Genomic DNA, 57,671 nt, shown 5'->3' with positions numbered 1-57,671 from the left:
CCGAATGGTCAGGAACTGCGAGACCAGAACGGTTTCGCCGGGGATCAGCATGCATCCGAAGATGAATCCGGCCACCAGCTTCTTGCCGGGGAACTTGAGCCTGCCCAGGGCATATCCCGCAAGTGTGGCCGTCACCAGATTGCCTACGACGTTGATGATGGTGACGATCAGCGAGTTGAGGGCATAATGCAGAATCGGGATCTGATGAAAGACCCTGATGAAGTTGTCCCAGGTGAAGTCCTTGGGGATGAAATAGGGCGGGATGGCGTAGATGTTGTCTCCGCGTCCTTTGAAGGCCAATGAGACCTGCCAGATGATGGGACCCACCAGAAGGATGAACAAGACGGTGCATGCCAAGTACCGGATGACGGTCCCCGGGGTGATTCTGTTCGCGCGCATCAGTTGTCCGCCTTCCTCTGCACATAGAACTCGATTGAGGTGATGATGCCCAGGATGAAGAACATGATGATGCTCAGGGCGCTGGCATAGCCGGTTCTGGCGGTCAGACCCGTGCCCTCGCGCATGATCAGCATGGACATGGTGACGTCCTTCCCGCCCATTCCTCCGGTGCCGCCGGTAAGCATGTAGACCTCATTGAAGACTCGGAAGGCTGCGATGGATGAAAGGAGCAGGATGAGCACCATGGTCATCCTGCAGCCGGGCATGGTCACCGAAATGAACTGGCGAACCGGACCGGCTCCATCGATGGAGGCAGCTTCGTAAAGGCTGTCGTCTATGTTGGCCAGAGCTGCCAGATAGATGACCATGTAGTATCCCAGGCCTCCCCAAATGGTGACCAGCATGGCGCTGAAGAGGAGCAACCAACGATCCTGGAGGAAGGGAATGGGTTCTTTGATCCACTTCAGGCCCATGAAGATTGCGTTGACCAGGCCCTTGGCGCTCATCATATTGGTCCAGATCAGTCCTGATATGACCGATCCGGCTACTGCGGGCACGTAGAAGGCCGTCCTGAAGAAGCTCATGATCTTAGTCTTCTTATTGACCAGTACAGCCAGGATAAGAGGCAGTATTACCATGCAGGGAGCCATGCATAGGGCGTAGATCGTTGAGTTCAGCAGGGCTGTGTGAACCTTGGTGTCGGCCAGAACGGCCGAGTACTGGCTAAGTCCCACGAATTTCCCTGTACGCAGGAGCGTCGAATTCGTGAAAGAGAGCCGGATCGTGTTCAGGAACGGATAAATCGTAAAAACCAGGGTAAAGATGATGGGAATGATCAGGAAGAGCCAGGGGGACCAAGGCTTCATGGTCGAAATGGACCTTGAGCCCTTACCCTTCTGTGGCTGATGCTGATCAGCATCATGGGCGGGGGTCACACGGGCCCCCGCTTTCTGGTTGGCGGCCAGGCTCATTGGGCCAGCCTGTCGTTGGCGTCCTTGACGGCGGTGTCCAGGGCCTGCTTGGCAGAGATCTGCCCGATGACGGCCTGCTGAAGCTGCTCGCCCAGTTCATCCAGGTCGGACTGGATGAACTGTGGAGGATCCATGACCTCGCCGTTCTTGATATTGGCAGCCAGCATGACCAAGGTCTTGGACTCGAGGCTCCCATCATCCTTCCGGAAGTAGGGGTCATCCACGCCCTTGGCTGTGGAGGGGAAGGTTTGGGAGCTCTTGGCGAAGTCCACCTGGTTGGTGTTGTTGGTCACGAAGGCAGCGAACTTGTGGGCGGCGTCCTTGTGCTTGGACTGTGAACTCACAGCCAGAACCTCCGCATTGAGGCTTTGATGCCCGCGTGTGATGGCTGGAGCCACGGCAAGATTCTTATAGATTTCGGGCGCATTCTGCTTGAAGTCCTTCAGGTCGTACATGAAACCGCTGCGGGTGGCTACAGATCCTTGCTTGAACAAGTCAGTGGTTTGCGATCCCGACGCGGCGACGGCCTCCTTGCTCATCATGCCGTCCTTGTACATATCGACGTAGTGCTGAACCAGCTCCACGCCCTTGGGCGAGTTGAAAGTGAACTTGGTCTGGTCCTTGTTCATGATTTCAGCGCCGTACTCGCCGAAGGTGCCGATGGTGGGCAGAGCTGCGGACCACTGGTACTTGCCCTTGCAGGTCGCGGCCATCTGATGGGAGGCCTCGAAGTAGGATTCCCAGGAGTCCGGCAGCTTGGCTGTGTCCATGCCGCATTCGGTCAGGATCTTCTTGTTGTAGAAAGTCGGACCAAGCGTCAGGTACCAGGGGTATGCATAGGCTCCGTCGTCGCCGAAGCCCTTGAAGGTCACGCTCTTCCAAGTCCCCTTGGTGTACTCCTTTTCGATGTCCGGATTGGCTTTGGAGACATTGTCGATGGCTCCGGACTTGGCCAGGATGTATGCATCCTTGGGCATCATGTCCATTACGTCAGGCAGCTGGTTAGCAGCGGCATCGGTCGAGAGTTTGTTGGCGTATCCGTCGCCGGGTTGATCGATCCACTTGACCTTGATGCCGGGGTTTTGCTTTTCGAACTTGGCAATGAGCCCGTTGAAGTAGTCCTTGTAGACGCTTTCAAGGTTTTTGGTCTGGAAGCTGATCGTGCTGTTTTCCTTGTCGGCGCTCTTGTCTGACGATCCGCAGGATGCCAGTCCTGTCATCATGGCAAGAGCCCCGCAGGCTGCTATGAGTTTCGTGATTCTGGTCGTATTCATGATTGCGTTTCCTTTCCTAACTATCGGTATATGAGGTGAGGTACTTGGTCAGCGGGTCACTCGCAGGGTGGCGAGCTGGAAGGGGGAGAAGACGAGTTCGGCTGAACTGATTGCTGAACCGTTAGGGCAGGTCAGGGCTTTATGTTCGTCAGCGGGCAGGTTATCACCCTCAAGAGTGTCCGTTTCGCGCACGACGGCCCCGGCGAAGGTCGAGGAGGGTTTCAAACGGACCTTGGCGGTGGATCCAGCCGCCTCGTAGAGGCGTAGGATCAGGTCTCCGCTCCCGTCGTCAGCCAGTTTGATCCAATCGATGACCACGGTTCCTTCCAGGGTGTCCAGGGTCACCGGCGGCTCGATTCCGGGCACGTCGTTCAGGATCGGCGCGTTGACCCGATTGGCCTCGTCCAGGGTGTCGGCCAGGTTGTTGCCGGCCGAGACGGTCCAGTGGAAGTCGTGAATGCCTGTATCCGTGTCCGGGTCGGGGAAAATCGGCGATTCCAGAAGAGACAGCCTGACCATGGTGCCGGATGGTTCGTTCGAATCATTCCGAAGCGGGTAGGCATCGGCTCCGTAGGTGCTGGCGTTGACCACCGACACGGCTTGGCGCGAATCCGCGATTCGGACGAATCGATGTGTGCAGCTTTCGAACTTGGCCTCGTCTCCAGGCGTGTTCTTGGTCACAGGCCGATTCACATACCCATACTGGCATTCGAACTGGCCCTGGTCTGCGATGATTGAGACTGGCATGCGGACCTTCAGGAAGCGCTCCTTCTCGCGCCAGTCGATCCGAGCTGAGAAGTCCAGGGAGCTTGACCCGGGAGACAGGCTGATCATGGTGCGGAAGCTGCTGGTTCCGTATCCGGCCTCTACAGTGACTTCGGCCGAACCGTTCTGATTGACTTTCGCTTGGACGATCCTGGAGTCGGTCACGGTCTTCCCAGTCAGGAGCGCATCGCGCTCGATATCCCAGGCATCCCACATGGAGGGTTGATCGATGAAGAGCTCATAGACGCCCATGGTCTCGCCCTCGGCGACCATTTCTAGGTTTCGGGCTGTATCCACGCAGGAGGTGACTGCCCCGGCGGCATTCAGCCGAACCCGCAGGAACCCATTGTCTAGCAAGCAGCCTTCTTCGGTCTGGGTGAGGTTGACTGCCCGACCTTGACGGATTGGGGACTGTGGAGTCCAGGAGCCGCCTGCCTGCGCAAAGGGAAGCAATTGCGCCTGAGGCAGGATCGGAAGGTCGGGATGGTTTGCCGTCAGAGCGTCGCAGGCCGATCGGATCAGGGTTTCAAGCTTGGCTAGGTCTCGCTTGTAGGCCTCCCGGGCCTGGCGATGCACCCAAGCGATGGCTGATCCGGGCAGAATGTCATGGAACTGGTTGAGCAGGAGGGTCTTCCAGATCCGGTCGAGGTCCTGGCGGGGATAGACGTATGACCCTCCGTCCAGCGCCGCCATGGCGCATAGATACTCGGCCATGCGCAGAAGGGACTCCTCCTGGCGGCATCCCCGCTTCATGTCCTGTTGAGAGGTCAACGTTGCCCGGTGGAGTTCCAGATAGAGCTCGCCCTTCCAGACCGGCATCTCCGCTCCGGCGGTTGCCGGCATTTTCCGGCCAAGAGACTCGAAGAACTCATCCGGAGTGCCGATGGTCACCGGCGGCACCCCTTGCAGATCAGCGAATCTGTGGACCCGGCCCAGCATCTGCCTTGTAGGACCCCCGCCGCCATCGCCGTAGCCGTACAGAATCATGGCCTGGTCCGAAAGGTCCTTGTCCTTGAAATTGTGCTCTGAGTACTGCAGTTCCTTGGCGCTAACCTGGGCCCCATAGGTGTCGGAGGGCGGGAAATGGGTGAGGATCTGCGACCCATCGATTCCTTGCCAGAGGAAGGAGTGATGGGGGAAGCGGGTGGTGTCTGACCAGGCGATCTTCTGCGTAAGGAACCACTGGTAGCCGCTGCGCCGGGCGATTTGCGGGAAAGCGCCGGTGTAGCCGAAGCTGTCAGGCAGCCAGATTCCCTTGGGGCTAAGTCCGAACCTGTCCCGGAAGTACCGTTGTCCGTAGGATATTTGTCGGATTAGGGATTCACCGCTGGGCAGCATACCGTCGGATTCAACCCACATGCCTCCCACGGGAATGAACCTGCCCTCGGCTACTCGTGCCTTGACCCTGGCGAACAGATCCGGGTAGCCTTCCTCAAGCCAGGCATATTGCTGGGCGGAGCTCATGGCGTAGGTGAATTCCGGATCCTCGTCCATCAAAGCCAAGACATTTGAGACGGTTCTTGCCACCTTGCGGCGGGTTTCCCTGACGGGCCAGAGCCAGGCGGAGTCTATATGGGCGTGACCTATGGCTGTGTGTCTGAGCCCAACTTTTTCGGCAGGAGTCGACAGCACCTTGGCCAGGGCTTGACGGGCTGGGCCTACGGTCTGGGCTCTGTTCTGGTCGTCATAGAGGTTCATGGATGCCTGGAGGGATTTGGCCAGCGTCCAGTACCAAAGAGAGTCCTTATCCTGGATGCCGATGAGTTGGCTGACTGCATCCAAGTCGGCCCTGTAGGCATCCAGCTGTCGGTCATGCAGGCAGACATCCGCTTTTCGGAAGGTATAAGGCTGGTCGGGCCTGCCTGTAGGCCCAGCGCCGAGTTCAGTCCTGGCGAACGACGGTACTCCCAAAATGACAGGGTTGCAGGCTGCTTCCAGGTAGAGGGTGAAGGAGCCATCGGCAGCAATGGCTGAATCGACTCCGGCTGGGCCTATCAGAGGTACCCAGGTGTTCAGCGGATGAACGGCCTTGATGACCGTCCCGTCAGGTCGAAAGACCATCCCTTCTATGTGCCCGCCTACGAAATCGGGATGCCAGCCCAAATCGATGTTCAATTCAATGGGCCGGTCGGGCACAGGGTTAAGCATGTCGACGGGTATCTTTCCCTTCAGCTCAAACCAGGTGGTTCCCCAGGTGGTCCCCCAGGTGGTACCGAGTCTAAATGGTTGGAATTCCGCTCTTCCGTTGCGCGCGTCCTCCAGAAAGAGCGCCGGTGGTATGGGTTCTCCGGGATTTTCGTGGCTGCGGACCTGGCATGTCGACAGGGCCGTGTCCACATAAGGGCTGACGCGTTGACGAATTACGCGTTCGCACTTGGTAAGTTCTCGCTCTACGTTGAGATACATGACGCTCCTTAGAGTCTGCTGGAATACGCCAACACCGCGCTGACCGCCCCCGGCTCCAATGCTGGCGAATAACTGCCATGCTAACATCTTTTGTTAACATTATACACAAATTGGGGCGAGTTGATGATTTCTCTTAGACAGCGGAATCAGGAAGATGGTTGATTGGCAGGGTTGGTTTCCTTGTATATTGCCGTTTTGTCCGCTGAAATATAGTAAAGATGGTGAATTGAACGCGTTAGTCGGACGGGGTGTCGGCTGTCGACCCAGGGGTTGGATAGAGTCTTGAGGTATGACCAACAAGCGCGAGCAGGGCGAAGCACAACAGACCTGGTACCGGAGCCCGAATGAGCAGACCGAAGAGGATGGCAGTCATGTTGACCGGGATCCCCTGACTTCTCGCCCACGGATTTCAGCCCTGGTCCTGTGCCTGGTCTCCGGACTGGTCTGCCTGGGTCTGGCGGCTTTGGTCTGGTGGGCGGCCGTCTGGACTGTTCCCGGGCAGACCTACGACGACATGGCCCTGGCCAACTTCCGGGGTTTTCTTGACCAGGTGCCCCTGGTCAAGTCTTATCTGCGGCTGTTTACCATTCCTTATGTGACCGTGGCGATTTGTGTGGTGCTGGGTCTTGCAGCCCTGGCGGTGGTACTGGCCCGGCGCCGGCGGTGGCTGCTCGGTCAGGTTGCAGTTTATGCTCTGGTGGTCTACGGGGCGGCACGCATTCTCAAACGCTTCCTGCCACGCCCTGTGTTGATCCATGCTCAGGCTTCTGCAGCCAACTCAGCTCCCTCGGGACACACCATCCTGGCTCTGGCGGTGGTACTGGCCCTGCTCTGTGTGGTGCCGCGCATTTGGAGGGCCCCGGTCGCCTTGGTGGGGTTCGCCTTTGATTTGTCCGTGGGCTGTTCGCTGGTACAGGGCGGCTGGCACCGCCCCTCAGACGTGGTCATGGGCATTCTTATTCCGGCTGGTCTCTGCCTTATTGCTCTGGCCGCCACCCGTGGCACCGGGATGGACGTTCCTGGGACCAGAATGTCCTCAGCTTCGATTCAGATTGTCTCCACTCTGATGCTGGTAGCAGGGTTCCTGGGGATTCTCTATGCCTGCTATGTCATCTGGCAGGTCAGCCCCGGTCTGGAGATCGGCGCCCGGTGGACGGCCTACGGGGTTCACTGCTCGGCTGTCATAATGATGGCTTCGGTTCTGTCGCTGACCTTGGGACTGGTTCTGGCGATGAGACAGATCACAGCTTCGCCTCTGACCAGGATGGGCCTTGTTGGTCGGCCTCCGGCTCCGCCCCAAAATGACTGAGGTTGATTTTGGGCGTACTGAACACATCTGATTCATCCACCATCAAACTCGGGGATCCACACCCGTGCACATGACCCCTTGATTTGCACTGTGGCGGAACCTCGTGAGTAAGATGGCGTGCGAAAGACCACAATATAAGGAGAGGCCATGGCATCCGGCAATAAGCTCGTCATTGTTGAGTCGCCAACCAAGGCAAAGAAGATCGGCGGGTACCTGGGCAAGGGCTACACGGTGATGGCTTCGGTGGGCCATATCCGCGACCTGGCTCAGCCGTCGCAGATCCCGGCCTCCCAGAAGAAGGCCTACGGCAAGTTCGGCGTAGACGTGAACGATGGCTTCAAGCCCTACTACATTGTGGACGACAAGAAGAAGCACACGGTGTCCGAGCTTAAAAAGGCGCTGAAGAACGCCGACGAGCTCTACCTGGCCACTGATGAGGATCGCGAGGGGGAGGCCATCGCCTGGCATCTGGTCCAGACCCTTAAACCCAAGGTGCCGGTAAAGCGCATGGTCTTTCATGAAATCACCCCAGAGGCCATCAAGAATTCGCTCAAGCACACCAGGGACGTGGATGCCCACATGGTCGATGCCCAGGAGACCCGCAGGGTCTTGGATCGTCTCTATGGCTACGAGCTTTCACCGGTACTCTGGCGCAAGGTGGGTCCGGGGCTGAGCGCCGGGCGTGTCCAGTCTGTGGCGACCCGGCTGATTGTGGAGCGCGAGCGTGAGCGCATGGCTTTCGTCAAGGCCTCCTACTGGGATCTGCTGGCGCGTCTAGTGCAGGAGGATACCGGGGAATCGGCGTCGTCTGGCGGTTTTCAGGCGCGGATGATCAGCCTGGGGGAGCAGCGGCTGGCGGGTTCCAAGGACTTCACCTCCAAGGGTCAGCTGACGGAAGCGGCCGCCAAGGAGCAGGTCCTGCAGCTGGATGAGAAGCACGCCCGGAAACTGGCTGAGAAACTGAAGGATGGGGACTTCACGGTGACGGGTATGGAGACCAAGCCATATCGGCGGCGCCCCCAGCCCCCCTTCACCACGTCTACCCTTCAGCAGACGGCGGGCAACCGGCTGGGCATGAGTTCGCGGGCCACCATGCGCGCTGCCCAGGGGCTCTATGAGAACGGGTTCATCACCTACATGCGTACCGATTCGGTCACCCTCTCTCAGGAGGCCATTGCCGCTGCCCGCAAGGGGGTTGAGCGTGAGTACGGGGCCGAGTACCTTTCGGCCGAGTCCAAGCAGTATGTGACCAAGACGGCCGGTGCCCAGGAGGCCCACGAGTGCATCCGGCCCGCCGGTTCCACCTTCCACAGGCCCCAGGATCTGGCCGACCGTCTGGCCCCTGACCAGCTCAAGCTCTACACCCTGATCTGGCGTCGCACCCTGGCTTCGCAGATGGCCGACGCCACCGGGTCCACAGCCACCATCCGTCTGTCGGCGCAGGCGGGCAAGGAGGGTACGGCCCTCTTCCAGGCTTCAGGCACTGTCATCAAGTTCCCTGGATTCCTCAAGGCCATGGGCGCAGGCTCTGAGCAGACTGATGAGGGTTCTTCCTTGCCCCCGGTCCGGCAGGGGGACGTGCTTCGTGCTGTCTCCGTCGATCCCGAGGGTCATGAGACCCAGCCGCCGGCCCGTTACACCGAGGCATCTCTGGTCAAGACCCTGGAGGCCAAGGAGATCGGCAGGCCTTCCACCTATGCCAGCATCATTTCGACCATCATCGATCGCGGATACGTCTACGAGCGCGGCCGTGCCCTGATCCCCTCCTGGCTGGCATTTTCGGTGGTCAGATTGTTGGAGACCAACTTCCCCAAGTACGTGGACTACCAATTCACGGCGCAGATGGAGAACGGCCTGGATATGATCGCCCATGGCAAGGAGCGAGGCAAGGACTGGCTGACCCGGTTCTACTTCGGCTCGGGCCCGGGTGCCGCTCAAAACGCTGACCAGGCTCATCAGGGCCTGCAGGAGCAGGTGGCCCAGCTGGGAGACATCGACGCCCGTAAGATCAACACCATCGAGATAGGCGATGGTCTGCAGGTGAGGGTCGGCCGCTATGGTCCCTATCTTGAAGATACGGCTAACCTGGATGCCGACGGAAACCCTAAGCGTGCTTCGTTGCCGCCCACCATGGCTCCGGACGAGCTGACTGTGGCGGCGGGCCATGAACTGATTGCAGCCAACGCCGGCGGTCCCCGTCAGCTGGGCAAGGATCCACAGACCGGCGGTCGCGTCGAGGTGCGCAAGGGCAGATTCGGGCCCTATGTGGCTCTGATCAGCCCTGAGGAGGAAACGGCCGAGCAGAAAAAGCCGTCCGGCAAGTCTGCACGGACAACCAAACAAACTACTGGTCCTAAGCCCAAGATGGCATCGCTCTTCAAGACCATGGATCCGGATACGGTCACCTTGGAGGATGCTCTGAAGCTGCTCAGCCTGCCTAGGACGGTGGGCAGCATCGAACTGACTGATGCCAAGACGGGAGAAACCAGCCAGGCTACCGTCACAGCCAGCAACGGCCGCTATGGTCCCTATCTGACGGCCACCAAGACAGACGGCGGCACCGAAACACGTTCGCTGACAGACGAGGGGCAGATCTTCACTATCGACCAGGCCGGGGCCAAGGCCCTTTTCGACCAGCCCAAGTACGGACGGCGTTCCCGGAGCGCGGCCAAGCCTCCTCTTCGTGAGCTGGGTACGGACCCTGACAGCGGCAAACCCGTCACCATCAAGGACGGGTTCTACGGCGTCTACATCACCGACGGGCAGACCAACAGGACCCTGCCCAAGCAGTACACGGCCCAGTCCATCGAGCCGGAGGTGGCCTTCCGTCTGCTGGCAGAGAAGCGCGCTGCCGGGCCCGCCAAGCGGCGCGGCCGGACCACCCGCAAGTCGACCACGCGGAAGTCGACGTCCAGCAAATCCGCAGCAGCCAAGTCGACCACGCGCGCCCGCAAAACCACAAAGAAGACTAAAACCACCAGGACTTCCAAGACTAGGGAGCATCAGGCATGAGCGATGGTTTGTTCATTTCCTTCGAGGGCGTGGATGGTGCAGGTAAAACCACCCAGGTCCAACAAGCACACAACTATCTGCAGGAGCGTGGCCTGCGATCCCTGGTTACCCGCGAGCCAGGCGGCACCCCTGTCGGATTGACCATCCGAGAACTCGTCCTTCATGGCTTGGCTGCCTTTCCCTCGGTCGCCGTGACCGGGGGTACCGATGTGGTTGATGCCTCCGATGATCTGGCTCCCAGGACCGAAGCTCTGCTCTATGCGGCGGATCGGGCTGAGCATGTGGCCCAGGTGGTGCGTCCGGCTCTGGATCGCGGAGATATTGTGCTCTGCGACCGTTACCTGGATTCCTCAGTGGCCTATCAGGCCGGAGGTCGTGATCTGTCAGTGGATGTGATTCGTCGGCTGAGCCTCTGGGCCAGTCAGGGTTTGTTGCCCAGGCGCACCTATCTGCTGGACGCGGATCCGTCTCAGTCCAAGTTGCGTCTTGATCATGAGCCCGATCGGCTGGAGTCGGCTGGCGATGACTTCCAGCAGCATGTGCGTCAGGCATTTCTGCAGCTGGCTCAGAGGGAGCCCGACCGGTTCCTTGTTATCGACGCCACCCAATCCATCGACCGGGTCTGGCAGATCATCCAGGACGATTTGGACAAGTTGGTCGAAGGACGCGAGCCAGATCTGCCTCAGGTCGACGATGAACTCCCGGATGTCGATGATGACACTGACGACACTGACGCCCAGGACGATGCCGACGAAGATGAATCAACGGCAGGATATGAGGACGATGAGCAGGGTGCCGAGCCGGACTGGACCGATGCTGCGGATACCTTCGATCAGGCACCGGAGGCTGAAGTTGACCAGGACGACCAGTCCTTGGAGGCAGGGACAGTCGGCGGTGACGCAGATGATGATTCGGTTCCTGTAGGTTCCCGCGCTCGCTGGCTGCTCCGGTCCCGGCTCCTGCGGAAGAGCCGATGAGCGTCTGGGATGCCATTGTGGGCCAGCAGCCCACGGTCGAGCTACTCAAGCGGACGGTGGCCGCGCAGGCGCAGGGCCATGACCAGGTGGCACAGTCCTGGCTGATCTGTGGCCCTCCTGGTTCAGGTCGCTCCAATCTGGCCCGGGCTTTCGCGGCAGCCCTGATCAGTCCGGATCAGGGATTGAGCGACCAGCCTACCCGCGTCACTCAGCAGGTTCTGGCCGGAACCCATCCGGATGTGACCATACTGTCCACCAACAAGGTCACCATCGGCATCAACGAGGTCAGGGAGCTGATCATGACCTCCGAGCAGATGCCCTCAACCTCACGTTGGCGGGTCATCATCATCGAAGATGTGGACCGGATGCTGGAGCGGACCACCAATGTGCTCCTCAAAGAGATCGAGGAGCCGGCCGAGCATACCATCTGGCTTCTTTGCGCACCCAGCGCTCAGGACGTGTTGCCCACCATCCGTTCAAGAACCAGGGTGCTCAACCTGGCGGTGCCATCCAACACTGCAGTGGCTGATTTCCTGACTAATCAGGTGGGGGTGGACCCGCCCCTGGCCGCCAAGGCTGCCCGTCTGGCCCAGGGGCACATCGGCATCGCCCGTCTCTACGCTACCAGGGATCAGGTTCTGGCCGACCGTGATGAGCTGGTCGTGGGCCTATTGGGCCTTAGGCGTGCTTCTGATGCCGTGATCCTGGCTGGCCGGGTGGTGGATGCGGCCCGGGATCAGGCCACCGCCACCGTGGACGATGAGGTGGCCAGGGACGAGCGGGAGTTTCGGCAGATCAACGGGCTTAGGGACAAAGAACGTATTCCACGGCAGCTGCGTGGGGCCTATCATGCCCTGGGCGGCAAGGATCAGGTTCGCCGTCGGGTCACCAGACTGACCCGGGATGTGCTGGACCGCAACCTAAGCACCCTGGCCAGCGTCTATCGGGATGTGGGCGTCCTGCAGAACGGCGCCGAGGAAAAGGCCGGCCTGGTCAATTTGGAAAATCGGGCGGCAATTGCCGATCTGTCCGTCAGGCTCTCCAGGCAGGGGGCCATCGACCGCATTCAGCTGATTGCCCGGGCTCGCAGGAGGCTGGCTGCCAACGGTTCGCCGCTCCTGGTCTTCGAGGCACTCTTCTGCACTCTGCTGGTCTGAGTATGAACTTGACCTCGTCGGGTGGGCGGGCGAGAATCGAATCATGAGGATTATCACTGATTTCGGCACTATTCCCGATCGGTACGCAAAGCGCGCCCCTCAGTCCCTTACCCGCAAGGGACGTCCCGTAGTCTCCTTCCCCTTCCGGCTCGAGGATGTGCCTCGGGAGGTCCGCTACCTGCACTGGATGCTGGTGGACCCTGACTCCGTGCCCGTGTGTGGCTTCCCCTGGATTCACTGGTCCCTGGCCAACCTGCCCGTAGACGCTCTGGCTGCCCTGCAGTCTGATGTGGGCGGAAGCTCCGTTTTGGCCATTCCCGAGGACTTCTCCAGAAACGTGTCTAATCTGATTCCCGGCGTGCCCCAAGGACGTACCTCGGCGGCCTCGCCCCTGGTCATGGAGGAAGAGATCGCCGACGATCCCGCCGTGCTTATGCGTTATAACGGCCCCACGCCTCCAGACCGGGCTCATGACTATGTGCTGTCGGTCTGGGCCACACAAGAGGCGTTGCCCGGTCTGGAGGAGGGGTTCTGGCTCAATGCCCTGGCCCATGCCATCCATTCCGCCCAGCCTGTGGCCGCAGCAGCTCGGGCCTGGCTGCCTGCCGATGCATGAGGATTTGATTTAGCACACATCCTCTGATATTGGGGCTGATATTGGGGTTGTCTGGCACTAGAGTGAGGCCATGCCCCAAGTGCGCAGATGGACGTCATCCCTGTCTACACACGCAGTCGGTTGGACAAGCATCCTCCGACCTCCGGGCTGGTGATGACAGTTGACCGCGACCAGATAAAAGGAAGACGCTTACATGCCCTGCACCACGCTTCTGATAGGCAAGAATGCCAGTTACGACGGGTCCACCATCATCGCTCGGAATGAGGATTCAGCCAACGGAGAGTTCCGTCCCAAGCGTTTCGTCCTGGTCACTCCCGACCAGCAACCCCAGCACTACCGCAGCGTGATCAGCCACCTGGAGATGGATCTGCCCGAGGACCCCATGCGTTACACTTCGGTGCCCAACGCCGTGCTCGATCAGGGGCTCTGGGCCGAAGCAGGCGTCAACAGCGACAATGTGGCCATGTCAGCCACCGAGACCATCACTACCAACGAGCGTGTTCTGGGTGCCGATCCGCTGGTGGAGTTCACCCCTGCACAGGGCCGTCCCGGCGATGAGGGCTACCTGGCCGAGGTGCCCGGAGGCATCGGCGAGGAGGATCTGGTCACCATCGTCCTGCCTTATATCCACTCGGCACGGGAGGGTGTCCTGCGGCTGGGCTCCCTGTTGGAGCGCTATGGCACCTATGAGATGAACGGTATCGCTTTCAGCGACGTGGACGAGATCTGGTGGATGGAGACCGTGGGTGGCCACCATTGGATAGCCAAGCGTGTACCCGATGACTCCTATGTGACCATGCCCAACCAGCTGGGCATCGACGAGTTCGATCTGGATGACGCCTTCGGAGACCAGACCGACCACCTCTGCTCGGCCGACCTGCGGGAGTTCATTGCCGACAACCACCTGAACCTGGCTGTGGAGTCGGCCTCGCCCTTCAACCCCCGTGATGCCTTCGGATCCCATAGCGATTCAGACCATGTATACAACACGCCCCGGGCCTGGTATATGCAGCGTTTCCTCAATCCCTATGACGAGATTTGGGATGGGCCGGACGCTGATCATGCCCCCACCAGCGACAACATCCCCTGGTGCCGCCAGCCCGAGCGTCTGATTACCGTGGAGGATGTCAAATACTTGCTCAGCTCCCACTATCAGGGCACGCCCTACGATCCTTATGGGCGGACCGGCGACGAGCACACCAAGGGGCTCTACCGGCCCATCGGCATCAACCGCAATGACCAGCTGGCCCTGATTCAGCTGCGCCCCTACCGGCCTGAATCCTGCCGGGCCATCCAGTGGATGTCCTACGGGTCCAACGCTTTCAATGCACTGGTTCCCTTCTATGCCAATGTGGAAAGAACGCCTGATTATCTCGCCAACGCTACGGATCGTGTCTCCACCGACAGCCTCTATTGGTCCGATCGGCTGATCGCTGCACTGTGCGACTCGGCCTTCGCCGGCACTTCAGCTGCAGTCGAACGCTACCAGCAGAGCGTTGGAGGCGAGGGCCATCGTCTGATCGCCGCTGCGGACGAACAGGTGGCCAGGCTGGAGGGCGCCGACAAGGGCACGGACAACCCCGAGGTCCGTCAGGTCCTGGAAGCTGCAAACCAGGACATGGCCGACCGTCTGCGCAAGGAGACCGATGACCTGCTGGGCCAGGTGCTTTATACGGTCAGCATGGGCATGCGCAACGGATACCATCTGTCCGACAACTGAGCCATCCGATCGACAAGGATCATAAAGGAGGAGAGCCACATGACAGGCTTCGACGATTACGTCAGGCCATATGGCCTGTTTGACAAGATCGACGCCTTCGGCTACCTGAAGGATCTGCAGGATCATCCGGATATGCCGCGCAAGCATGGCCAGGTGCTGCTGGTTACCGCAGACACCCCGCTGAAGGCATCGCGTGGGGAGGGCAAGACCACCACCACCATCGCCCTGATTGATGCCCTGCGCGCCCGGGGAGTGGATGCTGCGGCCGTCCTGCGCCAGCCCAGCATGGGCATTACCGCTGCCGGATCCAAGGGTGGCGCCTCTGGTGGCGGCAAGTCCTCCCTGACTCATCCTGAGCTGGTGGACTGGGGTCTGTGCGGGGAGATGGCGGCCATCGAATCCGCCCAGAACCTGTTGGTTTCCTTTGCTGAGAAGGCTGTGGACGAGGGTCGGTTGGACACTGTTCTGGTGCCCCGAGTCAGCGAGGTGCCCTCGCGGTCCCTGCGGCAGATCACTGTGGACCGAGGCAAGGGCGACCTGCCTGAGCGGACCGTGCTGACGCCCACCTGCGAGCTCATGCAGATCGTGGTGCTCTCCAGGAGTATGGAGGAAATCGAACGGCGCGTGGCTGCCATGGTCGCGGGAACCCTGGATGGCCGCCCGGTCACCTTCGGAGAGTTTGTGGACCTCTGGCGGATCACCGGCATTCTGACCGATGCTGTCAAGCCAGCCTTCACTCAGACCTTGGAGGGCTCCCCGGTCTACGTGCATGGCGGGCCATTCGCCAACGTCTCCATCGGCATTCCCAGCCTGGTGTCCGTGGAGATGGCCTGCGCCCGGCATGACGTGGTCGTCGTCGAGGCGGGCTACGGAGCCGATGCCGGCGCCCAGAAATGGCTGGACATCGCCGCCCGCGAGTATGGGGCCCAGTGGCCGGCCGCCGCCGTGGTCGTCACACGTGCCACCACCTGGCGGGACGATCCCAGGCTGAGCTGGCGCTATCCCTTCCACGTGCATCGTCTGGAGGGACTGGGCATCCCCACCTTCCCGCTGATCAACCTCTGGGAGGGCGAGGACGACCAGGTGGATTCCTTGCGGGAGACCGCCGATGGTCTGGGCTTCCGCAGGCCCATCGCGGGTAACCTCTTCCGTGATGGAGGCAAAGCCCTTGAGCCTCAGCTGGACGATCTGATCAAGGCCTTGCAGGAGCCCACGAATGCCCAGGCAGATACAGCCAGCCTGCATGATATGTCCGTGCCGGATCGGATCCGTTGGATTGCCCAGAGCGCTTACGGCGTGCCGGCTGATCGGGTCGTCGAGCGTGAGGGCTTCCAGGACAGCCTCCAGGCGGCCTCCGACCTGTGCAGCAAGGCAGGCATCTCCCTCGAGGATCTGGTGGTGGTTGCGGTCAAATCGCCAGCTACCATGACCGACGATGACCGGGCCGACCAGGACAAGCGCACGGTCACCCTGAAGAAGGTCGAGGCCCATACGGGTGCCGGCCTCCTGCAGGTGAACCTGACCACCTCCTTGACCACGCCCATGCCCAAGATCGTCTAAGCAGGCTATGCATGGATTCGGCAGACCTGTGACGCGCCGTGTTGCGGGCCTGCCGAAACCGTGTATAGTATCTACTTGGCTCTTGAAAGTGCCCTGCCCCTATAGCTCAGTTGGCTAGAGCAGCTGACTCTTAATCAGCGTGTCCGGGGTTCGAGCCCCCGTGGGGGCACAGAGTCAAAGCCCTACAGCCGCAAAGGCTGCGGGGCTTTTCCTTTATCTACGCTAAGGCCTGCAAGCCCCAAAATGTATGCTAAATGTATACCAAATAGCAACAGGGGAATTCTGACACTCTCGACCTGAGATGAGACCTTGCCGAAGCGGGACGCTTTGAGGTCTGTTGATTAATCGGCTGGCGTGTTCCTCACGTTGCCTGTCTGCCGCCCTTCACCTACGCGGCGGTGGTCGTGAGGTATCTTGATGATGGCAGAAGAGCAAGGAGCCTGCTCTCTTGGGCAGGCATAAGGGGGCTGGCGTTGACGTATGTGACCATTCGCGATGTGGCCGAGCGGGCGGGGGTATCGCCTACCACTGTCTCACAGATTCTGCACGGCAAAGGCCGCTTTTCAAGCAAGACCAGAGATTTTGTGCTGAGTATGGTCAAGTCCATGGGTTACGTGCCCGACTCCCGGGCCCGGGCCATGCGCTCCGATCCGGTCAAGACGGTGGGGCTGTTGGTGCCGGACTTGCGCAACGCCTATTTCGCCGACATGGTTGCCTCCATGGAGGAGGAGCTCTATGCTCGCGGCATTTCGACGCTGATTGGTTCTTTCGGCGAGGATTCGGCTCGACAGGACTCTTTTCTGCGCAATATCATGGGCCAGCGGATCGACGGGGCCATCGTTGTGCCCAAGGGGGTGCCCACTCATGGCATCGAGGATGTAGTCAGATGGGGGCTGCCGCTGGTCTTTGTGGACCGACGGGTGCCTGGTCTGACTTCGGTGCCTTACATCGTTTCGGACCCCAGCCAGGGTATACGTCAGGCACTGCAGGCCCTTTTCCGGAAGGGTCATCGACGCGTCGGATTCGTCTCGCATTCCTCTTTGGCTTCGACCACCCTCTATGAGCGGGAGAGCGCCTTCCGTGAGCTGACCGCCGAGATGATGCCGGACTGTGACTGCCCGGTCGTGGATTGCCAGGGGGAGTATGACTCGCGTGTGGCGGGGCTGGATGTGCTGATGGCCCACCAGGTCACGGCTGTCATCTTCGGCTACTCGCCGGATGCCATCACCATGATCGGGCTGATGCAGAAGCGTCAGCTCGTCATTGGCGTGGACATCTCGGTGGTTTCCTTCGACGATATTGAGGTCTTTCGGCTTATGACCCCGCAGGTGTCGGTCATATCCCAACAGGCCCAGGAGATGGGTCGTCGAGGTGTTCGGGAAGTGCTGGAGCTGATCGGGGCCCGCGAGGAAGCCGCTGACGATGACGGGAAGGCCGCTTCGCCGCACGAGGCCAATGACAGCAGGGAGCGGCACATGGTAGCTATTCCTACCATCTTCATTGCCAGGGATTCGGTCGGCCCGCTGCATCGTGACTGACTGCAAGATCACATACCATACCTGATATTGCAAATCTGGTATTGACACGCCTCTGTTGACAGCAATGATTTAACGTTTTATCGTAATCATACGACAGCGATAAAACGTTAAACCAATGGCGTGAGCGCTGTACACCGGATGATGATGAAGCGTCGACTTTCCGTGGAATTGCGGGGGAGAGTAATGCCGGCCATCAACCTCACGGTCACGGCGACCGGGTGGCGGATGACCGCTGATGTGGGAATCGATGCTGACGAGAATGTCGCGTGACAGCTCGTCTGATTCCGGTTGACGGGAGTTCCGAGAGGAACGGAAACGAGGAAATCAATGGAGAGCCGGAAGAAATCAATTCTATGCGTTGACACGGGTGTGGACGATGCCCTCGCACTTTGCTATGCCCTGTCTCACGAGGATCTTGACCTGATCGGGATCTGTGCCTCCTATGGCATGGCTACTGTCCCCAAGACCTACTCCAACACCAAGCACATTGTGAACATGATGGGTCGAGAAGACATCCCAGTCTATATGGGCAGTGAGAAGCCCTTGAGCCGTACCCGTGAATACAACGGCATGTTTCATGGCATGGATGGTCTGGGTAATCAAAATCTGCCCGACATCAGTGGTGACGCCCAGCCCGAAGAATCCATAGACTTCATCATCAACAGCATCAAACAGTATGGTGATGATCTGCAGATTATCACCACAGGTCCCATGACTGATATGGCCAAGGTGCTCATGCGCTTTCCCGAAGGCACCATACCAACTTTTACATTAGTGAGTATGGCGGGTGCGGCTATTACGCCCGGTAACAGCGGCCCCTATGGGGAGGCTAACGCCAAGGCCGATCCGGAGGCTTCTAAAATCGTGCTGGAGTCTGGTGTAAACCTCACCATGGTTGGTTTGGATGTCACTAGGAAGACTCTGCTGACCAAGGAAAATCTGGAAGTCTGGCAAGGTTACGATACGCCCATGGCGCATGTGCTGAGCACGGCTGTTGAGTTCTACCTAGCTGAGTATAAGAAGTATCACCCGTATCTGGCTGGATGCGCATTGCACGATCCCCTGGCCGTCGGTGTGGCCATCGATCCGAGTCTTGTCACCACAATTCCCATGAATATGACTGTGACTACGACCGGTGAGGCGACTGGGAACACTATTGAAAATCTCGACAAGGTCGCGGAAAAGCCGACGACCAAAGTCGCACTGCTGGTCGATGCCGACCGGTTCATGAAGGATTTCTATGGCCACGTCAACGCGGCCCTGCAGTGAGTAGAGGGGAATGCAATGAACGAGACAACTCAAGAGCAGCGTGAGGAGTCGCTGATTCTCAAGGCGATGCCTTTTATGATTTTCCTCTGCTTCATGCAGGTGTTCAGCGATCAGATGTTTGGAATTGTGTCGCCTGATATCGCAAAAACTTTTGCACTGACGCCGGCTCAGGTAGGTTGGTTGACGACTATCGCCTCGCTGGTTTTCGGAGTCGGAGGAGCAATTTACTCGACTCTGTCAGATGATGTGTCACCCCGGAAATTATTTACTTTTGGAACTGTGATGTTCGGCTTGGGGTCGCTGTTGATGGTGGCCTTGCAGTTCTCCTTCTGGCTGATTATCGTCGCTAGATCCATCCAAGTAGTGGGCGCAGCGGTTATACCGGGTTGCTTCGTGGTTTTTGTGCGCAAGTATCTGTCTGCTGATAAACAAGCGAAGTATCTAGGCTTCAATACAGCCATGTTCCAGCTTTCAGCCGCTCTGGGCGCTGTGTTTGGCGGGATGATCAGCAAGTACATGTCTTGGCAGGTTACGATGATCATCCCTGTTCTGGTGCTGGTTGCACTTCCTGCTTTGCGCAAGTATTTGCCTGACACAGCCAAAGCTGATGAGGGACATACAGCCCAGCGAATAAATATTCCATCGGTCGTTGTTTTCTCTGCAGCGTTTGCATTGATCTTGCTGGCCATTAACAAGAACACTCTTCTATGGTGGGGAATAGCCGTGCTGGGAGTGGTTGTTTACGTGATTTGCTCGAAACTCGTTTCCAATCCCATTATTGATATTGCGCTGTTCAAGGTGCCCAAGCTGGTAACGGGTTCTTTGGTGGGTGCCATCGTCTATGGGACGCAGTCGGCTTTCTTCTTCGTCTTCCCGTTCCTGATGCAGGCCAATTATGATGTCAGCAGCGCTACAGTCGGCATGATGTATCTACCGGCTAATATCTGTGCCTTCTTGTCAGGCATGTCCTCAGGTTTTATCACCAATAAGGTGGGGGCGAAGAAAGGCTTCCAGATCGGGTGCACGGTTATTCTGCTCTCGCAGCTAATGTTTGGTTTCTTCATGGGTGGCAATATCGCCTTTATGTGGGTGGCGTTGGTGCTCTTCGGTGTTGGGTACACCATCATTTATCCTGCCTACAATTCAATCCTGCCTAATGCGTTGCCCAATGAGGTAGTCGGACGTGGTATGGCGGTCAACAATCTGCTAAAGCGACTGGTGCTTACGGCTATGATTGCCGCCTCAGGTGTGCTCATTTCTGGCTCTGCCCTGGGTAAGCGGTTGGTGCCGACCATGGGCCACACAGATCAGTCATTCATCTATTCCAATGTCTGCTTCATCTTTGCGGTGGTCATTGTTATTGGCATGGTGTCCTACTACTTCGTCTTCAAGAACGTGAAAGAGGACAAGCAGCAGGCCTGACGAGAATATTGCGAATTCATCGGCATTCCATGACTGGTTCCCTGCTGTCCTTTGGACTGGTGGGGAACCTGGCATGGACCCGTAGCGCCGGGAGTGTATCTCTTGGCGCGGGAAGGAACCATGATGAAACGTGGTTTGCGATATGACTTCTCGCTGCTGGCCCTCCTGCTCATACCAGTAGGCGTTTCGGTCAACGTGGTGGGTTATCAGCTGTCCTCGATTCTGAAATTCCCTATCTTCATCGACCAGATAGGCACCCTCTTTGTGTCAATGCTCGGCGGCCCTTGGGTGGGCTTGGTGACGGGACTCATGGGCAATGTGATCAATGGCATGCTCAATCCTGTGGCCTTCCCCTACGCCTTGGTCGCCATGACTACAGGGTTCGTGGCTGGGCTCCTCTCCCGCTGGCGGTGGTATACGAACATCGTCGGCGCAGTGGCCGCCTGCTTCGTGATCAGCATTGCGGCGGCCATAGTCAAGGCACCGGTCACCATAGCCGTCTTCGGCGGAGTCACTGGCGCCGGCAGCGATCTGCTCACGGCGGCCTTGCTGGTGACGGGGACCAGCCTGATCAAGTCGGTTTTTTCGACCAGCATATTTACCGCAGTGGCCTCCACAGCCATCGATGTCTCGGTTAGCTGGGTGATTCTGCGCAAATTGCCCGACAGGTTCCTGATCAAGTTCAATTACGGATCCCCCTATGTCAGGAAGGTTGCCACGGCATCATGACTGGTTTCATAGACCGACTGTATCCGTCCTCCAAGGCGGCCCTGGTGCTGCTTGCCATCATTGTCGGCATCTTCACCCCTGGGTACATTCTGCAATATGCCATGTTCCCGGTTTTTCTGTTGCTGGCGATCATGGCCGGTAACGGTATGAGGTTCTTCAAGGGCTTCCTCTCATCCGTGGGCACTGTCGTCCTGGTAATCTTCCTGGTGCAGGTCTTCATCGTCCGCTATCCAGACAGCGCGCATATCTGGGCATTCATTGCCTTGTCTCCCACAGGTCTGGACAAGAGCCTGGGAATCACTTCCAGAATCGTATCCAGCGCTTCGGCCATCATGTGGTACTTCCAGGTGACCACGCCCAAGGACATGGTCTACGCCATGGAACAAGCGCATCTGCCCAAGAAGGTTACCTTTGTGATCATGTCGACCATTGGCATGGTTCCTCAGGTGATCAATCGTTCCAGGACCATTATGGATGCGCAGAAATCCCGTGGCATCGAGACCGAGGGCAACGCCTGGGCGCGGGTGAAGTCCTTCGTGCCCATGTTGGGACCATTGATTTTCTCCCTGATTCAGCAAACCGAGGAACACGCTCTGGCACTGCAGTCACGGGCTTTCCTGGCGCCTGTTCCCAAGACCTCCCTTTATCGCCTGGACAAACACACGATCGACCGGGTGATTCAGGTGATCTGCTTGCTGCTGTTGATCCTGTTTGTCGTATGGAGGGTCTGGAAATGAGTGTCATCAGTCTGGAACATGTGGGATACCGTTATCCTCTGGGCCGTGAGGATGCCGTGCATGATGTCTCCTTCCAGGTGGAGCAGGGGCAGGTCTGTGCGCTTCTGGGTGCCAATGGGTCGGGGAAGACCACTATCTGCAATCTGATCCGCGGCTTCATACCGCGCTTTTACCGGGGAGAGCCGACGGGTCAGGTTCAGCTGGCCGGAAGGCCTGTGGAGCAATACGATGACGCGGAACTGACCGAAACCGTCGGCTACTCCTTCCAGAACCCTTTTACGCAGATGTCCGGTGTCAAAGACAATGTCCGGGAGGAGATCGCCTATGCGCTGGAGAACCTCGGCGTGGAGAGGGAGGCGATGGCCGCGCGCGTGGATGCCATGATTGATCTGCTTCACCTGGACGACATCGCCGATGCCAATCCTCTGGAGCTTTCCGGAGGGCAACGGCAGCGAGTGGCCATTGCCGCGGTGCTGGTGACGGACCCACCCATTGTCGTTTTGGATGAACCCACCTCTCAGCTGGATCCGCAGAGCACCGAGGATGTATTCAACATCATCGCTCTGCTCAAGCGCCAGGGCAAGACCGTCATCCTGGTTGAGCACAAGATCGATCTGGTGGCCCGTTACAGTGACCTGGTCATCCTCATGGAAGGCGGCCGGGTGGCCATGAGTGGGCCAGCGCGTCGTGTGCTGACCGATCCGCAGGTCTTGGATCATGGTGGTCAGTTGCCCGAGGTCACCCGCTTCTTTCTGGAGCGCAACAAGAAGCTGGGGTTGAATGATCCCGTGCCGCTCTCGGTCGAGGATGCCATAAAACGTTACGGACGGAAAGGGGCCTGAAGATGGCCTATCTTGAGTTGGATAAGGTCGGATATACCTATCCAAATGGATATCAGGCTTTGCGGGAGGTCAGCCTGTCATGCGAGCTTGGGGAAGCTGTTGCCATCATCGGCCGCAACGGGGCCGGCAAGACCACCATGGTCAAACTTATGAATGGACTGCTCAAGCCCACTCATGGTCGCGTCATGGTGGACGGGACCTCCACGGATCAAGAGGATGCCGCCCATGTGGCAGCCAAGGTCGGCTATGTCTTTCAGAATCCGGACGATCAGATCTTCCAGGACAGCATCCGCCGGGAAATAGCCTATGGGCTGGTGAAAAAGCATGTTGCCCGGGACCGTATCGGGGGGCGGGTTGCTTGGGCCGCTGAAGTCTGCGGTTTGGGTGACAGCCTGGATTCCCATCCCTATGACCTTCCCTTCTCGCAGCGCAAGTTCGTCACCATAGCCTCGGCTTTGGTCATGGACCCTCAGGTGCTGATTCTGGACGAGCCTACCGCCGGTCAGGACAGGGCCGCTACGGACCTGCTGGCAGGGATAATCCAGCAGGTGACGGCAATGGGCAAGACGGTCATCACCATCAGTCATGACATGGAGTTCGTCACTCGTCATTTCCAGCGGGGCATTGTCATGGCCGACAGACAGATCCTCATGGATGGGCCCATCGCTCGGATCTTCAGGGATGATGATCTGCTTGAACAGGCTCATCTGGCCCGTCCCTATCTGGCGCAGTTGGCCCAGGCCTGGGGCTTCCACGACGTGCTCACCTCTGAGGATTTCATGGCGGCCCTGCCCCAGACATCATTACTGACAAATCAGTGACACTGCCCCCCCCCCCCCCTGGATAAGGCTCCGGCGGTTTATGAAGTCTATGTGCCTGATTGAGTGGGGGCTCTGCTCGTTTTCCCTAGAGGTAGTGCACTCCATGCGATTCTCAATGCGTCACAATCAGTGGTAGTTGGCATAGAATATCTATGCCGGTTGAAGTGCAGTCGTGTTGATGGTGACACGCGGTTGGGGCTGGCGCGATATCGGATTTCAAAGAATTACTTGAATCAATGGAGATCATGAGCGCTTCTCGGTCTAGTGTCATCACCTGTTTCTATTGAAAGATGCCCGTGCCTTGGTCACAAGGCGGCATCGAGAGAGGGGTGAAGGGTCGAGTGGAATATTCGCTCATGACCAAGCTGGCCGTTGAATGTGTCGGGAACGGCGCGGTCGCCGACGTGGACCTGGAGGGCACCAAGGGCCACCATTCCGGCTGGCTCACCATCGCCATGGGATATGGCTTCGGAGTCATGTTTCTCGTGCTCATGTTCGGCGGGTATCCGGAACCCACATCAACCCGGCCATGACTCTGGGGCAAGCCGTCATCGGCATCTTCCCCTGGAGTCAGGTTCTGCCTTATATTCTCGCGCAGTTGATTGGAGCAGCCATGGGTCAGCTGGTTGTCTATGTCTGCTACTTCCCGCACTACCGCATGACCAAGGAGCCTGCGCCGATTTTGGGCACCTTCTGCACCACTGATGCCTCGGGATCGCTGGTCAATTATTTTATCAATGAGTTCTTTGGCACGCTGGCTGGTGCTGGTTCTGGGAGCCCTCTGCTGTTTGCAGGGCCCATGGGGGTCTCAGGGGTTGGCTGCCGCCTCCATCGTCGTCGGCTTGATCGTCTGGGGGCTGGTCACCTCTCTGGGCGGTCCCACGGGCCCTGGTCTGAACCCCGCACGAGACCTGGTGCCGCGCTTCCTGCACTGGATTCTGCCCGTACCCAATAAGGGGGACTCACGCTGGGGCGAGGCTTGGATTCCAGTGGTGGCACCCATCGCCGGTGCCATCGTCGGAGCCGCGATTTTCAAGGTTCTTTTCGCTCCCTGATCAGCAGCTTGGTGACAAGGCCCCAAGCTTCATCTTGGAGGCTCAAGACCTTATTGATTGCGTTGTCAAGCTTGTGGGTAGTCAAGCTTGAATGGTTCGTCCTGCTATGGATATTATTGACCATATATGCCCGATTCCTCGCAATGAGTGCATCGGAGATGGGAAGGCAGGTACGACCATGGGGCGTCTTCAAGGCAGGAAAGAGCGCGAGCCGTTTGTGCTCGAGCACGCGAGTATCGCGACCGGAGATGAGCAAGGCACGGTCCAGAAGGATATGTCTGTTCTGGTGTCCGCGGACGGCCGGATAGAGCAGGTCTGCCCAACCCCGCTGGCCTACGTGCCTTCCGGATACCACCGGATCAACGCTACGGGCAAGTTTGTGGCACCGGGACTCATCAATGCCCATACCCATCTCTTTGCCGACGGCAAGCCCCTGTCTGGCGGTACGGACCTGTCGCCGCGTGTGGTCAATGCCGGCTTGAAGGTGGTGCACAGCCCTGCCGGCAGAGTCCTCATGGACGCCAGGATCAAAGGCAACGTTTCTACACTGTTGAACTCGGGCGTCACGACCATTCGTACCCTGGGTGATGTGGGCTATGAGGCGGTTCGTCTGCGCGACAAGATTGATGCCGATGAACTGACCGGTCCGCGCATGCTGGCTGCCGGTCCACTCCTGGCGATTCCAGGAGGGCATGGCGATCCTTTCATCGCCCTCTCCTGCTCCTCTCCAGAAGAGGCCAGGCGTCGAACCAGGGAGAACCTGGATCATGGTGTCAATGCCATCAAGGTGGCTGCGACCGGCGGCGTCACCGATGCCACCAAGCTTGGCGAGGCCGGCAGCCCGCAGATGACCGAGGAGGAAATGGCTGCAGTCTGCGATGAGGCCCATGAGTTTGGTGTGCTCGTCGCAGCACACGCTCAGAGTCCCGAGGGGGTCAAGGCCGCTCTCAAGGCAGGCGTGGACACCATCGAACATGGCAGCGCCCTTGACGACGAGATGATCGGACTCTTCCTTGACAATCCGCGCTCGCTTCGTGGTTTCTCTGCCCTGGATCCCACCCTGTCCGCCGGGTTGCCGCTGGTCAAGATCAGCCAGCAGGAGCTCGGAATCAGCGACATAGTTCGTGGCAACTCCGAGCTGGTCGTCGATGGCATGGTCAAGAGCGCCAAGCAGGCTCATGAGAACGGCATTGCCGTCGGCGTTGGGACCGACACCGGCATGACCTTCGTGCCCCAGTACAGCACTTGGCGAGAGCTCGACTATCTGGTGCGGTACGCTGACTTCACCCCGGCTCAGGCCTTCCACGCCGCCACCCAGGTCAATGCCCGAAACCTCGGCTTCGACAATGTCACTGGCTCGGTCGACACGGGCAAGGATGCGGATCTGATCGTCCTTGACGAGGACCCTGCCAAGAATGTGCGGACCCTGGCTGACCCGAAGTTGGTCATTGTTCGTGGCAAGCCGGTCTGGCGCCCTGAGGTCAAGCACTTCGAGGAGATCGATCGCTTGCTCGACAGCTTCTGACCATTTACCTTGCGTGACCATTCAAGGGCATGTAGTAGTTTGACTGCCTGATGGTTTCTCGATGACCGGGTGGTATGCAAGCATGTCGGTATGCACAAGGGAGAACCGATAGTGGACCAGGTCGGCCAGGCCAAGGTCGTAGGAAGGTTGGCACCTTCGCCAACCGGGCGGATGCATCTGGGCAATATCTATGCATGTCTGGCGGCCTGGCTGGGTGTCAGGTCGCAAGGGCCTGGCGGGGTTCTGCGGCTTCGCATCGAAGACATAGATACGCCACGGGTGGTCAAGGACGCTGATCATTGGATCATGGATGACCTGGCCTGGCTGGGATTGGATTGGGATGGCGAGGTGGTCTACCAGTCCCAGCGCGCCGATGCCTACAGGCAGGCATTGAAGCTGCTGGAATCGCAGCAATTGGTAGGCGAGCAGCCGCTGATTTATCCCTGCTTCTGCTCCCGTGCCGACATCCGCGCGGCATCGGCGCCGAATGAAGGCGATGGGTTCATCGTCTATCCCGGCACCTGCCGAGGACTTTCCCCTGAGGTTGTCAGTGAACGGATGGCTCGAGGGCAGCGGCACAGTCTGCGAATCGCAGTCCCTGATCAGCCCGACGAACCGGATGCCATCTGTCGCTTCGACGATCTGATTTTTGGCCCGCAGTCATTCAACTTGCCTAGGCAGGTCGGCGATGTGGTCGTCAAACGTTCGGATGGTTTGGTTTCCTACCAGTTGGCGGTGACGGTGGATGACCTGGCCATGGGTGTCAACCAGATCGTGCGGGGAAGGGACCTCCTGAGGTCAACGGCCATTCAGATGTGGATCCGGAATCATCTTCAGCCACAGGCTCCTCGCGTTCAATATGCGCATCTGCCTCTGATTGATGGTGTGGACGGCAGGAGGATGTCCAAGCGTTTCGGATCGCCGGACCTGGGATCACTGAGAAGAGACGGCTGGTCGTCCAGGCAGGTGTTGGGGGTCTGTGGCTGGCTTCTGGGAATCTTGGACCGTCCCAGACCTGCCAGTGCTCGGGAACTGCTGGATGGTTTCACGTGGAACACTCTGGCCGCTGACCGCAAGGACCGACAGCTAAACCTGAGCGAGCTGAACGTTTCTGAAGCAAAACCGAGTCTGTAGGTTCTTCGATACTGAATTTCGTAGCTCGTTTCCGACATCGGCTTTCTCCCGGGCTCGTAGGCTTGCAGGTATGAGCCACTGGCTACCATGGCCTCAGTCAAGGCTTCCGGATTTTAAGGAGGTAGCGGGTCATGGTCGCCTATATGGACCACAAGGATCTGGGCAATCAGCAGATTAGCAGAGAACGGGCCGTACAGATTGCGGATGGGGTCAAGCGTGTGGCCGACAGGATCGCCAAAGCGGAAGACTCCGCTGGTCGAAAAGAAGGCTCGGTAACCCTGCTGGCGGCCACCAAGACCCGCGATGTGGGCGAGATTATGGCAGCGATCGATGCCGGGGTGCGTCGGATCGGCGAGAACCGTCCCCAGGAGGTCACCGCCAAGGCCCAGGGATTGCTGGAGCTCTGTCGGGACAGGGGACTGGCTCTTGGCACCGACCTTGTAGACAGTGATTCATCAAGCGCCAGCCTGGGCTTCCACCTTATCGGGCAGCTCCAATCCAACAAGATCAATAAGATTCTGCCGTATGTCGACACGGTCGAGTCTGTCGATGGGCCCTCGCTGGCCCGAAAGCTGGCCACGCGGGCACTGGCTGCAGGCAGGACTGTGGGCATACTCCTGGAGGTCAACGAGTCCGGCGAGCAGGCCAAGTCGGGATGTGCCCCCGACAGGGCCCTGGATCTGGCCTATGAGCTGGCAGCTATGGAGGGGATTCGGCTTAAGGGTCTGATGACCGTCGGCGCACATGTGGACGATGAGGCCATCATCAGGAGCGGATTCGCCCATTTGCGCGGTCTGCGCGACCGCATCAGGGATTCGGGGGAGCCGGGCACCGACACCTGCACCATGCTGTCCATGGGAATGACCGGAGACATGGAGTATGCAGTGGCTGAGGGGTCGACCGAGGTTCGTGTGGGCACAGCCATCTTCGGACCGCGGGCTTTTATCTGACCAGCCACTGCCTGTTTCGGAACCCGAACCTATCAAGCGGCCCGGCCTGGGGCTAGACTGTGCCCTATGAGAATCGCGCGTTTTTCCTACAAGGACACCCCACGATATGCTTTCGTCCAAACTGATAAGCAGGACGGCAAGGATTACCTGGTCGAGCTGAGCGGCTACCCCCTGACCGGTCAGCAGGTCGAACCCACCGGCAAGCGTTACCCCCTGGACGACGAGGATGTGCGGCTGCTGGCTCCGGTCATCCCCTCCAAGATCTACGGGGCGGCCAAGAACTACCGAGCTCACGCCGCCTACATGGCCGAGCATGGCCAGTCCTCGGACGCGGAGCCTCCGGAGAAGCTCATGCTCTTCATGAAGCCCTCCACCTCGGTCATCGGCCCTGACGACCCCATCGTCAAGCCCTCCTACAGCAAGGACATGAACTACGAGCCCGAGGTTGCCGTTGTCATGGGCAGGATGGCGCGGAAGGTGAGCGTCAACGAGGCCATGGACTATGTGCTGGGCTACACCTGCGTCAATGACGTAACCCTGCGCGATCTGCAGAAGAATGATCCTATGTGGACCCGCTGCAAGGGCTTCGACACCGCCTGCCCCCTCGGGCCTTGGATCGAGACCGACCTGGACTATCGGGATGCGAAGATCTCCTTCAGGCTCAACGGGGAAGAGGTGCCCGAGGCAAGCGGCACCACCGCCAACCTGATTCACTCCATTCCTGAGCAGATCGCCTTCATCTCCAGTTTCGCCACACTGCTGCCCGGCGATGTTATCATGACCGGTACCCCGCACGCCACGGGTTCCTTGAAAAACCGTGACGAGGCCACTGTCCAGGTGGAGGGAATCGGCTACCTGCGCAATGTGGTCATTGACGAGTAGCAAATAGCAGGAAAACAAACGATATAAAAACTTGAGTCGTTAAGGCTCAAGTTTGGGAATAGGTGTCCTCCTTTCGCTGTTGTAGAAGACAGATGAACCCGTGACGGGGTCTGGTCGAGTGATTCGGCTGGCCCCGCCGAAGAATGTTGGAGGATGCTCTATGAACGAAAACTTCACCACCATGGCTCAGCAGGCCATAGGCGATGCCATTCAGTCGGCCTCGGCTGCCGGCAACCCCCAGGTGGATGTGCTCCATCTGCTGGACTCCCTGCTGCGTCAGCAGTCCGGCGTGGTACCTGGACTGATCCAGGCCGCAGGCGGCGACAGCCAAAGAGTCGGTGCCGAGGTCCGTCAGGCCCTGGTGGCCCTGCCGTCGGCCAGCGGATCCACGGCCTCGCAGCCCGATGCCAGCCGTCAGCTCAGCATGGCCCTGGCCCAGGCTGAGAAGGAAATGCAGGCCATGGGGGACGAGTACGTCTCCACCGAGCACCTGCTCATCGCCATCGCCCAGGGTCCCTCGCAGGCCGCCGATATTCTGAATCGGAACGGTCTGCAGGCCGATACCCTGCGCAAGGCTGTGCCCCAGGTGCGCGGCGGCGCCAAGGTGACCAGCCCGGATGCCGAAGGCACCTACAAGGCCCTGGAGAAGTACTCCACCGATCTGACCGCCCAGGCCAAGGAGGGCAAGCTGGACCCGGTCATCGGCAGGGACCAGGAAATCCGTCGTGTCATGCAGATCCTGTCGCGGCGCACCAAGAACAACCCTGTTCTCATCGGTGAGCCCGGCGTGGGCAAGACAGCTGTGGTCGAGGGGCTGGCCGAGCGCATCGTGGCTGGCGACGTACCTACCACCCTGCAGGGCAAGAGACTGATCTCACTGGATCTGAGCTCCATGGTGGCTGGCAGCAAGTACCGCGGCGAGTTTGAGGAACGACTCAAGGCCGTTCTCAACGAGATCAAGAGCGCCAACGGTCAGGTCATCACCTTCATCGACGAGATTCACACCATCGTCGGTGCTGGTGCCGCCGAGGGATCCATGGACGCGGGCAACATGCTCAAGCCCATGTTGGCCAGGGGTGAACTGCGCCTGATCGGTGCCACCACCTTGGACGAATACCGCGAGAATATCGAGAAGGATCCGGCTCTGGAGCGCCGCTTCCAGCAGGTCTTCGTAGGCGAGCCCTCCGTGGAGGACACCGTGGCCATCCTGCGTGGTCTCAAGCAGCGTTACGAGGCCCACCACAAGGTGACCATCGGGGATGATGCCCTGGTGGCTGCGGCCACGCTGTCCAACCGGTACATATCTGGTCGTCAGCTGCCCGACAAGGCCATCGACCTGGTTGACGAGGCCGCTGCCCACCTGCGGATGGAGCTGGACTCCCAGCCTGAGGAGATCGACGAGCTTCAACGCCGCGTCACCCGTCTGGAGATGGAGGAGATGCAGCTGAAGAAGGCCGATGACCCCGCCTCCAAGGACCGTCTGAGCAAGCTGCAGGCCGAGCTGGCGGATTCCCGCGAGAAGCTGGGTGGTCTCAAGGCCCGCTGGGAGAACGAGAAGGCCGGCCACAACAAAGTCGGCGACCTGCGCGCCCAGCTGGATGCCAAGCGGGTCGAGGCCGACAAGGCCACTCGTGAGGGCGACCTGGAGAAGGCCTCCCGCATTCTCTACGGGGAGATCCCCGGCATTCGCAAGCAGCTGGCCCAGGCGGAGAACGCGGCCGAGCAGGCCAAGAACGCCGCCAATGATGCGGGTCCCGATGGAGCTGACATCGCCGGCGGCCCGGCCCAGGAGCCCATGGTTCCTGACCATGTGGATGCGGATTCCGTGGCTGAGATCGTCTCTGATTGGACCGGCATCCCTGTGGGACGGCTCATGGAGGGCGAGAACGAGAAGCTCCTGCATATGGAGGACTACCTGGGCAAGCGGGTGGTCGGCCAGCAGGAGGCCATCCATGCAGTCTCCGACGCGGTCCGGCGCTCGCGTGCCGGCATCGCCGACCCCGATAGGCCCACTGGATCCTTCATGTTCCTGGGCCCCACGGGCGTAGGTAAGACGGAGCTGGCCAAGGCCCTGGCAGACTTCCTCTTTGACGACGAGAAGGCCATGGTCCGCATCGACATGTCAGAGTACATGGAGAAGGCCTCGGTCTCCCGGCTGATCGGCGCTGCCCCCGGCTATGTGGGCTATGAGGAGGGCGGCCAGCTGACCGAGGCCGTGCGTAGGCGGCCCTACTCGGTGGTCCTCTTCGATGAGGTGGAGAAGGCCAACCCTGAGGTCTTCGACCTGCTCCTGCAGGTCCTGGATGACGGCAGGCTGACCGATGGCCAGGGCAGGACGGTGGACTTCAAGAACACCATCCTGATCATGACCTCCAACCTGGGCTCGCAGTTCCTGGTCCGGGACGACCTGGATGAGGAAGGCAAGCGCAAGGCCGTCATGGATGCTGTGCACGCCAACTTCAAGCCCGAGTTCATCAACCGCTTGGACGATCTGGTCATCTTCCATCCGTTGACCCGCGACGAGCTGGGTTCCATTGTGGACATCCAGGTCAAGCAGGTGGCCCAGCGGCTGACCGATCGGCGCATCACTCTGGATGTCACCGACTCCGCTCGGGAGTGGCTGGCCAACATAGGTTATGATCCGGCTTTCGGCGCTCGTCCGCTGCGTCGACTGGTCCAGACTGAGGTGGGCGATCAGCTTGCCAGGATGCTGCTGGCTGGCAAGGTCCACGACGGCGACACGGTCCTGGTGGATCAGACCGGCGGCGATCACTTGGAGCTGACCGCCTGGACCACTGAAAACCTGGTCGATGACTCGGTCACGGTCGACGATGTGACGGCTGATGGCGACGCTGATGCTGATGCCGGTGATGCCGGACGCGATGGAGGTCGTGGCCGTCATGCCGCACGTGGTGACGATCAAGGTCAGACCCAGTCTCACTGAGGTCAATTGGGTCCGGCACCCGGGATCATTCCCGGGTGCCGAACCTTTTTGCTCCACAGATTGTTCTTTGTGGATTCAATCCATAGCAGCAGCCGGGTCCTTGCCCTCTTGCATGGACTCCCACTGGCTGTCGACGATGATCTGAGGGCGCCGTGCAGCGACTGTCGGGAGCTGGTCCGTGTCGATCAGGGCCAGGTGTAGCCAGCGGCGGCGCAGGTGCCGCAGCCGGTGCAGGCGACGAACGTTGAGCATGGCCAGGATGGTGGATAGGGCTCCTGTTACTGCTGCGATCATGGGGTTGAGCATCCAGCCCAGGAAAGGTTGGCAGATTCCGGTGGCAATGACCAGGGCGATCATGTTGTAGACGGTGGACCAGGTCAGGTTCTGCCTGATGACCTGGGTGGTGGCTCGGCTCAGTTCTATGGCTCTACTGGTCCCGTCCAGGTCGCCCTGGTGCAGGATCAGGTCCGGCTGCGGCGGGTCGGTGTCATCCTCGGCATGGTCCCTGTCGGCTTTGAGTTTTGGACCCAAAGTGATACCCACCTGAGCCCTGGCCGTCAGTTCGGGATCCGCTGCGGTTCCAGCCGCCAGAGCCACGAGGCTGGTGCGGTCCTGCTTTGAGCCTGATGCGGTGTCTTGACCAGTTCGATCCGCTGGTACGCCCCTGCTGGTCCGGGTCAGGTCGTGATTGAGCCGATCCATGCACTCGCGCTTGCGCTCGGGGGTCAGCCGGGTGATCAGCATATCCACACCTGCCTGACGGGCCGCCCGCTCAATCCTGTCGTCCGGCTGGTGGCTTCCATCCAGGATCAGGCTGCTCACCCGCAGGGAGCGTAGATGGGTGGCGGTCCTGGTCAGGGATTCCGTGTGGACACCTTGGCCCTCCGAGTCGTCGGGATCCAGCAGAGAGGAGTCGTCGAGAATTAAGGTGCGCACCCGCCCCAGGTGGTTCATGGCCCGCGGCGAAGTGAAGAGCAGACCGTGGGCCAGGCCCGTCTCCAGGCTGGTTCGAAAGGCCATGGGGATGGTCATGGCTGCGACGGCGGGAGAGGCGATGGTCAGCACACAGACGGCATTGCCTACAGCATGGGCCAGGTGGGGCTGTGGTCCCAGCATGAGCCAGAGCATGAAGGTCCAGACAGCCAGGATCATGATCAGGGCGATGGCTGTGTGGACGATTCGATCCATCCTGCGCATGGCGGGGGATCGCTCGACCAGGGCCTGAGGAATGATCTTCACGAGCCTGGCTGCATAGGTATTATCGCCGGCGGCATCCACGCGGATGGACAGTCGACCCTCCAGGACTTTGCTGGAGGCCAGGATCCGGTCGCCGGGTCCGCATGGCCGGGGTCGGTCGCCACCAGTCAGTTCGCTGTCGTCCACCAGGGCCGACCCTGACTCCACAACCCCATCGGCGGCTGGGCGCTCTCCTGTGCGTACCAGGAGCAGATCGCCTGGGTGGATCCGGTCGCGTGCAAGCATCTGGGCGGGAACTGTCTGCGGATGCTCGGAATCGGCCACCAGACCTGAGACTGGCCGGATCTCCGTAAGATGGTTCAGAGAGGCCACCAAGGATGCTTCCATTTTGGTGCCGATGACCCGGGCCAGCAAGAGGAGGGTGATGACCACGCCAATCAGATCGAAGTATGGGGATCGTGATCCCTCCGGCAGCAGGGATCCGGCCAGACAGGTGGCCAGGCTGTACAGGTAGGCCAGGCTTGTGGCCAGCATGGCCAGGAGATCGGGGCTGCAGCGGTGCTCGGTCATGGACTTCCAGCCATCCATGAGTATTCCACGGCCGCAGTAGAAGATGACCGGGGTTATCAGAATAGCCTGGACCCAGGGGCTGGCCAGCCAGGAGGGAATCAGATCAGGGCCGAATCGATCGAACAGATCCAGAACCAGGACGGGCGCGGTCAGCAGGGCACTTACGATGGTCGGCCTGAGCAGACGGTGGCTGCGGGAGTCCAGATCGGCTCCCCATTTGCCCCAATCCTCGGGATCGCGCCAGGAGCGGTTGGTCGGGGAGCCCGCGGCTGCATCCTGGTCACTGGTGTGGGCCGACGGCATAAGGAAGTACCAGATGATCAGCCAGGTGACCGCACAGGCCACGACCAGATCGGCTATCGCCAGGAAGATATCGATACCCACGGATCTCCTTCGGTCTTGCTCCAACCCCTTGATATTTCCTATTCTGCCCTTAATTGCGGTCCGGCACCGGTCTTAAGGCCGATTCCTTGCGGAAAAAACGAATTCTCCGATTATCGCCGGCAGCCTGCCGCGCCGATCTGGTTTCCGGGTCCAGTGCAGGAGGTTTACTAGAACATATGTTCGATTCTACGTCATCAGTGGTCATGGTGGTGCTTCTCCTGCTGATCGGTATAGTCCTGGGAGGACTGGCCGGGTATGTGCTGGGTCGTGCCCAGGGTCGGAAGGCCGTCGGTATGGGGTCCGACGGCCAGGTGGATGAGCTGCGCGCGCAGCTGGATCAGGCCCAGGAACGGCTACATGGATCCGATGCGGCTCTGGTTGAGGCACGGACCAAGGTGGACGGTCTGAACCGCGAGCTCTCCTTTGTCAAGTCCCAGCTGGCCCAGGCCCAGCAGGCCGAACAGATCAGAATCGAGCAGGAGCGCCGCCGCGCCCAGGCTCAGGAGGAGGAGAAGCGGCGCAAGCAGGCTGAGAGCATGGAGGAGGAGAGCAAGGTGCTCTCGGCTCTGGCCCCGGTGCAAAAGAATCTTGACGCCCTACAACACAAGGTTGCCCAGATCGAGGAGGGCCGCAAGCAGGAGATGGGCTCCCTGGGGCAGCAGCTGAAGAGTCTGGGCGAGCAGCAGGGGCGACTGGACAAGGAGACTAGCTCTTTGGCTTCGGCCCTGCGCAACAACAAGGTACGCGGCGCCTGGGGCGAGGCTCAGCTCAGGAATATCGTCGAATCTGCGGGGCTCCTGGAGCATGTGGACTTCGATACTCAGGTAGTGGTCACGGCCTCGGATGGTCGCGTCCTGCGCCCCGATATGGTGGTCCATCTGCCCGGCGGCAAGACCATTCCCATTGATGCCAAGGCCCCTTATTCCGACTACCAGCGGGCCTGCGAGATTCCCGATACTGCTTCGGACGACGAGCTGCGCCGCCGGGACGAACTGCTCAAGGCGCATGCCCGGGCCCTGCGCGAGCACGTCAAGGCCCTGGCCGATAAGGAATACTGGAACGCCTTCGAAACGGCCCCGGACTTCGTGGTGGCCTTCATCCCCAACGACTCCCTTCTGCAGGCCGCCCTGGAGGTGGATCCCACCCTGATGGATGATGCCTTTGCCCAAAAGGTGGCCCTGACCTCGCCGGTGACTCTCTGGGCTGTGCTCAAGTCGGTGGCCTATGCCTGGCAGCAGCAGAACCTGTCCGAGGACGCCCGGACTCTCTTTACATTGACCCACGAGCTCTATGACCGCTTTGTGGTCTTGGGTGATCGGGCCAACAAACTGGGCCGTTCCATCACTGCCACAGTGACCGCCTACAACAAGTTCGCCTCCTCTTTGGAGTCGCGCGTTCTGGTCACCGCCCGCAAGCTGCAGCAGATGGATCCCTCCAAGGTCATCGATTCGGTCGACATGATCGATTCAGACAAGGGCAATATCAGGGAGCTGACAGCTCCGGAAGTTTTGCCTGACCAAGGGCAGTGAGTGCCGCTTAGGGGCCTCCGGCGCTAGTCTGATAAGCATGAACGAGGCAACGAAGAGACAAGAGGGTTCATCCTTCAGGCCCACTGGGTCGCCTGATCTGGTCGGACGCAAATCCGACGTGGACCTGCCTGAGCCGGTCGATCAGCTGCGTGAACTCCTGACCCAGGAGATCGGCGGGCGTCCCTTCACCGAGCTGAGCGGGGTCACCTTTCATCATCGCGGGGCCGAACTTGCCGGGCATGTTCTTCTGGACACCCTGGAGGATGCGGGCTATTCAGTCGACGACTTCGATGCGGTTGGGGCCCTGACCGCCGCTGCCGTGCCACTGGCTGATGCCATGCTTCATGCCGCAGCCTCGCGTGGGCAGGATCTGGACGCCTTTGTCATGGACTTCGTTTACCCCTCCATCAAGGGCCCGTCCATCGAAGGCAGACGGGTTATCCTTCTGGATGCTTGGCTGGGCCGGAAATCCTATGTGCAGACCTCGTCCCTGGTTACCTTGGGCAGGAATAACGAACTCAATCTTGACTGCGGGATCATCCAGCGTCAGGGTGCCAAGACGTTGGCCATCGCCTCGCTGGTGGGTGGCCGGACCGATGGCAGCGTTCAGGTGGTCGATCCAGTGGACGGCTCCCGGCAAAGACTGCCTTTCATCTGCGCCTACCAGGAGGATCAATTCGTCGGTGCGGCCGATGACTCTCCGGAGCGGTCATGAGGGAACCTGATCCGGTGACCCGAGCGGCCATGGCCTCTGATGAGCCGGTCTTCCGCCAGGTGGGGGTCGGCCCCTGGCAGGAAGAGCATCCTGAGCAGCCCCTGCCGACGGACCAGCGCTATGACCCTGAACTGCTGGAGCAGGGGGATCGGCGCAACGTTTTGGACCGTTACCGATATTGGAAGGTCGATGCCATTCGGGACGACCTGGATCGCCGGGGCCGTCATGACTTCGAGGTGGCTGTGGAGAATTGGACCCACGATTTCAATATCGGCTCCATGGTCCGAACCGCCAACGCCTTCGCCGCCCGCTGCGTCCATATAGTCGGTCCTCACAAATGGAACCGCAAGGGCTCGTTGATGACCGAGCTCTACCAGCATGTGGTCCACGACCCCGACATAGCAACCATGACGGCCACCCTGCGAGAAGAGGCGGCCGGGCAGGGGGAGTCCACCCCCCGCATGATCGCCATCGACAACGTCCCCGGGGCCGTCCCCATGGAGACCTATCGCTTTCCCCGTCGCTGTCTGCTCATGTTCGGCGCTGAGGGGCCGGGGCTGTCCAAGAAGGCCTTGGAGCTGGCGGACGATGTGGTCTACATCTCCCAGTTCGGATCGGTGCGCTCCATCAACGCCGGGGCTGCGGCTGCCGTGGCCATGCACTCCTGGATCTGCCAGCACGCGGAGGTGGCGGGGCCATGATTGTCATCGACTCGCTGACCAAGCGCTTTGGCTCCCGCAAGGCACTGAACCGTGTCTCCTTCACGGCCAGGGACGGTCGGGTGACCGGGTTTGTGGGGCCTAAAGGTGCCGGCAAGTCGACCACACTGCGCACTGCTCTGGGGCTGGTTCGCCCTGATGCAGGAAAGGCCCTGTTCGATGGCCAGCCTTTCGTCCGGCTCTCATCGCCCATGCGGACAGCAGGAGCGATACTGAATCCACGCAACGCCCATCCTGCCTGCAAGGCCAGGGACCACCTGCTGGCCCTGGCCGCAGTCAATGGCATTGATCGACGTCGGGTGGACCAGGTGCTTGAGATGGTCGGCTTGCAATCGGTCGCCGACAGGCCGACAGGTTCCCTTTCTCTTGGGATGAGTCAGCGACTGGCCTTGGCTGCAGCCCTTCTGGGTGACCCGCACAACCTGGTTCTGGATGATCCCCTTTACGGTCTGGATCCCGGGGGAGCCGAGCGGGTGAGGGACATTTGGCGCGGTCTTGCCTCACAGGGCAGGGCAGTCCTCCTGAGCTCCCGTAAGATCAACGAGGTGGCTCAAATCGCCGACGATCTGGTCATCATCGCCAAGGGAAGGGTCCTGGAGAGAACGACAGTGGCCCGATTCATCGGCGAGCACTCCCGGGACTCCATCTATGCGGTAACGCCGCAGCCCGACCAGTTAAGGGCCGCCCTGGCCACGGCTGCCGGAATCAGCATCACCCGTCTGCCGCCAGACGAGAGCTGTCCGCCGGATGCCGCCCGTTTCCGCATCCAGGGCGCGCCCCTGGCTTCGACAGCCTCGATTCTGGCCCAGGAGGGCGTGGTGCTCTACGACTTCCAGCCGGAGAAAGCCTCCTTGGAACAGGCCTACAAGGACATGATTCACGGCAGAAGGGATGCGCGGCCATGAGTGCCGACAGCGGCCGCCGAGTCCGCCGGAGTCGGCGAGAGGTACCCGCAGGGCCTGATAATGCAACCCCACGGCATGGCTCCGCCTTCACGCGGCTGCGTCGGACTTCGGTGCTGTCCTTCCTGGATTCGCGTCGTCCGTCAGGTCAGCTGACCCTTTTCGGGGCGGTCCGAGGGGAGCTGCGCAAGATGCTCTCCCTACGATCTACCTGGGTCCTCCTCCTGATCGTCATGCTGCTGCAGCCATTGAGCGCCGGCCTGATGGCCTGTGCGACCCGGGTCCTGGCTGGCCCGGGTCGGCAGACCAATCACCTTCCGGATCACCTGCTGCCTGCCTCCGGTGACGTTTTCCGGTCGGCCATCGCGTCGGGCCTTTTCCCGGCCATGGTCGTGGCGGGCATTCTGGGGGTTCTGGTCCTTACGCGTGAGTTTTCCGGAGCCACCATTGAGAGCACGCTGACGGCCAATCCTCGTCGGGGCATGGTTCTGACGGCCAAGGGTCTTGCCTTGGCCTTGTTGACTTGGTTGGCGGCACAGGTAGGTCTGTTGCTCGGCTGGATCCTGGCGACCCTGATTCTGCCAGGCAAATCGGGGGCCTTGCCCGCCTACAAGCCCGGGCTTGCCATGATTGATCTGCTGGGCGGTCCGCTCATGCTGGTCCTCTTTGCTTTGACGGGCCTGGGTCTGGGGGCCTTGAGCCGCTCCAAGGCTGGTGGGATCGGCCTGTTCCTGGGGCTGACCGTGATTCTGCCATTGATTCTGGGACTCCTGGCGGGTTTGGTCCCTCATGCCGACCGGCTGCAGGTTCCCTTCAGCCTGACCCCAACCAGCCTGCTGAGCACCTTCCTTTCAGGTCTGGGCCAGGCAGCAGGGGCAGGCATCGGATGGTGGCCCACCTGGTGGCAGTCGGGCCTGATCATGATGGTCTGGACGGCTCTATGCTGTGCTCTGGGAACCCTGGTCTTTAGGCGCGCAGACATCGGTTGACCCTGTCTTCTGCGTGTCATAGAGCACCCATATGATAAGTAGTATGCCAACTTTTACACGTGAAGAGATCAAGCACTTGGGCGATTTGGCCCGGATTGCTTTGACCGATCAGGAGGCTGACCGCCTCAAGGGCGAACTCAACGTGATCGCCGATTCCATTACCAAGGTCCAGGAGGTGGCCGGCGACGACGTGCCCCCCACTGCCAATCCCATTCCTCTGGAGGCCTACCTGCGTCCTGATGAGGCTGAGGAACCACTGACCCAGGAGGCTGCTCTCTCGGGGGCACCGGTCACCGAGTCGGGCATGTTTGTGGCCCCGCGCATTCTGGGTGAGGAGTGAGACGATGAGCGCACAGGAAGAATTGGTCAAGCAATCCGCCTCCGACATGGCCGCACAGCTGCGGTCGGGGCAGGTCTCCAGCCGCGAGCTGGTCCAGGCTCATCTGGATGTGATCGAAGCCGCCGAGCCCAGCATTGATGCGTTTTTGCAGGTGAGCGCCGATCAGGCCCTGGAACAGGCTGACGCCTTCGACCAGCGTCTGGCCCATGACGGCGCCGAGGGGCTGCCGGAACTGGCCGGCGTTCCTATTGCCATCAAGGACATGATCGTCACCAAGGGCATTCCCACGACGGCCGCATCCAAGATCCTCGAGGGATGGGTGCCGCCTTACGATGCCACCGTCATCAAGAAACTCAAGACCGCAGGGATGCCCATTCTGGGCAAGACCAACCTGGATGAGTTCGCCCAGGGATCCTCCACTGAGCACTCGGCCTTCAAGCCCACACACAACCCCTGGGACACCGAACGGGTCCCGGGCGGCTCGGGCGGCGGCTCGGCCTCGGCTGTCGGCGCCTTTGAGGCCCCTCTGGCTCTGGGCACCGACACCGGCGGGTCCATTCGCCAGCCCGGATCACTGACCGGCACCGTGGGCGTCAAACCTACCTATGGCGGTGTCTCCAGGTTCGGGGCCATCGCCATGGCCTCCTCCCTGGATCAGATTGGTCCGGTCTCCAGGACCGTGCTGGATGCGGCCCTGCTGCAGGAGGTCATCGGTGGCTATGACCGCCGAGACTCCACATCAATTCCCAATCCGGTTCCCCCTCTGGCCCAGGCCGCTCGTCAAGGTCAGAATCGTGATTTGAAGGGCCTCAAGGTGGGGCTGGTCAAGGAGTTGGGCGGCGAGGGCTACCAGCCCGGCGTCGAGGCCCGCTTCAACGAGGCCGTCTCGTTGCTGGAGTCCATGGGCGCCGAGGTGGTCCAGGTCTCCTGCCCGCACTTCCCCTATGCGCTGGCCGCCTACTACATCATCATGCCTTCCGAGGTCTCCTCCAACCTGGCCCGTTACGACGGTATGCGCTACGGACTGCGGGTCATGCCCCCCGAAGGCGTCCCACAGACGGCTGCCAACATGATGGCCGCCACCCGTGAGGCCGGGTTCGGCGACGAGGTCAAGCGCAGGATCATCCTGGGCATCTACGCCTTGTCCGCCGGGTACTACGACGCCTGGTACGGCTCGGCCCAGAAGGTTCGCACCCTGGTCATCCGCGACTTCGAGAAGGCCTTTGAACAGGCCGACGTCCTGGTCTCGCCGACTTCGCCGACCACGGCCTTCCGCTTTGGCGAGAAGATGGACGACCCGCTGGCCATGTACCTGAACGACGTGGCCACCATTCCGGCTAATCTGGCTGGCACTCCGGCCATGTCGATTCCCGCTGGGCTCAGCGACGACGGGCTGCCTGTCGGTTTCCAGTTCTTCGCCCCCCAAATGCGTGATGAGGTCATGTACCGGCCTGCCGCAGCTCTTGAGGCGGCCCTGGAGGAGCAGTGGGGCGGGCCCATCTCCAAGAAGCTGTCCACCCCCTGGCTGGATGGCCTGGCTCAGGGATCGACCAAGTAGGCATCGGAAGGAAACGGAATCACAATGGCTGAAAAACTTATGAAGTACGCCGATGCCGTGGCCAAGTACGACCCGGTGTTCGGCCTGGAGGTCCATGTCGAGCTGTGCACCAACACCAAGCTCTTCTGCCCGGCCCATATCGAGTTCGGCGGCGAACCCAACACCCAGCTGACCCCGGTCTCCCTGGGCCTGCCCGGCAGTCTGCCCGTGGTCAACAAGACCGCCATCGACTATGCGGTCAAACTGGGCCTGGCCCTGCACTGCAAGGTCAACGAGTGGAGCCAGTTCGCCAGGAAGAACTACTTCTACCCGGACATGCCCCGCGACTACCAGATCTCCCAGTATGACAAGCCCCTGAATGGCGAGGGCTACCTGGATGTGGAGCTGGACGACGGCAGCATCTTCCGTGTGCCCATCGAGCGGGCCCATGTGGAGGACGACGCCGGCAAGAACACGCACGTGGGCGGGGCCGATGGCCGCATCGAAGGCGCCGACCACTCCCTGGTGGACTACAACCGTGCCGGTGTCCCCCTGGTCGAGATCGTGACCAAGCCCATTGAGGGTGCCGGAGCGCGTACCCCCGAGGTGGCCGGGGCCTACGTCCGGGCCATCAGAGACATCGTCCGGGCCCTGGGCATCTCCCACGCCCGGATGGAGCAGGGCAACATGCGCGCCGACGTCAACGTCTCCCTGCACGCCGGGCCGGATGCCCCTCTGGGGACCCGGTCGGAGACCAAGAATGTCAACACCTTCAAGGGCATCGAGAAGACCCTGACCTACGAGATCCGCCGTCAGGCCGCCCTGCTGGAGTCCGGTGGGGAGGTGCTGCAGGAGACCCGCCACTGGGACGAGTCCACACAGACCACTGCCGGCGGCCGGGTCAAGACCGATGCCAACGATTACCGCTACTTCCCCGATCCTGACCTGGTCATGGTCCATGTGACCAAGGATCATATCGAAGAGCTCAGGGCCCAGATGCCTGAGATGCCGCGCGAACGCCGCGCCCGTCTCAAGAAGGAGTGGGACTTCACCGACCGGCAGATGCAGGACGCGGTCAACGCCGATGCCGTGGACCTGATCGAGGATACGGTCAAGGCCGGCGCCACGGCTGCCGGAGCCCGCAAGTGGTGGCTGGGCGAGATCTCCCGCGAAGCCAACGCCCGTGGGGTCAGCCTGCAGGAGCTGCCCATTTCGGCTCAGGATGTCGCTGATGTGGAGCAGCTGATCGCTGATGGCAAGCTCAATGACAAGCTGGCCAAGCAGACCGTCTCCGGCGTGTTGGCAGGCGAGGGCAAGCCGGCCGAGGTCGTCAAGAAGCACGGCTACCAGGTGGTCTCGGATGACGGGGCCCTGGATGCAGCCGTCGATCAGGCCCTCAAGGACAACCCGGACATCGTGGCCAAGCTCAAGGGCGGCAATATGAAGCCCATGGGCGCTATTATCGGAGCGGTCATGCGGGCCACCAAGGGTCAGGCCGATGCCAAGGCGGTAAGCAAGATCGTCATGGAGCGCATCGCCAAGTCCTGACCGCGCCCGGTCCGCCGGCCCGGTCCCATCGGGTTCGGACCGGCGGACTGCCTGGCTTCTCATGGTTTTCCCAGGGGCGAGGGATTACAATTGATTGCCATCGCAAGGTGGCGATCATGGAGGTGACGTGATGTCTATGAGCGGCAGGGGCAATGACCGACCGCAAACGCAATCCGAGGGATCCGAAGACGCAGCGAACAGACAGCTGCCCGACCGGATCGAGATTCCCTACATCCGCGGCGAAATGTTGCACCTGCGGCCGGCCGTCATCGCCGATCTGACGGCAATGGACCAGTTGGAGGCCTTCTACAATTCCACCGGCATCACCGGTAAGGGGCCCAGTGCCGAACGAGCCGTGGTCAATGCCTGGGTGCGTCGGTCGGTGGCCTGGTCCAAGGGCCTGGCTGCCCGTGATTCGGGTGTGGGCGATCCCGAGTCCCGCCGCACCCTGGCCTGGGCCATGGTCACTGACGCGGACACCGACCAGGACGGCTCTCCCGATGCTGATGCCACCAAGGGGGTTATCGGCATGATCTTCCTGATCGACGTGGACGGCTGGTCCCGTTCGGCCAGGATCCAGGTGGTCCTGGGCAGACACTTCCGCGGACGCGGCTACTCGCGGGATGCCATGCCCAGAATCATGACCTACGGGTACGCGGCTGCTCCTACAGGGCTGGGCCTGCACCGGATCTGGGTGGCTGTGCCAGAGAAAAACACCCGCTCGATCTCCGTCTATCAGTCCCTGGGATTCATGATCTCGGGCACCTCCCGTGATGCGCTCTGGGACGCCGAGAACGGCAAGTATCAGGATCAGATCGTCATGGACGCCCTGGTCGACGAGTACGATCCCATCCGTTCTTTGAATGCTTTCGGCATGCATGTCATCCGCGAAAACCCCGGTGTGGCTGAAGCCCTTGTTGCACATGGATATGCAGCGGATGAGGATGGTGGTATCAGCGAAACAAAGTCCAAAGAGTCCACCTCGGCATCTCAGGATTCGCAGACGTCAAGCGAACAGATCGGTCTGGCCCCGAAGAGTGGTTCACGTTCAGGAAAATCTGCTGGAGGCCACGCAGGACCCAACGGCAGGAATGACAAAACGGCGGGCCCTGGTCAGACGGACGCCAAGGATGCGGGGAAGAAGTCCGGTTCCGAAGAACCCGTTGCCGAGCGGTCTGGCGAGGAGCATACAGCGTCGGATTGGGCCTACGGGTCGGCTGAGGCCAAGCGATCCAAGCGTGCCTGGTGGCGTACGCTTGGCCATGGCCGTGATCGCGCGAATGGAGGTAGTCGATGAGTGCTGAGGATCTCGACAACTACGAGACCAACGCCGAGCTGGCCTTGTATCGCGAGTATCGGGACGTGATCAAGCTGTTCACCTACGTTGTCGAGACCGAACGGCGGTTCTACCTGGCCAACAAGGTGGACTTCAACGTCCGATCCGCTGGGCAGGACGTCTACTTTGACGTTCGACTGACCGATGCCTGGGTCTGGGATGTCTACCGGTCCAGCCGGTTTGTCAAGAACGTCCGGATCGTCACTTTCAAGGACGTCAATGTGGAGGAAGTGCAGAAGACGGACATCGATATCCCTGACTCGCTGGGCTAAACAGTGCGCAGGGGCGAGCATCATCACGTCTGCACCACGCAATGGCGGGAATTCGTGTGGGAAGTCGCTCGGTAGCATCTGACTGGGGACGAGCCGGGTACAGTGGTGATGATTTCATACGGTTTTCAGGAGGTTGGCATGGAGCGCAAGCAGTCCGTGATCGTCATCGGCGGAGGGCCCGCCGGCTTGACAGCGGCATGGGAACTGGTCAAGGACGGCGGCGACGAGCGCTATGACGTCACTGTGCTGGAGGCCACTGATGCCTTTGGCGGCATCTCCCGCACAGTTCGGCACAACGGCAATCGCATGGACATTGGTGGACACCGGTTCTTCTCCAAGGACGACCGGATCATGGACTGGTGGAAGGAGGTCCTGCCACTGCAAGGCGCGCCCTCCTATGACGACAAAAAACTTGGTCGCCACCATGACCTGGAGCCCGGCGGCCCCGACCCGGAGAAGACCGACCGGGTCATGCTCAAGCGTCATCGTGTCTCCAGGATTTACTGGAACCACCATTTCTTCGACTATCCCATCTCTTTGACGCTCAACACACTCAGGGCCATGGGCTTCAAGCTGACCATGCAGGCCGGATTCAGCTACCTGAAGTCCGTCGTCCACAAGCTGCCTGAGGACAATCTGGAAAACTTCTATATCAACCGCTTCGGTCGCAAGCTCTACTCCATGTTCTTCGAGGGCTACACCGAAAAGCTTTGGGGCCGTCACCCCCGCGAGATCAGCGCCGACTGGGGCGCCCAGCGGGTCAAGGGGCTCAGCATCATGGGCGTGCTCAAGAACGCCTTCCAGAAGCTGCTGCCCAAGAAGCGCGACGCCCATCAGGTCGAGACCAGCCTGATCGAGGAGTTCTGGTACCCCAAGCTGGGTCCGGGGCAGCTCTGGGAGACCGTGGAGCGACGCAATGTGGAGCACGGAGTCCACGTGATCACCGATGCCCGTGTGATCGGACTGACCCAGAGCGACGGCCACATGACCGGTGTGATCTATCGCAATGCTGATGGCAAGGAGGTGACCCTGAAGGCTGACCAGATCATCTCCTCCATGCCCATCAAGGACCTGGTGGAGGCCATCGCCCACGAGGAGCCCTCCACTGACAAGGAGATGGTCAGGGTGGCTCAGGGCCTGCCTTACCGCGACTTCGTGACCGTTGGCCTGTTGGTCCGCCACCTGCGCATCCGCAACACCACCTCCATCAAGACCCTGGGCGACCCGCCCATCGTTCCCGACTGCTGGATCTATGTGCAGGATCCCGGCTACAAGATGGGCCGCATCCAGATTTTCAACAACTGGAGCCCCTACATGGTCAAGAACGTGGACGGCACTGTCTGGATCGGCCTGGAGTACTTCTGCAAGGAGGGTGATGACTTCTGGAACATGAGCGATCAGGAGACGACTGACTTCGCCATCAAGGAGCTGACCCGGATGGGCATCATCAACGGACCTGCCGACGTGCTGGACTCGCACCGGGAGCGGGTGGTCAAGGCCTACCCGGCCTACTTCGACACCTACGCCCAGATGCCCGAGCTGGTCAAATGGCTGGACTCCTTCGGCAACCTCTACTGCGTGGGCCGCAACGGGCAGCATCACTACAACAACCAGGACCACTCCATGGCCACATCCATGGAAGCCGTGGCCAACATCAAATCGGGTCGTACTGACAAGGCCAACGTCTGGAACGTCAACACCGAGAAGTCCTATCACGAGGAGAAGTAGACAGACCTCTGCCTTCGTTTCCCTTCAAGCCTCCGACTGCAGGGTCGGGGGCTTTGTCATTTACGACAGGGCGATGGCTGGTGGCTTCAAGGGCAGGCCGAGAAGCTGCGAGAAGAAGGCCACGCTCTCGCGGACACGCTGGCGGACCACCTCTCTGATTTGCGGGTTTCCGGCGGCTCCTCTGCCGTTGCTGACGATGGACGAGAGCCCGTCGGCCATCAGCCAGGCCACAGTGCGGGTGCCGGCTGTTTGGATCAGCTGGGTCTGCGGCAGGTCGTCCCGATCCAGCCAGCGGTCCAGGGCCTTGGACAAAGGGTCGATGATCTGTCTGACGAAGCCCTCCATCACATTGCTGTTGGTGCTCAGGTAGTTGTACCAGTTGGCTTTATCAGCGAAGATGACGTCCATCTTCCAGATGGCCCTTACCAGATGCGGACAGATGTCGTCCAGCGCCTCTTGAACGCTCAGGTCAGGATTCTGCAGAATGTCGACCACATTGTCCACGTAGGAGGCCAGGTAGGTGCGCACGCAGGCATCTATCAGGTCGTCCTTGGATTTGAAGTAGTAATAGAAAACGCTCATTCCTACGCCCTTGCCGTGGTTCATGGCACGGATTACGTCACGCAGGGATGTGTTTGCAGCGCCTTTCCGGTCGAAGACCCGCATGGCGGTGGTTACGAATTCGCTCCGCCGTTGTTCACGCAGAGATGATCGGTCAGTCATATGCCCAGTCTAGAGGTTTACCTGTGATTTCTGGACACGCAGGTCGGTTCTTGCACCGGTCGTGCACTCGTTGTAGGCTTATGGAAGTTCGACAAGCCGAGTCGGCGTCGAATTTTCATGAGCGGTACCCCCGCACTATTCTCAAGCTATTTGCCTAGCCTAAGTAGGCATAGCGAAGGAAAGGCATTACAACAGTGGCAACAAGCCAAGATATTCATTCCATGAAGCTGCCCGAACTCAAGGAATTGGCCAGGCAGCTGGGGTTGCGCGGTATTTCCGGCATGCGCAAGCCTGTCCTGATCGAGACGATCGAGGCGGCACGCTCGGGCGGCAAGGCCCCTGAGGGAGTAACCGTTGGTAAGCCCAAGGCTGCGGCCGCCGTGGCCAAGGGGGGCCAGGCCACCGATCAGCAGCAGCCGACGAAGCAGGAGACGGACTCCTCCGCGGAAGGAGGACAGGAGACCACGGATACCAAGGGATCGGAGGAATCCAAGGACGATCGTCCTGTCGGAGACCTCTTCGATGTTTTGGGTATTGACGATCATAAGAGCGGTCATAGCGAGCACCGGACCCGCTTCCCCCATACGGTGGCGGACGAGGAGAACGTGGTCATATCCCGTCGCCGTCACCGCAGCACGGATTCATCCCGAGGCTTCCACTCCAACCGTGGCCGGAACGAGCATGAGCATGATGAGGAGCGCGCAGGCTCCGGTTCGGTTCGCAATTTGGACGACATTCTGGCGGCTCTGCCCTCACGGAATGACCGGCCCCGTCGGCGCAGCTACGAGGATCGCGGCGAGGAAGGGCGTGACTACCGTCATAACGGCTATGACCGCCGGAACCGGGGCGATCGCAATGACCGCAACGATCGCAACGACCGACGCAACCGCAACAACCACCGCAGCAGCGGCCGGGATCGTGACTATGAGCCCAGGGAGAACTTCAAGCCCGAGGACCTGGTCCCCGTGGCAGGCATTGTGGATGTGCTGGACTCCTACGCCTTCGTGCGCACTTCCGGCTACCTGCCCGGCCCCAACGACGTCTACATCTCCATGGGCCAGGTCAAGAAGTACGGCCTGCGCAAGGGCGATGCCGTGCACGGCTCCATCCGTCCCCCCCGCGAGGGCGAGCACCGCAATCAGCGGCAGAAGTTCGTTCCTCTGCAGGCCATCGACACCATCAACGGCATGAGTGTGGAGGAGGCTGCAGGACGGCCCCACTTCAACAAGCTGACCCCCCTCTACCCGCAGGAGCGCATGCGGATGGAGACCCAGCCCAAGAACATCACTGGTCGTCTGATCGACATCGTCGCCCCCATTGGCAAGGGTCAGCGCGGTCTGATCGTTTCGCCGCCCAAGGCCGGCAAGACCCTGACCCTGCAGTCCATCGCCAACTCCATCACCGCCAACAACCCCGAGGTGCATCTGATGGTGGTCCTGGTGGATGAGCGGCCCGAGGAGGTCACCGACATGGAGCGCACGGTCCAGGGCGAGGTCATCTCCTCCACCTTCGACCGCCCAGCCAGCGATCACACTACCGTGGCCGAGCTGGCCATCGAACGGGCCAAGCGTCTGGTGGAGCTGGGGCAGGATGTGGTGGTCCTGCTGGATTCCATGACCCGTCTGGCCAGAGCCTACAACATCTCCGCTCCCGCCTCCGGCCGCATCCTCTCCGGCGGCGTGGATGCTCAGGCCCTCTATCCGCCCAAGCGCTTCTTTGGCGCCGCCCGCAACATCGAAAACGGCGGCTCCCTGACCATCATTTCCTCGGCCCTGGTGGAGACCGGGTCCAAGATGGACGAGGTCATTTTCGAGGAGTTCAAGGGCACCGGCAACATGGAGCTGAGGCTGACCAGGGACCTGGCCGACAAGCGCATGTTCCCCGCCATCGACATCAACGCTTCCGGCACCCGGCGCGAAGAGCTGATCACCGCGCCCGAGGAGCTGGCTGTGGTCTACCGGCTGCGTCGCCTCCTGGGCGGCATGGAGACCGAGCAGGCCTACCAGACCCTGGTGCCCAGGCTGAAGAAGACGGCCACCAACCGGGACTTCCTGTCGGCTATCAACCAGTCCATGCTGGCTCAGAAGTGACTCGGGCCTGACGCCTGACATGTTTATTGGGCCTTATCCGCGATTCAGTTCGTGGATAGGGCCCAATGCATAAGCAGTGGCGAAACAAGACAGCTGTTTAGGGCGATGATCTACTCGAAGCCTGTCAGCCCAGGTTTTTTCATAGTGTCGTCCCTGCCCCTGTCATGCTGCCATTTTGTTCTCCCGCCGATGGAATCTGGCAGCCATGGCGGCTCCCATGCCCAGCAGGCCAGCTATGATCAGCAGAATCACGCCAGTGCTGCCGGTCAGGGGCAGGACGGCCAACTGGTCGTAGGTGTAGGGCAGGGTCTGATCCTTTTGATCCACGCCTACCAGGCTCCATTGAATGACGGTATCCACCTGCCCGGGCCTGTAACGAGGAGTGATTGCCAACCAGGTGCCGTTCTGATACTGCGGGGTTCCCTCTGTAGCCAGTCCGGCGAAGGTGACCGTCTTAACCAGGCTTCTGATCACAACAGCCTGTGGAGTCTTGCTGTTCAGGTCCGGTCCGGATTGGTCGTCGCCCAGTTGGCCGGCATCGTCGGCACCCCATCCGTAGGCCAGGCCGTCGGAGCCTAGGGCCAGTGAGCTCGGGTCGCCCGTGCTGACGGCTGTGAAACTGAAATCTGCAGGCGTGTCCTCGGGCTTGGCCAAGGATGTTGGGTCTGAGCCTTCTGCGGCATTGCTCCAGGTCAGGATCTGTCCATCGGAGCCCAGGGCGGAGGATGCTCCGGTGCCGGCGCTGATCTGCGTGATGGCAAACCCCGTCGGCAGTCCGTCGGGAAGGGTCAATAGGGCAGGGGTTTTCTTGTTCTCGCCCTTGACCTGTCCCCAGGTCCAGATGCGTCCTTGGGAATCCAGGGCCAGAGCTTGGTGGTCTCCAGCGCTGATGGCGCTCATTTCGCCAGTTAGTCCTTGAACGGCAGACGGCGTGGGGTTGGCGCCGTCAGCGCTCACTGGTAGGGAGGGATCGCCCAACTGGCCGGAATCATTGGTGCCCCAGGCGTAGACTTGTCCATCCACGGTCATGGCTAGTGAATACCGGCTTCCAGCGCTTATTGCCGTTGTAGTAACCGGGATTCCGGTCACCATGGCAGGGCTGGTTCGCCCGTCTGGCGAGACGGTATCGCCTCCGGCATTATCCAGGCCCAGCTGCCCGTATTGGTTGGCGCCCCAGGACCAGACTCGTCCCTGGGAATCCAGAGCCAAGGCATGTCCACCGCCGGCGCTGATGGACTGGATCTTGGCCGGCAGACCCGGTACCGGATGGGGCCGGCCTTGGGCATTCAGGGTGGAGTCGCCCAGCTGGCCGACATCGTTGTTGCCCCAGGCGTAGGCCTTTCCATCGGAGCCTAGAGCAAGGCCATAGTCCCGGCCCGCGCTGACCTGGGTGAAGACGAAGTTGGCCTCCGCCTTCTCGGGCATATCCACTCGGACCGGCATGGTGCTGGTGCCGCCCTTGGCGATGTTCGCATTGCCCAGCTGGCCGCTGTCGTTCTTGCCCCAGGCGTAGGCCTTCCCGTCGGATCCCAGGGCCAGGGACCAGTGGGAACCGGCACTGACCTGGCTGAAGCGAATGCCTCGCAGGGCTGGCGGTGTCAGGGTGACCTTCGTCCCGCCCATCTCGGTTCCATGGTCCGGGGTCATGGTCCAGTTCTGACTCTCAGGGCTCCAGTGGGCCTTGAGCGTCATGGAACTGGTGACTGGCTTGGAGAAGTCGTAGGCGGTCTTGCCTAGGAACCAGCCATCGAAGCGGAAGCCGGCCTTGGTCGGATCAGCGCTGGGGCGGACTGCCCGCTCTCCCGCTTCCAGACTCTGGCTGGGTGGCGCCGGTGAATCGCTCTCCGACTGGAAGGTTACGGTCACACCGTTCGACAGATAGCGGAAGGGCAGGTGGACCTGGGTCTGTTCTTGGTCGTTCAAAGTCCACGCCAGGGCCACATCCACCAGCCCTGGTGCGTGCGGTGGGGTGGTAGCCGTCCAGGTCCCGTTCTTTTGCGCCTTCATTCCGGTGGTGATATCCGTTGTGTCGAATTTGAGTCCGGTCAGTTTTGCCGGCCAGGGGAAGGCGACCGCGGAGGGCCGGTTATGGGCGCCATCGCCGCTGGTGCCCTGACCCAGCTGACCCATGTCGTCACGTCCCCAGCTGTAGGTCAGGCCGTCGTCGCAGATAGCCAGGTTATACTCCTCGCCAGCGTCGATGCTGATCCAGTGTCGGCCGGCAAGTTTCGGATCCTCCAAGCGTTCCGGAGTGGTCTGAGGGCTGTCTGCTGCAGAGGTCCTGCCGTCGCCCATTTGTCCGTAGCTGTTGTCGCCCCAGGCCCAGATATTGCCGTCGGAATCCAGAGCCATGGCGTGGCTAAGATAGAAATTGCCGCCGCTAGTGATGGCAGTGATTCTGGTCCCCTGCGGGAAGCTGACCTGGACCGGGTCTTTGAATATATCGGTCTTGCTGGGGCTTGATCCGTTGCCGATTTGGCCGGCTTTATTCATACCCCAGGTCCAAACCCTTCCCTGGTCATCCAGGGCCAGAGTGTTTGCGAAGCCGTTTGCAATGGCCACCACATGGACCTTGTCAAGGCCGTAAATCTTGATCGGCTTATCGTTACCAACGACCGCGCCGGCGGATGGGTCCAACTGGTGGTCAAGGTTGCTTCCCCATGACCATACCGTGCCAGCGTCGTCCAGAGCCGTGGAGTAGTTCAGTCCGGTCTGTAGGGCGACGATTTTGTGTTTCTTGTCGAATCCCTGGATGAGGCTGGGCTTGTAGTCGCATGTGTCGTCGCAATCGTGGTGGCCGGTCTCTCCTTCGCTGCAGGAGCCCCAGCCATAGACGTTGCCATCTGATCCTAAGGCCAGGGTGTGGTTGTAATTACCGTTGACGGCCTTGTAGGTGAATCCGGCCGGCGCCCCTTCAGGCAGCATCACCTTGACCAGATATTCTGAGTAGTCATGCATGCCGCTGTCGGGCACATTGGGGTTGCCCAAGGTCTTCAGATAGTTGTATCCCCAGGACCAGAGGGTGCCATGGTTGTCCAGGGCCATGCTGAAGAACTGACCAGCGTTGACGCTGACGAACCGAAAATCCTTGTCATTGCGGGCCTCTTCGGGCCTAGGCACCCTTATGGGTGTCGACCTGTTGACAATAGTGCCATCGCCCAGCTGACCGGCACGATTAAAGCCCCAGGCGTAGACGTTGCCATCCGATCCCAAAGCCAGTGAGAACCGGATGCCTGCACTGACCTGGCTGAAACGGACACCGGAGGGCGGGGGCGGGGTAAGAGTCACTCCGGTGCCTCCTGATTCTGGTCCCTCTTGCGGTTGCATGGTCCAGGTCTGGTCGGCCCGGGCCCACTTGGCTTTCAGGGTCAGGTTCGCGTGTACAGGAGCGGAGAAGTCATAGGCTACCTTGCCTGCGAACCATCCTTCGAGAACGAATCCTCGGCGGGTGGGTTCAGGACTGGGGCGAGCAACCTGGGCGCCATCAGCCACAGTCGTGGTTGTCGGAGTTGCAGACTGCATGTTGTAGTCGAAAGTGACTGTGTGGCTGGTGGCATTCGATGGGGAAGAGGCGGTTGAGGTCGGCTCCGGGGAACCTGCTGTGTCGGGCGATGATGAGGACGGCGAGGTAGGCGATGTGCTGGCGGCAGGCGCTGATTGTTCTGTTGCCGTCGCATGAGTGCCGTTGGACAGGGTGGGCATGCCCGACGGTGATGATGACGGACCGGGGGAAACCGAAGGAATCTGTCCGGGAGTATTGGTTCCAGTACCAATTGCTCCATTTCCCTGAGTTGCGACTGCGGTCTCATTGGCTTCCGGCGCTGCTTGACCGAATTGCAGGCCGAGCATGCTGCAGGTGACCAAAATACAGCATAGGCTGACAAGCACTGTGACGCGACGACTACGTACCATCTTCATGTGAAGGCATCCTCCCCCATGCGTCCGGCACTTGCATAGGCAGGTGTAGGCGAACGAGACTCTCCCCAAGAGTCAATAATCCCATCCAATACAATAACACCACTGGCAAGGTGGAGAGGAGCCCGGCATAGTCGCCTAGGGCGCTTGATTAGACTGGTATTTTATGAGCGATGCAAAGACGGAAACAGTGATCGATGACCAGGCGCAGAGCGGGGGTCCACAATCCCAGGCCGCCCGCCAGGTGGAGGAGCTGCGTGCCGATGTGGACACCATCGATGCCGCCGTTGTAGCCATGCTGGCCGAACGGTTCCGGGTGACCCGCCGCATCGGGCTGCTCAAGGCCCAGGCAGGATTCGCCTCGGCGGATATGCATCGGGAGAGCGCACAAATAGCGGTCCTGCGAGGCAGGGCTGAAGATTACGGGCTGGATCCTGATCTAGCTGAGGCCTATCTGCATCTGGTGGCCGATGCCGCAAAGCGCGACCATAAACAGTTGGCCAGCCAGGTCAACTCACGCTGAGCAAATCCGTCATATTGTCATGCCGACGGCACGGGTTAACTCCTGTGCCATCGGCCATGAGGTATCAGTGAGTGCTGGCTAGAGTCTGATGGGCTGTTTCCAGGTAATGTTGCCTCGCCGCCAGGACCGTCACCGTCACGAAAAGCCCTACAAGCAGAATGACGAGCAGACCCTGGCTGCCGGTCAGGGGCAGAATATCCCTGTAGGTAAAGGGCAGGCTCTCAGTCTGAGAGCTGCCTTGGCCCACATCCCAGGTGATATTGACTGTTGTTTGGCCTGCCTTGAAGGCTGGGGTATAGAAGGTCCAGGTATTCCATGATCCCCATGTGTCTGCCGTGCCGCTCCGGGTCAGTTCAAGAACTGCAGCAGTATGTGGATCCGTGCCGACGGTGACTGAGCTGATGGTCAATTGCGGCGGGCAGACCAAAGTTGCTGCTTTGACGGAAGTGCTGTCCAAATTGGTGCCTAGCTGTCTGCCGCTGTTGTCGCCCCAACCGTAGGCCATGCCGTCGGAATCGATGGCCAGGACTTGGCGCTCGCCTGCACTGATCTGTATGGTGCTACCGTCCTTACTCACCAAGACGGGGGATGCGCTGATGGATCCTGAGATGGAGACATTGCCTAGGGCGTTTTGTCCGTTGTTTCCCCAGGTATAGATTCGCCCTTTGTCGTCGATTCCCGCGCAGAACCATCCACCGGCGCTGATCTCGGTGGGTTTGAATCCATCGCTGCCTCCGTCAGGATCAGCCACCAGGGTCGGTATTGCGGCATCATTGGTGTCTCCGGTGCCCAGTCGCCCATCGGTATTCGCACCCCAGGCGTAGGCTTTGCCGTCTCTGCCAATGGCCAGGGAGTGCGAGCCTCCTGCGCTGACCTGAGTGGCGAAGAATCCTGTCGATCCGTCCTCGTATTGCACGGGTGACGATACCGACACAGGAGTGGCCTGTGAGGATTTGGCATTGTTGCCCAGTCTGCCGCTGTCGCCGTATCCCCAGGCGTAAGTTTGTCCGCTTATGCCGATGATTAGAGAGTGCTGGTATCCCGCACTGACCTGTCTGGCCTGGAACCCAGGACTGGTGGCGCTTGCGTTGACAGCTACAGGAGCAGGCGCGTTCCCGGTTGTGTTGCCATCGCCCACTTGTCCGCCGTTGCTTCTATCTCCCCAGGCGTAGACCTGATGATCCTTGCCGATGGCCAGGGAATGATAGCCTCCTGCACTTACCTGGGTGTAGGCGAAGTCGGTACCTGCGTCGGATGGCTTCTTCACTTGGACGGGCGTCTTGCTGCTGTCCTTGCTGCCGTTGCCGAGCTGCCCCCTGCCGTTGTCTCCCCAGGCGTAGGCATTGCCGTCACTGCCGAGGGCCAACGAAAATCCATATCCAGCACTTACCTGGATGTAGGCGAAGTCGGTACCTGCGTCGGATGGCTTCTTCACTTGGACGGGCGTCTTGCTGCTGTCCTTGCTGCCGTTGCCGAGCTGTCCCGTGCTGTTGTTTCCCCAGGCGTAGGCGTTGCCGTCGCTGCCGACGGCCAGGGTATGGTTTTTGCCTGTACTGACCTGGGCGAAGCGGATGCCGCGCTGCGAGGGCGGAGTGACGGTGACCTGGTATCCGCCAGTGGATGGACTGACGGTTGGGTCGACGGTCATTTGAGTCGACAGTGTCCAGTGCGCGACCAGGGTCAACGGGTCCGTGACCGGCTTGCCGAAGTCGTAGGCAACATTTGAACTGCCGTCAGCCGCTTTGACGAACCATCCGTCGAACAGGAAGCCCGTCTTGGCCACGGTCTGTCGGGGTACCAATTCGCCTTCCTCGATGTCTTTGCTTGTCCATGCAGCTCCAGTACCTCCCTCAGGGTCAAGCGTTATGCGTTTCTTGGTCCGATCGAAGGTGTAGTCGAACTGCTGTGTCTGCCTTGAGTCCCCGGTATCGTCGGCAATAGTCCATGTGATGGTGAAACTGGAGGGGCCGTACGGGTACGCGGGTGTGACGAAGGTCCAATCCCGGTTTGCATCCCAGGTGTCTTTACCTGTCTGGGTCAGGTTTGTGGCTGGCTTGGTGCTGCTGGCCATGGTGCCGAAGATGACCTTAATCAGGGTGATCTGCGGCGACTGTGTAGTGCCAGGCACTGAGGTCGCTCCGGTTCGGCCGAGCTGGTTGTAGTAGCTGTATCCCCAGGTGTAGAGCAATCCGTCAGACCCAATGGCCGTCTGGTGATGGCTGGAGGTGGATACCGCGCGAGCCCCTACCGACTGGGCCAGGGTGATGGTTTTCGGATTGGTCTGCCATGCCGTATTGTCGTTCACGCCATTGCCCAGCTGGCCGTAGCCCTCCTTGCCCCAGGTATAGATCCTTCCGCTGTCGTTTATGGCTTCGGATCCATCGTCGCCCGCGCTGATGGAGGTGATGTTGACAGGCTCGTCTCCAAAGCTAATCGCGGTGGATCCTCTCCTACTGACATTGGTATCTGTGGTGGAGCCGATGGCGGTGCCGGAACCCCATCCATAGAGGTCATGATCCGTATCCAGCGCCAGCACATGCTGGTAGCCCGCGCTGATGGCTATATAGAACCGAGTATCAGGCTGTCCGGTGTCTAGGTCTTGGACACGTGTCGGTGTCGGACTGTCATTAGGAGCGCCGTTGCCAAGCTGCCCCTTGTCGTTCTGGCCCCAAGTCCAAGCGTGGCCTTGACTGTCCAGGGCCGTGCCCGAGGTAAATCCTGCGCTGATGGCTGTTATGTTGGACAACGCCGTGACCTTGGTAGGGGTGGAATGGCTGTCATAGTTGCCGATGCCGAGCTGTCCCTTGCCGTTGTCGCCCCAGGTGTAGACCGTACCGTCCGAGGCCAGGGCCATGGCATATGCCCGTCCCGCGCTGATGGCGGTGATTTTGGCATCGCCTGTCTGTGCTTGTACTGGTTCGTTGGAATTATCGGTAGTGCCGTTGCCGAGCTGTCCCTTGCCGTTGCTGCCCCAGGTGTAGACCGTGCCGTCCGAGGCCAGGGCCATGGAATAAGCATCCCCGGCGCTGACGGCTATGAAGATTTTTCCTTTTATGGCATCATTTTCGGTGATCCGCACAGGTGTCGTCGCCGTGCCTGAGTTTTTGCTGTTCCCCAGTCCGCCGCTGGCCTGATTTCCCCAGGCGTAGACGTGTCCGTCAGAACCCACAGCCAGAGTGTGGTAGCGCCCGGCGCTGGCCTGGGCAAATCTCACTGCTCTGGGCTTGGGGGGAGTCAGGGTGATTTTGGAGCCCCCGGTGTCGTCGCCATGGAGGGCATCCGAGGTCTTCCATTTCATGTCTGACGAAGACCAATGCGCTTTCAGATTCAGTGGCCCGGTGACCGGACTGCTGAAGTCGTAGGCCACATTGGAGCTGCCGTCCGCCTCCTTGATGAACCAGCCGTCGAACAGGAAACCTGCCTTGGTGACGGTGGGGCGCGAAGCCTGCTTGCCTGCGGTGACGAACTGGTCCGAGGCTGATGAGCCTCCGTCCGAATCAAAAGTGATCTTCTGGGCAGTGGGTGTGAATGTATAGTTGCCGATGCTTTGCCCCTGCTGTGCGGCGCCGCCAATGGACCATTGACCGTCGTTGATCCTGATCTTGGTGGTTCCGTAAGTGTGGTGCGGGGTAGTGACCGTCCATGGGGTATTTGAACTCCAGGTGTCGTCGCCTGCTGAAGTTCGGCTAATCGGGCTGTTGGTGTCGGTCTTGGCTACATCCGTCCTGCCGAAGGTCACCTTGGCCAGATCTATCTGAGGCGGGCCGACCGCTGCAGGCGTGGTCTGCGAACCGCTTTGAAGTCCCTTGCTGCCTTGTCCCAGCTTGCCGTTTTTCGCTTCGCCCCAGCTGTAGGGGAGCCCGTCCGAGCCGATGGCCAGACTGTGCCGGCAGACATCGAATGCGGCGACTGTGATGCCTGTCAGGCTCACCTTGGTCATATCTGAATCTGATCTGGGTTTTGTGGTTCCGTCGCCCAGCTGGCCGCTGGAATTGCTGCCGAACATGTACAGGCTGCCTGCAGAGTCGACTATCGCAGAGGAGTAGTCCCCGGCGCTGACTGAAACAGGCGTCGCCGCTCCCGTGGGCAGACTTAACAGGCTGGGATAGAAGGAGTGGACGCTGTCGGCATTGGGGTCATCTCCTTTGGTCAGGGGATAACCCCAGTAGTACACCTTGCCTGTATTGCTCAGTGCCAGGACGTGCAGGTACCCTGCATCGATGTCGGTATAGACAGTGCTGTCTGGGTTGCCGGTCGAGTCGCCGTAAATGCGCGATGGAGTGTAGACGTTGGAACCACTGCTGGTGCCGTCCATGGTGCCGATGCTGAGCTGGCCGCCCTGGTTGCGTCCCCAGGCGTAGGCATGTCCTTGGCTGTCCAGCGCCGTTTGAAAATCGTATCCGGCACTGATGGTGGTGAAGGTGACGCCGGATGAAGAGACTGCTGCTGGTGAAGAGTTGACGTTGATGCCCGTGCGCCCGTTGCCGAGCTGGCCGTATTGATTGTCTCCCCATGTGTAGATCGTCCCGCTTGAGGACAGGGCCATGGCATGCCAGTATCCGGCGCTGATGGCGGTGATGGTGGCATTAAGATTCACCTTTACCGGTACTGAAGAATTCGTGGTGGACCCGTTGCCGAGT

General features: G+C 60.3%; 41 protein-coding genes, 1 tRNA gene and 3 pseudogenes (2 of these 45 cut by a window edge). 36 read left to right on the top strand and 9 right to left on the bottom strand.

The genetic code is table 11. The annotated features are described in order from the left end of the window. The 4 genes in view from GKC41_RS03250 to GKC41_RS03235 are tightly spaced (at most 48 nt apart) and all read right to left on the bottom strand, a layout consistent with a single transcriptional unit that may run on beyond the window. On the bottom strand, positions 1 to 399 hold the 5' end (the start) of the coding sequence (locus GKC41_RS03250) for a carbohydrate ABC transporter permease (RefSeq protein WP_154312899.1). The gene continues 435 nt to the left of window position 1, outside the view; the window shows 399 of its 834 coding nt (coding positions 1-399); the start codon lies at positions 397 to 399; its stop codon lies off the left edge, out of view. After that, positions 399 to 1,370, bottom strand: a complete 972-nt coding sequence (locus GKC41_RS03245; protein ID WP_154312898.1) for a carbohydrate ABC transporter permease — start codon at positions 1,368 to 1,370, stop codon at positions 399 to 401. Before GKC41_RS03245 ends, GKC41_RS03250 begins: the two co-directional genes overlap by 1 nt. Beyond that, a complete protein-coding gene (locus GKC41_RS03240; protein WP_154312897.1) occupies positions 1,367 to 2,644 on the bottom strand; it encodes an ABC transporter substrate-binding protein in 1,278 nt (425 codons plus the stop codon). The genes GKC41_RS03245 and GKC41_RS03240 overlap by 4 nt, the downstream gene beginning before the upstream one ends. A 48-nt stretch (positions 2,645 to 2,692) precedes the next feature. Then, the gene (locus tag GKC41_RS03235; RefSeq protein WP_154312896.1) at positions 2,693 to 5,815 is read right to left on the bottom strand and encodes an alpha-mannosidase; all 3,123 of its coding nucleotides are present in this window, start codon (positions 5,813 to 5,815) and stop codon (positions 2,693 to 2,695) included. Positions 5,816 to 6,104: 289 nt separating this feature from the next. Between GKC41_RS03235 and GKC41_RS03230 the strand changes: the two genes are divergently transcribed. From GKC41_RS03230 to clpB, 22 genes and pseudogenes are all read left to right on the top strand, one after another. Beyond that, positions 6,105 to 7,124, top strand: a complete 1,020-nt coding sequence (locus tag GKC41_RS03230) for a phosphatase PAP2 family protein (RefSeq protein WP_154312895.1) — start codon at positions 6,105 to 6,107, stop codon at positions 7,122 to 7,124. A gap of 147 nt (positions 7,125 to 7,271) precedes the next feature. Further along, complete coding sequence (gene topA, locus GKC41_RS03225) at positions 7,272 to 10,136, top strand: type I DNA topoisomerase (RefSeq protein WP_154312894.1); 2,865 nt, start codon at positions 7,272 to 7,274, stop codon at positions 10,134 to 10,136. Continuing rightward, positions 10,133 to 10,786, top strand: a pseudogene (tmk, locus tag GKC41_RS03220) (dTMP kinase); the annotation flags it as partial. The gene topA and the pseudogene tmk, both read left to right, overlap by 4 nt. Before the next feature lie 323 nt (positions 10,787 to 11,109). Then, positions 11,110 to 12,270 (top strand): DNA polymerase III subunit delta', encoded by a 1,161-nt coding sequence (locus tag GKC41_RS03215; protein ID WP_154312892.1) that lies wholly within the window; start codon positions 11,110 to 11,112, stop codon positions 12,268 to 12,270. Between the two features lie 43 nt (positions 12,271 to 12,313). Then, complete coding sequence (locus GKC41_RS03210; protein ID WP_154312891.1) at positions 12,314 to 12,886, top strand: YbhB/YbcL family Raf kinase inhibitor-like protein; 573 nt, start codon at positions 12,314 to 12,316, stop codon at positions 12,884 to 12,886. A gap of 193 nt (positions 12,887 to 13,079) precedes the next feature. Next, complete coding sequence (locus GKC41_RS03205) at positions 13,080 to 14,606, top strand: C69 family dipeptidase (protein ID WP_154312890.1); 1,527 nt, start codon at positions 13,080 to 13,082, stop codon at positions 14,604 to 14,606. Between the two features lie 39 nt (positions 14,607 to 14,645). After that, positions 14,646 to 16,166 carry a formate--tetrahydrofolate ligase gene (locus GKC41_RS03200; RefSeq protein WP_154312889.1) on the top strand — a complete coding sequence of 507 codons (1,521 nt, stop codon included), beginning with the start codon at positions 14,646 to 14,648 and terminating at the stop codon, positions 16,164 to 16,166. A 95-nt stretch (positions 16,167 to 16,261) separates the two neighbouring features. Next, positions 16,262 to 16,335, top strand: a tRNA-Lys gene (locus tag GKC41_RS03195). Between the two features lie 313 nt (positions 16,336 to 16,648). After that, positions 16,649 to 17,704 (top strand): LacI family DNA-binding transcriptional regulator, encoded by a 1,056-nt coding sequence (locus tag GKC41_RS03190; RefSeq protein ID WP_324612030.1) that lies wholly within the window; start codon positions 16,649 to 16,651, stop codon positions 17,702 to 17,704. A gap of 120 nt (positions 17,705 to 17,824) precedes the next feature. Continuing rightward, positions 17,825 to 17,974: a hypothetical protein gene (locus tag GKC41_RS08775; protein ID WP_229281571.1), complete on the top strand. Its 150-nt coding sequence runs from the start codon at positions 17,825 to 17,827 to the stop codon at positions 17,972 to 17,974. 57 nt (positions 17,975 to 18,031) lie between these two features. Then, entirely contained in the window at positions 18,032 to 18,973 is a 942-nt protein-coding gene (locus GKC41_RS03185) for a nucleoside hydrolase (RefSeq protein WP_154312887.1), read from the top strand. Between the two features lie 15 nt (positions 18,974 to 18,988). Further along, complete coding sequence (locus tag GKC41_RS03180) at positions 18,989 to 20,395, top strand: MFS transporter (RefSeq protein WP_154312886.1); 1,407 nt, start codon at positions 18,989 to 18,991, stop codon at positions 20,393 to 20,395. Between the two features lie 123 nt (positions 20,396 to 20,518). Beyond that, a complete protein-coding gene (locus GKC41_RS03175; protein ID WP_154312885.1) occupies positions 20,519 to 21,124 on the top strand; it encodes an ECF transporter S component in 606 nt (201 codons plus the stop codon). Next, positions 21,121 to 21,861 (top strand): energy-coupling factor transporter transmembrane component T, encoded by a 741-nt coding sequence (locus GKC41_RS03170; protein WP_154312884.1) that lies wholly within the window; start codon positions 21,121 to 21,123, stop codon positions 21,859 to 21,861. Before GKC41_RS03175 ends, GKC41_RS03170 begins: the two co-directional genes overlap by 4 nt. Next, positions 21,858 to 22,703 (top strand): energy-coupling factor ABC transporter ATP-binding protein, encoded by an 846-nt coding sequence (locus tag GKC41_RS03165; RefSeq protein ID WP_154312883.1) that lies wholly within the window; start codon positions 21,858 to 21,860, stop codon positions 22,701 to 22,703. Before GKC41_RS03170 ends, GKC41_RS03165 begins: the two co-directional genes overlap by 4 nt. 2 nt (positions 22,704 to 22,705) lie before the next feature. Next, positions 22,706 to 23,524, top strand: coding sequence for an energy-coupling factor ABC transporter ATP-binding protein (locus GKC41_RS03160; protein WP_154312882.1), 819 nt, complete (start codon positions 22,706 to 22,708; stop codon positions 23,522 to 23,524). 341 nt (positions 23,525 to 23,865) lie between these two features. Continuing rightward, positions 23,866 to 24,579: pseudogene (locus GKC41_RS03155) on the top strand (MIP/aquaporin family protein). 178 nt (positions 24,580 to 24,757) lie between these two features. Continuing rightward, entirely contained in the window at positions 24,758 to 26,104 is a 1,347-nt protein-coding gene (locus GKC41_RS03150; RefSeq protein WP_154312881.1) for a metal-dependent hydrolase family protein, read from the top strand. Positions 26,105 to 26,194: 90 nt separating this feature from the next. Next, a complete protein-coding gene (gluQRS, locus tag GKC41_RS03145) occupies positions 26,195 to 27,238 on the top strand; it encodes a tRNA glutamyl-Q(34) synthetase GluQRS (protein ID WP_195760130.1) in 1,044 nt (347 codons plus the stop codon). Between the two features lie 131 nt (positions 27,239 to 27,369). Continuing rightward, positions 27,370 to 28,188 (top strand): YggS family pyridoxal phosphate-dependent enzyme, encoded by an 819-nt coding sequence (locus tag GKC41_RS03140; protein WP_154312880.1) that lies wholly within the window; start codon positions 27,370 to 27,372, stop codon positions 28,186 to 28,188. Positions 28,189 to 28,254: 66 nt separating this feature from the next. Next, the gene (locus GKC41_RS03135; protein WP_154312879.1) at positions 28,255 to 29,070 is read left to right on the top strand and encodes a fumarylacetoacetate hydrolase family protein; all 816 of its coding nucleotides are present in this window, start codon (positions 28,255 to 28,257) and stop codon (positions 29,068 to 29,070) included. A 160-nt stretch (positions 29,071 to 29,230) separates the two neighbouring features. Beyond that, a complete protein-coding gene (clpB, locus tag GKC41_RS03130) occupies positions 29,231 to 32,014 on the top strand; it encodes an ATP-dependent chaperone ClpB (protein ID WP_154312878.1) in 2,784 nt (927 codons plus the stop codon). A 75-nt stretch (positions 32,015 to 32,089) separates the two neighbouring features. On the opposite strand, the gene GKC41_RS03125 is transcribed toward clpB, so the two are convergent. Beyond that, a complete protein-coding gene (locus tag GKC41_RS03125) occupies positions 32,090 to 34,165 on the bottom strand; it encodes a hypothetical protein (RefSeq protein ID WP_154312877.1) in 2,076 nt (691 codons plus the stop codon). 176 nt (positions 34,166 to 34,341) lie between these two features. Between GKC41_RS03125 and rmuC the strand changes: the two genes are divergently transcribed. The 11 genes from rmuC (at position 34,342) to GKC41_RS03070 (ending at position 45,780) form a co-directional block, all read left to right on the top strand. After that, positions 34,342 to 35,694 carry a DNA recombination protein RmuC gene (gene rmuC / locus GKC41_RS03120; protein ID WP_154312876.1) on the top strand — a complete coding sequence of 451 codons (1,353 nt, stop codon included), beginning with the start codon at positions 34,342 to 34,344 and terminating at the stop codon, positions 35,692 to 35,694. 37 nt (positions 35,695 to 35,731) lie between these two features. Continuing rightward, positions 35,732 to 36,409, top strand: a complete 678-nt coding sequence (locus GKC41_RS03115; RefSeq protein ID WP_195760129.1) for an orotate phosphoribosyltransferase — start codon at positions 35,732 to 35,734, stop codon at positions 36,407 to 36,409. Then, the gene (locus tag GKC41_RS03110; protein ID WP_154312875.1) at positions 36,406 to 37,110 is read left to right on the top strand and encodes a TrmH family RNA methyltransferase; all 705 of its coding nucleotides are present in this window, start codon (positions 36,406 to 36,408) and stop codon (positions 37,108 to 37,110) included. Before GKC41_RS03115 ends, GKC41_RS03110 begins: the two co-directional genes overlap by 4 nt. Beyond that, positions 37,107 to 38,033, top strand: coding sequence for an ATP-binding cassette domain-containing protein (locus tag GKC41_RS03105; protein ID WP_154312874.1), 927 nt, complete (start codon positions 37,107 to 37,109; stop codon positions 38,031 to 38,033). The genes GKC41_RS03110 and GKC41_RS03105 overlap by 4 nt, the downstream gene beginning before the upstream one ends. Continuing rightward, positions 38,030 to 39,019, top strand: a complete 990-nt coding sequence (locus GKC41_RS03100) for an ABC transporter permease subunit (protein ID WP_154312873.1) — start codon at positions 38,030 to 38,032, stop codon at positions 39,017 to 39,019. The genes GKC41_RS03105 and GKC41_RS03100 overlap by 4 nt, the downstream gene beginning before the upstream one ends. Before the next feature lie 43 nt (positions 39,020 to 39,062). Then, positions 39,063 to 39,359 carry an Asp-tRNA(Asn)/Glu-tRNA(Gln) amidotransferase subunit GatC gene (gene gatC / locus GKC41_RS03095; RefSeq protein WP_015022515.1) on the top strand — a complete coding sequence of 99 codons (297 nt, stop codon included), beginning with the start codon at positions 39,063 to 39,065 and terminating at the stop codon, positions 39,357 to 39,359. 4 nt (positions 39,360 to 39,363) lie between these two features. Beyond that, a complete protein-coding gene (gene gatA / locus GKC41_RS03090; protein ID WP_154312872.1) occupies positions 39,364 to 40,917 on the top strand; it encodes an Asp-tRNA(Asn)/Glu-tRNA(Gln) amidotransferase subunit GatA in 1,554 nt (517 codons plus the stop codon). 24 nt (positions 40,918 to 40,941) lie between these two features. Then, a complete protein-coding gene (gene gatB / locus GKC41_RS03085) occupies positions 40,942 to 42,444 on the top strand; it encodes an Asp-tRNA(Asn)/Glu-tRNA(Gln) amidotransferase subunit GatB (protein ID WP_154312871.1) in 1,503 nt (500 codons plus the stop codon). Positions 42,445 to 42,688: 244 nt separating this feature from the next. Then, the gene (locus tag GKC41_RS03080) at positions 42,689 to 43,741 is read left to right on the top strand and encodes a GNAT family N-acetyltransferase (RefSeq protein ID WP_229281607.1); all 1,053 of its coding nucleotides are present in this window, start codon (positions 42,689 to 42,691) and stop codon (positions 43,739 to 43,741) included. Beyond that, the gene (locus GKC41_RS03075; protein WP_015022511.1) at positions 43,738 to 44,052 is read left to right on the top strand and encodes a DUF2469 domain-containing protein; all 315 of its coding nucleotides are present in this window, start codon (positions 43,738 to 43,740) and stop codon (positions 44,050 to 44,052) included. Before GKC41_RS03080 ends, GKC41_RS03075 begins: the two co-directional genes overlap by 4 nt. 138 nt (positions 44,053 to 44,190) lie before the next feature. Continuing rightward, on the top strand, positions 44,191 to 45,780 hold the full coding sequence (locus tag GKC41_RS03070) for an NAD(P)/FAD-dependent oxidoreductase (protein ID WP_154312870.1): 1,590 nt from the start codon (positions 44,191 to 44,193) through the stop codon (positions 45,778 to 45,780). Between the two features lie 60 nt (positions 45,781 to 45,840). On the opposite strand, the gene GKC41_RS03065 is transcribed toward GKC41_RS03070, so the two are convergent. After that, positions 45,841 to 46,503, bottom strand: a complete 663-nt coding sequence (locus tag GKC41_RS03065) for a TetR/AcrR family transcriptional regulator (protein WP_154312869.1) — start codon at positions 46,501 to 46,503, stop codon at positions 45,841 to 45,843. Positions 46,504 to 46,724: 221 nt separating this feature from the next. Here GKC41_RS03065 and rho point away from each other — a divergent pair, with 221 nt between their 5' ends. Beyond that, positions 46,725 to 48,593, top strand: a complete 1,869-nt coding sequence (gene rho / locus GKC41_RS03060) for a transcription termination factor Rho (protein WP_154313082.1) — start codon at positions 46,725 to 46,727, stop codon at positions 48,591 to 48,593. Between the two features lie 162 nt (positions 48,594 to 48,755). Here rho and GKC41_RS09095 read toward each other — a convergent pair whose 3' ends face one another. Next, on the bottom strand, positions 48,756 to 51,518 hold the full coding sequence (locus GKC41_RS09095; protein WP_418904384.1) for an InlB B-repeat-containing protein: 2,763 nt from the start codon (positions 51,516 to 51,518) through the stop codon (positions 48,756 to 48,758). A gap of 84 nt (positions 51,519 to 51,602) precedes the next feature. Continuing rightward, a pseudogene (locus GKC41_RS09090) lies at positions 51,603 to 52,127 on the bottom strand (InlB B-repeat-containing protein); the annotation flags it as partial. Between the two features lie 16 nt (positions 52,128 to 52,143). Between GKC41_RS09090 and GKC41_RS08995 the strand changes: the two are divergent. Both GKC41_RS08995 and GKC41_RS03050 read left to right on the top strand, forming a co-directional pair. Continuing rightward, entirely contained in the window at positions 52,144 to 52,272 is a 129-nt protein-coding gene (locus tag GKC41_RS08995; protein ID WP_324612034.1) for a hypothetical protein, read from the top strand. 402 nt (positions 52,273 to 52,674) lie between these two features. Continuing rightward, on the top strand, positions 52,675 to 53,031 hold the full coding sequence (locus tag GKC41_RS03050) for a chorismate mutase (RefSeq protein WP_154312867.1): 357 nt from the start codon (positions 52,675 to 52,677) through the stop codon (positions 53,029 to 53,031). Positions 53,032 to 53,095: 64 nt separating this feature from the next. Here the strand turns inward: GKC41_RS03050 and GKC41_RS03045 are convergent, their stop codons facing one another. Further along, positions 53,096 to 57,671, bottom strand: the 3' portion of a protein-coding gene (locus GKC41_RS03045) for an InlB B-repeat-containing protein (protein WP_154312866.1). 911 nt of this gene lie beyond the right edge of the window; only the last 4,576 of its 5,487 coding nucleotides appear in the window; the start codon falls outside the window, past its right edge — the gene reads right to left on this strand; its stop codon occupies positions 53,096 to 53,098.

It is taken from the genome of Bifidobacterium asteroides, assembly GCF_009683175.1.
GTDB lineage: Bacteria > Actinomycetota > Actinomycetes > Actinomycetales > Bifidobacteriaceae > Bombiscardovia > Bombiscardovia asteroides_H.
Note: the sequence above shows the minus strand (reverse complement) of the source record. Positions and strands in the feature narration are given on the sequence as shown.

Coding starts and splice junctions, on each gene's coding strand:
- GKC41_RS03110 (WP_154312875.1), top strand. CDS start 36,406: ATGAGGGAACCTGATCCGGTGACCCGAGCGGCCATGGCCTCTGATGAG.
- gatB (WP_154312871.1), top strand. CDS start 40,942: ATGGCTGAAAAACTTATGAAGTACGCCGATGCCGTGGCCAAGTACGAC.
- rmuC (WP_154312876.1), top strand. CDS start 34,342: ATGTTCGATTCTACGTCATCAGTGGTCATGGTGGTGCTTCTCCTGCTG.
- GKC41_RS03140 (WP_154312880.1), top strand. CDS start 27,370: ATGGTCGCCTATATGGACCACAAGGATCTGGGCAATCAGCAGATTAGC.
- GKC41_RS03215 (WP_154312892.1), top strand. CDS start 11,110: ATGAGCGTCTGGGATGCCATTGTGGGCCAGCAGCCCACGGTCGAGCTA.
- GKC41_RS03230 (WP_154312895.1), top strand. CDS start 6,105: ATGACCAACAAGCGCGAGCAGGGCGAAGCACAACAGACCTGGTACCGG.
- GKC41_RS03200 (WP_154312889.1), top strand. CDS start 14,646: ATGACAGGCTTCGACGATTACGTCAGGCCATATGGCCTGTTTGACAAG.
- GKC41_RS03100 (WP_154312873.1), top strand. CDS start 38,030: ATGAGTGCCGACAGCGGCCGCCGAGTCCGCCGGAGTCGGCGAGAGGTA.
- GKC41_RS03180 (WP_154312886.1), top strand. CDS start 18,989: ATGAACGAGACAACTCAAGAGCAGCGTGAGGAGTCGCTGATTCTCAAG.
- topA (WP_154312894.1), top strand. CDS start 7,272: ATGGCATCCGGCAATAAGCTCGTCATTGTTGAGTCGCCAACCAAGGCA.
- gluQRS (WP_195760130.1), top strand. CDS start 26,195: ATGCACAAGGGAGAACCGATAGTGGACCAGGTCGGCCAGGCCAAGGTC.
- GKC41_RS03245 (WP_154312898.1), bottom strand. CDS start 1,370: ATGAGCCTGGCCGCCAACCAGAAAGCGGGGGCCCGTGTGACCCCCGCC.
- GKC41_RS03175 (WP_154312885.1), top strand. CDS start 20,519: ATGAAACGTGGTTTGCGATATGACTTCTCGCTGCTGGCCCTCCTGCTC.
- GKC41_RS09095 (WP_418904384.1), bottom strand. CDS start 51,518: ATGCTGCCTGAAGGGGCGCCGGCCGGATTCACCTACAAGGCCGTCAAC.
- GKC41_RS03170 (WP_154312884.1), top strand. CDS start 21,121: ATGACTGGTTTCATAGACCGACTGTATCCGTCCTCCAAGGCGGCCCTG.
- gatA (WP_154312872.1), top strand. CDS start 39,364: ATGAGCGCACAGGAAGAATTGGTCAAGCAATCCGCCTCCGACATGGCC.
- GKC41_RS03115 (WP_195760129.1), top strand. CDS start 35,732: ATGAACGAGGCAACGAAGAGACAAGAGGGTTCATCCTTCAGGCCCACT.
- GKC41_RS03185 (WP_154312887.1), top strand. CDS start 18,032: ATGGAGAGCCGGAAGAAATCAATTCTATGCGTTGACACGGGTGTGGAC.
- GKC41_RS03210 (WP_154312891.1), top strand. CDS start 12,314: ATGAGGATTATCACTGATTTCGGCACTATTCCCGATCGGTACGCAAAG.
- GKC41_RS03105 (WP_154312874.1), top strand. CDS start 37,107: ATGATTGTCATCGACTCGCTGACCAAGCGCTTTGGCTCCCGCAAGGCA.
- clpB (WP_154312878.1), top strand. CDS start 29,231: ATGAACGAAAACTTCACCACCATGGCTCAGCAGGCCATAGGCGATGCC.
- GKC41_RS03165 (WP_154312883.1), top strand. CDS start 21,858: ATGAGTGTCATCAGTCTGGAACATGTGGGATACCGTTATCCTCTGGGC.
- GKC41_RS03150 (WP_154312881.1), top strand. CDS start 24,758: ATGGGGCGTCTTCAAGGCAGGAAAGAGCGCGAGCCGTTTGTGCTCGAG.
- GKC41_RS03080 (WP_229281607.1), top strand. CDS start 42,689: ATGTTGCACCTGCGGCCGGCCGTCATCGCCGATCTGACGGCAATGGAC.
- GKC41_RS03070 (WP_154312870.1), top strand. CDS start 44,191: ATGGAGCGCAAGCAGTCCGTGATCGTCATCGGCGGAGGGCCCGCCGGC.
- gatC (WP_015022515.1), top strand. CDS start 39,063: ATGCCAACTTTTACACGTGAAGAGATCAAGCACTTGGGCGATTTGGCC.
- GKC41_RS03240 (WP_154312897.1), bottom strand. CDS start 2,644: ATGAATACGACCAGAATCACGAAACTCATAGCAGCCTGCGGGGCTCTT.
- GKC41_RS03065 (WP_154312869.1), bottom strand. CDS start 46,503: ATGACTGACCGATCATCTCTGCGTGAACAACGGCGGAGCGAATTCGTA.
- GKC41_RS03075 (WP_015022511.1), top strand. CDS start 43,738: ATGAGTGCTGAGGATCTCGACAACTACGAGACCAACGCCGAGCTGGCC.
- GKC41_RS03050 (WP_154312867.1), top strand. CDS start 52,675: ATGAGCGATGCAAAGACGGAAACAGTGATCGATGACCAGGCGCAGAGC.
- GKC41_RS03135 (WP_154312879.1), top strand. CDS start 28,255: ATGAGAATCGCGCGTTTTTCCTACAAGGACACCCCACGATATGCTTTC.
- rho (WP_154313082.1), top strand. CDS start 46,725: ATGAAGCTGCCCGAACTCAAGGAATTGGCCAGGCAGCTGGGGTTGCGC.
- GKC41_RS03235 (WP_154312896.1), bottom strand. CDS start 5,815: ATGTATCTCAACGTAGAGCGAGAACTTACCAAGTGCGAACGCGTAATT.
- GKC41_RS03205 (WP_154312890.1), top strand. CDS start 13,080: ATGCCCTGCACCACGCTTCTGATAGGCAAGAATGCCAGTTACGACGGG.
- GKC41_RS03160 (WP_154312882.1), top strand. CDS start 22,706: ATGGCCTATCTTGAGTTGGATAAGGTCGGATATACCTATCCAAATGGA.